Raw genomic sequence first — 54620 nt, forward strand, 5'->3', positions numbered from 1 at the left:
CCCACAGGTACTGCACCAACTTCGAATTGGGTGCAGTACCTGTGGGAGCGGGTTTACCCGCGAAAGGGCCGGTACAGTTTGCACACATGCATGCTTTTAAATACGGGCACTATGACTCTGATTCTTGGTATCGACCCCGGCTCGCGCATCACCGGCTACGGTGTGGTCCGCCAGACTGCTCGTGGTTGCGAGTACGTGGCGTCGGGCTGTATTCGCACCGGCAGCGGCGAGCTGCCTGAGCGGTTGCAGATTGTTTTTCGCGGTGTCAGCGAGATCATCGCCCAGCACGGCCCGGTGACCATGGGCATCGAGCGGGTATTCATGGCGCGCAACGCCGATTCTGCGCTCAAGCTTGGCCAGGCTCGCGGCGCAGCCATCGTTGCCGCCGCCGAAGCCGGCCTGGAAATCGCCGAATACAGCGCCAGCCAGGTCAAGCAGGCAGTCGCCGGCAGCGGCGGGGCAAATAAAGAGCAGGTGATGCTGATGGTCATGCACCTGCTCAAGCTGACCCAGAAGCCACAAATCGATGCCTCGGACGCATTGGCCATCGCGATGTGCCATGCCCATACCCGTTCCAGCCTGGTGCCCCACGGCCTGGCCACGGCGCGGCGCCGCGGTGGGCGCTTGCGTCTGTAAGCACTTCATGACCTGATACACATTTTGTCCGGGTGAAACGTTCACCCATAGCATTTGCTGATAGGGTTGAGCGGTCTTCGACCGGCTCCCCAAGAGGAAGGATCGGAACGTGATTGGACGTTTGCGCGGCACCCTGGCGGAAAAACAGCCGCCGCACCTGATTATCGACGTCAACGGCGTGGGCTACGAGCTGGAAGTGCCGATGACCACCCTGTATCGCCTGCCCAAGGTCGGCGAACCAGTGACCGTGCATACCCACCTGGTGGTGCGCGAAGACGCTCACCTGCTCTACGGCTTTGCCGAAAAGCGCGAGCGCGAGCTGTTCCGCGAGCTGATCCGTCTGAATGGCGTGGGCCCCAAGCTGGCGCTGGCACTGATGTCCGGCCTGGAAGTGGACGAGCTGATACGCTGCGTGCAGGCTCAGGATACTGCCGTTCTGGTGCGTGTGCCTGGCGTTGGCAAGAAGACCGCCGAGCGCCTGTTGGTGGAACTCAAGGACCGCTTCAAGGCCTGGGAAACCTCTCCGGCCATGTTTACCCTGGTCTCCGATGGCCCGCTGCCAGTGGCCAGCGAGTCTTCCGCCGAGGCCGATGCGGTCAGCGCCCTGGTGTCCTTGGGCTACAAGCCGCAGGAAGCAAGCAAGGCCATCGCCGCGATCAAGGACAAGGCCGGCCTGAGCAGCGAAGAGCTCATTCGTCGCAGCCTTAAAGGGATGATTACCAAGTGATCGAAGCCGACCGTCTGATCGCCGCCAGTGGCCGCGACCGTGAAGAAGTCCAGGACCGTGCGATCCGCCCGTTGCGCCTGGACGAGTACATCGGCCAGCCGGTGGTGCGCGAGCAGATGGCGCTGTTCATCCAGGCGGCCCGTGGCCGCGGCGAGTCGCTCGACCACACGCTGATCTTCGGCCCGCCCGGGCTGGGCAAGACCACCTTGGCCAACATCATCGCCCAGGAAATGGGTGTGTCGGTCAAGAGCACCTCGGGGCCGATCCTCGAGCGGCCGGGCGACCTGGCGGCGATGCTGACCAACCTCGAACCGCACGATGTGCTGTTTATCGATGAAATTCATCGCCTGTCACCGGTGGTCGAGGAGGTGCTGTACCCGGCGATGGAGGACTTCCAGCTCGACATCATGATCGGCGAAGGCCCTGCCGCCCGGTCGATCAAGCTCGACCTGCCGCCGTTCACCCTGGTGGGCGCTACCACCCGCGCCGGCATGCTCACCAACCCGTTGCGCGACCGTTTCGGTATCGTCCAGCGCCTGGAGTTCTACAGCGACAAGGACCTGGCGACGATCGTCAGCCGTTCGGCCGGCATCCTGGGCCTGGCCATCGAGGATCACGGCGCCTATGAGATCGCCCGTCGCGCCCGCGGCACGCCACGTATCGCCAACCGCCTGCTGCGCCGGGTGCGCGACTACGCCGAGGTGCGCGGCAAGGGCCACATCACCAAGGCCGTGGCCGACATGGCGCTGAACCTGCTGGATGTCGACGAGCGCGGTTTCGACCATTCCGACCGCCGCCTGCTGCTGACCATGATCGAAAAGTTCGACGGTGGCCCGGTGGGCGTGGACAACCTGGCTGCAGCCATCAGCGAGGAGCGCCACACCATCGAGGATGTGCTCGAGCCCTACCTGATCCAGCAGGGGTACATCATGCGCACCCCGCGCGGTCGCGTGGTTACCCGGCATGCCTATCTGCACTTTGGCTTGAATGTGCCTGGCAGCCTGGGCGGTGCGGGCGAATTTTCCGAGCCAGGCGATGAATGACAGATCAAAACCCGCTTTTCGTGGTCCTACCGCTGGCATGCCGATGGCGCGCTGGCAATTCGACATTAATGAACAAAAAACAGTTGCCGCTGCGGATTGGCAAGCTGAGGAGTAAGCACTAGAGTATGCGCGCGCAAAATGGCCTGGAACCGTTCGCACACCGTTGTCGCGTCTATTACGAGGATACCGATGCCGGTGGCGTGGTGTATTACGTCAATTACCTGAAATTCATGGAGCGCGCGCGCACCGAGCGCCTGCGGCATCTGGGCTTTTCCCAGTTGCAACTGGCCGAGGACAACCTGCTGTTCGTGGTTCACTCCAGTGAAGCCCGCTATCACGCGCCGGCACGCCTGGACGACGAGCTGAGGGTCACCGCGCAAGTACTTGAACTCAATCGCGCCAGCCTGCGATTCGTGCAGCAGGTCTGGCGGGAAAAAGATGAAACGCTGCTCTGCGAAGGGCAGTTCCTGGTGGCCGCCGTGCGCGCCGACACTTTCAAACCCCGAGCCATACCCCCAGAGCTGCGCGACGCCTTTGCGGCGGACGGCTCGGGTAATCAATCGAACGCAGGAGAATAAGCGTGGAAGCTAACGTCGTCGACCATACCTCCATGTGGAGTCTGGTCAGCAATGCCAGCGTGGTGGTACAGCTGGTAATGCTGACCCTGGTGGCCGCCTCGGTCACTTCATGGATCATGATCTTTCAGCGCAGCACCATGCTGCGCGCCGGTCGCCGTGCGCTGGATGCCTTCGAGGAGCGCTTCTGGTCGGGTATCGACCTGTCCAAGCTGTATCGTCAGGCAGGCAGCAACCCGGACCCGGATTCCGGTGTGGAGCAGGTCTTCCGTGCCGGCTTCAAGGAGTTCTCGCGCCTGCGCCAGCAGCCGGGTGTTGACCCGGACGCGGTCATGGAAGGCGTGGCACGTGCCATGCGCGTGGCCATCTCGCGTGAAGAAGAAAAGCTCGAGCAGAGCCTGCCGTTCCTCGCCACCGTCGGTTCGACCAGCCCGTACATCGGCCTGTTCGGTACCGTGTGGGGCATCATGAACTCGTTCCGCGGCCTGGCCAGTGCCCAGCAGGCCACCCTGGCCACCGTTGCCCCGGGCATCGCCGAGGCGCTGGTCGCCACTGCCATCGGCCTGTTCGCGGCCATTCCGGCGGTCATTGCCTACAACCGTTTTGCGGCGCGCAGCGAAGTGCTGATCGGCCGTTACTACACCTTCGCCGACGAGTTCCAGGCGATCCTGCACCGCAAAGTGCACACCAGCGAAGAGTAATCAGGTAGAAGCCCATGGCCCGAGTTCGCCACAAACGCAAGCCCGTCGCCGAGATGAACGTGGTGCCCTACATCGACGTGATGCTGGTGCTGCTGGTCATCTTCATGGTGACGGCGCCCATGCTCAACCAGGGCGTGAAGGTCGACCTGCCCAAGGTTTCCAGCGAAGCCTTGCCGCAGGACAACAACGTCCAGATCCTCACCATCTCCATCAAGGCCGACAAGACCTACTACTGGAACCTCGGCAGCGAAGTCGACACCGACAAGCAGATGGACAAGGCCATGACCTTGCCGGACATGACCAGCGCAGTGACCAAGATCATTGCCGCCGGTCGCGACCAGGGCAAGCAGACCCAGGTCTTCATTCGTGGCGACAAGGCTGTCGACTACGGCGCCGTCATGGGCGCCATGGGCGGGTTGCAGAAGGCCGGTGTCGGTAACGTTGGCCTGATTACCGAGGCGCCCTGATGCAACAGCGAGAGCCATCCGCCTCGGAAAGCTACTTCTGGCCCAGTGTCTGGGCCATCGGCCTGCATGTGCTGGTGTTCGCCTTGCTGTTCGTCAGCTTTGCCATGACGCCTGAACTGCCGCCTTCCAAGCCGATTGTTCAGGCTACCCTGTATCAGCTCAAGTCGAAGAGCCAGGCGACCACCCAGACCAATCAGAAGATTGCCGGGGAAGCGAAGAAAACCGCCTCGCGCCAGACCGAAGTCGAGCAGCTGGAGCAGAAGAAGGTCGAGCAGGAGGCCATCAAGGCCGCGGAACAAAAGAAAGCCGACGCCGCTCAAAAGGCTGAGGAAGCACGCGAAGCCGCCGAAGCCAAGAAGGCCGAGGAAGCGGCGAAGGCTGCCGAAGCCAAGAAAGCCGCCGAGTCCAAGAAGGCCGAAGAGGCGAAGAAGGCCGCCGAGAAGCAGCAGGCCGACATCGCCAAGAAGAAGGCCGAGGAAGAGGCGAAGAAGCAGGCCGAGGAAGAAGCCAAGAAAAAAGCAGCCGAGGAGGCCAAGAAGCAGGCCGCCGAAGACGCGAAGAAGAAAGCCGCCGAGGACGCCAAGAAGAAAACGGCGGCCGAGGAAGCGAAGAAAAAGGCAGCTGAAGAGGCCAAGAAAAAGGCCGCTGCAGATGCTCAGAAGAAGAAAGCACAGGAAGCGGCCCGCAAGTCGGCGGAGGACAAGAAAGCTCAGGCCCTGGCCGAGCTGTTGTCCGACACCACCGAGCGGCAGCAGGCCCTGGCTGACGAGCAGGGAGACCAGGTGGCCGGCGACTTCGACGACCTGATCCGCATGCGCGCGGCCGAGGGCTGGGCACGTCCGCCTTCCGCGCGTAAGGGCATGACGGTGACCCTGCAGGTCAACATGTTGCCGGACGGTACCGTCACCGGTGTCAGCGTGATCAAGTCCAGTGGCGATGGTCCGTTCGACAGTTCGGCGGTGGCGGCAGTGAAGAACATCGGTCGTTTGACCGAGATGCAGGGTATGAAGCCGAGCGATTTCAATCGTTATCGTTCGTTCAAGATGACATTTACACCTGAGGATCTAGCGTTGTGATTAAACTCCTTCGAGGAATGCTGGTCATGCTCTGCTGCGTGGCTGGCATGGCCATGGCAGAGGAAAAGAACATCCTGGTCACCAGCGGCAGCGATCGGGCCACGCCCATCGCGGTAGTGCCGTTCGGTCTGCAGGGTGGCAGTGTGCTGCCAGAAGACATGGCCGACATCATCGGCAACGACCTGCGCAACTCGGGCTACTACTCGCCGATTCCGCGTCAGAACATGATCAGCCAGCCTACCCAGGCCAGCGAAGTCATCTTCCGTGACTGGAAAGCGCTGGGTGCCCAGTACGTGATGGTTGGCAGCATCGTGCCGTCGGGCGGTCGCCTGCAGGTGCAGTACGCGCTGTTCAACGTCGCCACCGAGCAGCAAGTGCTGACCGGTAGCGTGGCGGGCAGCACCGACCAGTTGCGCGACATGGCGCACTACATTGCCGACCAGTCGTTTGAAAAGCTCACCGGCATCAAGGGTGCGTTCTCTACCCGCATGCTGTATGTGACGGCCGAGCGCTTCTCCACCAACAATACCCGCTACACCCTGCAGCGTTCGGACTACGACGGTGCTCGTGCAGTGACCCTGCTGCAGTCGCGTGAGCCGATCCTGTCGCCCCGCTTCGCGCCGGATGGCAAGCGCATTGCCTATGTTTCGTTCGAGCAGAAGCGCCCGCGCATCTTCGTGCAGAACATCGACACTGGCCGCCGCGAGCAGGTAACCAACTTCGAAGGCCTGAACGGCGCGCCAGCCTGGTCGCCGGATGGTTCGCGCCTGGCGTTCGTGCTGTCCAAGGACGGCAACCCGGACATCTACGTGATGAACGTGGCCTCGCGCCAGATCAGCCGTGTTACCGCAGGCCCAGGCATCAACACCGAACCGTTCTGGGGCAAGGATGGCAACACCCTGTACTTCACCTCCGACCGCGGCGGCAAGCCACAGATCTACAAGCAGTCGGTCAGCGGTGGTGGTGCCGAGCGTGTGACGTTCGTGGGTAACTACAACGCCAACCCGAAACTGTCGGCGGATGAAAAGACCCTGGTCATGATCCATCGTCAGCAGGGCTTCACCAACTTCAAGGTGGCGGCACAGGACTTGCAGCGTGGAAGTGTAAAGATTCTCTCGGAAACGAGTCTTGATGAGTCGCCCACTGTTGCGCCTAACGGCACCATGCTAATCTACGCCACCCGCCAGCAGGGCCGGGGAGTCTTGATGCTCGTGTCGCTTAACGGCCGTGTGAGGCTCCCACTTCCTACCGCTCAAGGCGAAGTCAGAGAACCGTCCTGGTCCCCTTACCTGAACTGATTGCGGCGTAATACGTTTTTGCTTAACACACTGGGGTTTCATTAGGAGTTTCACGATGGAAATGCTGAAGTTTGGTAAATTTGCTGCGCTGGCTCTGGCCATGGCCGTAGCTGTAGGTTGCTCCTCGAAAGGCGGTGACAACGCTGGTGAAGGCGCTGTTGATCCGAACGCTGGCTACGGTGCCAACACTGGCGCTGTTGACGGCTCCCTGAGCGAAGAAGCTGCCCTGCGCGCAATCACCACCTTCTACTTCGAATACGACAGCTCGGACCTGAAGCCAGAAGCCATGCGCGCTCTGGACGTTCACGCCAAGGACCTGAAAGCCAACGGCAACCGCGTTGTCCTGGAAGGCAACACCGACGAGCGCGGCACCCGCGAGTACAACATGGCTCTGGGTGAGCGTCGTGCGAAAGCCGTTCAGCGCTACCTGGTTCTGCAGGGCGTTTCCCCTGCTCAGCTGGAACTGGTCTCCTACGGCGAAGAGCGTCCAGTTGCCACCGGCAACGACGAGCAGTCCTGGGCTCAGAACCGTCGCGTAGAACTGCGTAAGTAAGTTCTTATGCGTATGTGCCGTCGTGCTGTAACCGTCCTCGCACTCAGCCTTCCGCTTTCGGCGTGGGCTGCGGTTCCTGTAGTTGATGACAACGGGGGTGCTTACCCACCTTCCGGTTATGGCACGAGCGGCACCTATGCCGGCGCAGGGGCTTCGACCCCTGCCTCGGCACAGGGCCAGCTGTTCATGCAGTTGCAACAGATGCAGGATCAACTTTCCCGTCAGCAAGGCATCATCGAAGAGCTGCAGAACGATGTGTCGCGCATGAAGCAGGAAAACCTGGAGCGATACCAGGATCTTGATCGTCGCATCAACAGTGGTGGCGCGCCTGCCGCGACCCCCGATAATTCCTCCACCGGTGGTGCACCCGATGCCGCCGCCGGTGCAGCAGCAGGCGCCGCTGGCGCCGCTGCGCAACAACCGGCCGCCAGTAGCGAGCCCGGTGATCCGGCGAAAGAAAAGCTCTATTACGACGCAGCTTTCGACCAGATCAAGCAGAAGGACTTCGACAAGGCCAGCCAGGCGTTCAACGCCTTCCTGCGCAAGTACCCGAACAGCCAGTACGCCGGCAACGCCCAATACTGGCTGGGTGAGGTGAACCTGGCCAAGGGCGACCTGCCAGCTGCCAGCCAGGCGTTCGCCCAGGTCAGCCAGAAGTACCCCAAGCACAGCAAGGTGCCAGATTCGCTGTACAAACTGGCTGACGTCGAGCGCCGCATGGGCCACACCGACAAGGTCAAGGGCATCCTGCAGCAAGTCATCACCCAGTACCCCGGCACGTCTGCCGCGCAACTGGCGCAACGCGACCTGCAGAAGCTCTAAGCTGCACCTTTGCAAGAAACCCGCGCCTGTCGCGGGTTTTTTCGTTAGAATCACAACCCTTTTTTTATAAACACGCTGTAGCGGATAACGCCATGTCGAGTCCGCGACAGTGCCTGACGGAGGCGGACAGCCTGTTTAGCTGTCACGCCCGTGGCGAGCATGCAAGACACATTACGCATTACCGAAGTCTTTTACTCTTTGCAGGGTGAAACACGAACGGCCGGGCTGCCCACGGTATTCGTGCGCCTGACCGGTTGCCCCCTGCGCTGCCAGTACTGCGACAGCGCCTACGCCTTCACCGGCGGCACCCTTCGCACCCTCGATTCGATCCTTGAGCAGGTGGCCGGCTTCAAGCCGCGTTACGTCTGCGTCACCGGCGGCGAACCGTTGGCCCAGCCGAACGCCTTGCCGCTGCTGCAGCGCCTGTGCGATGCCGGCTACGAGGTCTCACTGGAAACCAGCGGCGCCCTGGATATCTCGGGCACCGATGTGCGCGTCAGCCGCGTGGTCGACCTCAAGACCCCAGGGTCGGAAGAGTCGCACCGCAACCGCTACGAGAACATCGAACAGCTGACCCGCAACGACCAGGTCAAGTTCGTCATCTGTTCCCGTGAGGACTATGACTGGGCGGTGTCCAAGCTGATCCAGTACAACCTGGCCGAACGCGCGGGCGAAGTACTGTTCTCGCCCAGCCATCATCAGGTGAGCGCCACCGAGCTGGCCGACTGGATCGTCGCCGACAACCTGCCCGTTCGCTTCCAGATGCAGCTGCACAAGCTGCTGTGGAACGACGAACCCGGACGTTGATTGAGGAGTGAAAGAAATGACTGAGAAACGCGCGGTAATCCTGCTGTCAGGCGGCCTCGATTCGGCCACGGTCGTAGCCATGGCCAAGGCCGAAGGCTACAGCTGCTACACCATGAGCTTCGACTATGGCCAGCGCCATCGCGCCGAGCTGAATGCCGCTGCCCGCGTCGCCCGCGACCTGGGCGTGGTCGAGCACAAGGTCATCGGCCTCAACCTCGACGGCATCGGCGGCTCGGCCCTGACCGACAGCAGTATCGACGTGCCGGAGACCCCAGGCGAGGGCATTCCGGTAACCTACGTGCCGGCCCGCAACACTGTGTTCCTGTCGCTGGCCCTGGGCTGGGCAGAGGTGCTGGAAGCGCGTGACATCTTCATCGGCGTCAACGCAGTGGACTATTCCGGCTACCCGGATTGCCGCCCGGAGTTCGTCGAGGCGTTCGAGCGCATGGCCAACCTGGCCACCAAGGCGGGTGTCGAAGGGCAGGGCTTCCGCATTCAGGCGCCGCTGCAGAACATGAGCAAGGCGCAGATCGTGCAGGCAGGTATCGCCCGAGGCGTGGACTACAGCCTGACGGTTTCCTGCTACCAGGCCAATGATGAAGGCCAGGCATGTGGCAAATGCGACAGCTGCCGCCTGCGTGCTGATGGTTTCAAGGCGGCGGGTGTCGCAGACCCGACCCGCTACTTTTGACAAAAGGCTGGCTCAGGTATTGATTTCCCGTTAGAAATCAGTATTATACGCGCCACCCAACGGGTCGTTAGCTCAGTTGGTAGAGCAGTTGGCTTTTAACCAATTGGTCGTAGGTTCGAATCCTACACGACCCACCATATGCAGTAACACAAAGCCCGCAACCAGCAATGGTCGCGGGCTTTGTCGTTCCGGGCCTTCAAGAACGGCAAAAGGCCACCTCCTCAAGGGCGGCGGACCTGGCCAATCAGCACAGCTTCAGTTCGAAAAAGTTGTACTTGCCGCTGTTACTGCCCCAGCTCACATGCAGGGTCGGGCCTTGGCCATAGTTAACGACGCTGGCCCCGGCGTGGTAGCCAAAAGCTGAAATGCCTCCACTGACCTGTTCCAGTTCGTCATCGTCGAGTGTGCGCAGGTTTTCAAGTTCGGTATTCATGGATGAGTCCTCTTCAAGTTGTATTGTTCCGTCACCGGCAAAGCGTTCACCGGACCTGGCAAATCATGTGAAGGGGCCGCCGCTTGAAGCAATAGCACGGGTGACCTAGTGTCCTATTGCCACAATGTGATGCGGTTCTCGCTGTGTCGCGCACTAGTGCATCTGTACTAGTGCCCGGTGTGACTGGCTTGATTAGTCTGGCCTAGCCCGAAGCCGGACTTGCTGCGGGCGATTTCGCAACTGCCAGTAGTAGGCCAGGGAATGCTATTTCGTAAGGAAGCACTGCAATCAGGGGCACACAACGACCTGGGCAGCGTGATATTGATATCGCCACCCTCCTTGCGCATCGCCAGCGCCTGTGCGCTGCTGTTCTGCATCGCCTTAAGCCTGTTCATCACCTTTGCCAGCTACACGCGGCGTGAAGCCGTGAGCGGCGTGCTGGTGCCCGAAGCCGGGGTGATCAAGGTCTTCGCCCCGCAGATTGGGGTGGTGCAGGACCTTCGCATCAGCGATGGCGAGCACGTCAACGCGGGACAGGTCCTGTTGACCCTGGCCAGTGACACCCGCAACGGTGAGGCAGCTGCCAACCAGGATGCCATCAGCCGCCTCCTTGCCCGGCGCAACAACAGCCTGGCCGACGAGATTGACGAAACCCGCGTGCTTCACCAGCAAGAACGTGAGGGCAAGACCCGTCGCCTCGGCATGCTGGAAGGTGAACAGGAAAAAGTCGCCGCGCAGATTGCCCTGACTCGCCAGCGTCTGGCACTGGCCCAGGGAATCGCCGAACGCTACGCCGAGCTGCAACGTCAGGACTTCGTTTCCCGTGACCTGCTCCAGGCCCGTCAGGATGCCGTGCTGGAAATGCGCCTTCGCGCCGAAGAACTGAACCGCTCACTGCTGGCCCTGCGCAACGAAAGCGCCGGGTTGCGCGCCGAACTTGCCGAATTGCCTTACAAGCAGACCAAGCAGATGGCGGAGCTGCAGCGCCGGTTGCTGGAAAGTCAGAGCAGCCTGCTGGAAAGCGAGGTCAAGCGCCAAGTGATGATCACCGCCCCGGTGGCCGGGGAGGTGGCGGCGTTAGGCGTGGTCAACGGTGCGCGCGCCGATACCGGTCGCCCGCTGCTTAGCCTGGTGCCGCAGGACAGCAGCCTGTACGCGGAGCTCCATGTGCCCAGCCGCTCGGCCGGCTTCGTGCGGCCAGGGAATGTCGTGCTGCTGCGCTACCAGGCCTTCCCCTACCAGCATTTTGGCCTGGCCCGCGGTACCGTGGCGTCGGTTTCCCGCAGCGCCATGCCGGCTGACGAGGTGATGAGCGTTGGCGTGCCCTCCGAGGCGTTGCGTGAACAAGGGCCGCTGTATCGGGTCAAGGTCACGCTGGAGCGACAAAGCCTGTTCGCCCGCGGCGGTGAAGAACCCCTGCGTTCTGGCATGCAGCTGGACGCAGACATCATGCTGGAGGAGCTGCCGCTCTACGAATGGTTGCTCGAGCCCCTGCGCGGCTTAGGAAAACGCTTGTGAGCCTGTACCATTCCCTGAGCTTCGGCATCGGCCGCAAGCTGCCTGTGATGCTGCAGGTCGAGGCTGCCGAATGTGGCCAGGCCTGCCTGGCGATGGTTGCCGCCTATCATGGCCAGGTGCACGACATGCAGGCCCTGCGCCAGAAGCTCGCGCCTTCCATGAAGGGGGCCACGCTCAAGCAACTGATGGCCATGGCCGGCCAGTTGGGCCTCGCCACGCGACCGCTGCGTCTGGAGTTGGAGGCACTGGCGCAATTGCGTCTGCCTTGCATACTGCACTGGGAGTTCAACCACTTCGTGGTGCTCAAGGAGGTCGGCCCGCGTGGCGTGGTCATCCATGACCCGGCACGCGGGGTACGCAAGCTCGGCCTCGAAGAGGTCTCCAGGGCCTTCACTGGCGTCGCCCTTGAGCTATGGCCTCACAGCGATTTCCAGCCGGGCGAGGTGAAGACGCGGCTGTCCCTGCGGCGTTTGCTGGGCAAGGTCGAGGGGTTTGGCGGCGTGTTCATCCAGGTACTGGCGCTGGGCCTGGCGTTGGAGCTGTGCACGGTGCTGGCGCCGTTCTTCATGCAGACGGTGATCGACAAAGTGCTGGTCAGTGCCGATCGCGACCTGCTGGCGGTGCTGGCCATCGGCTTCGGCCTGATGTTGCTGGCCCAGCAGGTGCTGTCGCTGGGGCGTTCGTGGGCCTTGATGTACCTGGGGACGCTGCTCGGCAGCCAATGGCAGATCAATGTCTTCAACCACTTGGTGCGCCTGCCGGTGGCGTTCTTCGAGCGGCGGCATCTGGGCGATATCATTTCTCGCTTCGGTTCGCTCAAGGCGATCCAGCGCACCCTCACCACCTCGTTCATCGAAGCCCTGCTCGATGGCCTGATGACCGTGGTCACCCTGGTCCTGATGTTTCTCTACAGCCCGCCCTTGGCGTTCATTGCGGTGTTTGCCATGGTGCTCTACGGGTTGGCGCGCTGGGCCTGGTTCGGGCCGCTGCGACGGGCCAGCGAAGATGAGCTGGTGCATGCAGCCAGGCAGCAGAGCCATTTTCTCGAAACCATGCGCGGCGTGCGCACGCTGAAGCTGTTCGCTCATCAGGAGCAGCGCGCGACGACCTGGAGTGGCCTGTTGATCGACGAGATCAATGCCGGGTTGCGGCCGCAGAAGCTGCAACTGCTGTACCGCGCCTTCAACGGTTTGCTGTTCGGCCTGGTGACCCTGCTGGTGATCTGGCTGGGCGCCCGGCAGGTGATGGACGGTGCGTTCAGCGCCGGCATGCTGATCGCTTTCAGTGCCTACAAGGACCAGTTCAACAGTCGCGTGTCCGGGCTGATCGACAAGCTGGTCGACGTCGTGATGCTGCGCCTGCATGGTGAGCGCCTGTCCGACATTGTGCTGGAGGCCGCCGAACCGCAGTCGCCGCCATTGCCGGAGGCAGACGCAGGGCCTGTGCCGCGCCTGGAAGTGCGTCAGCTGAGGTTCCGCTATAACGCCTACGAGCCGTGGGTATTGGACGGTGTTTCGCTGGTGATCGAACCGGGTGAGTCGCTGGCCATCGTCGGCCCTTCAGGTTGCGGCAAAAGTACGCTGCTGAACGTGATGCTGGGCATCCTCGCACCGGTAGAAGGGCAGGTACTGCTCGATGGCGAGCCCATCGACGCCCGCTCGATAGACCGCCTGCGCCGGATCAGCGCCACCGTGCTGCAGGACGACGTACTGTTTGCCGGTTCCATCGCCGACAACATCAGCTTCTTCGCCAATGACGCCGACCCGGCCTGGATCGAGCAGTGTGCACGCCTGGCTGCCGTGCATGACGACATCGCGCGCATGCCGATGGCCTACAACACGCTGGTCGGCGACATGGGCGCAGTCCTCTCCGGCGGGCAGAAGCAGCGTATCCTGTTGGCCCGCGCACTGTACCGGCGCCCGAAGCTGCTGTTCCTCGACGAAGCCACCAGCCACCTGGACATCCAGCGCGAGGCGGCAGTCAACCAGGCGCTGGAAGCGCTGCACATAACCCGCGTGATCGTCGCCCATCGGCCGGATACCATCCGCTCGGCCCAGCGGGTGGTGGCGCTGCTCGACGGGCGGGTGACGAGCGCATCATGAAGCGCCGCGCAATGCTGGCCATGGTGCTTTGCCTGTGCGGCCTTAAGGGCCAGGCCGCGCAGCCCTTGCAAGCCTGCCCCGGAGCATGGCCTGCCGACCAGCCGCTGTCTTTGTCCCGCGCCGTGGCCATGGCCTTGTGCGCCGACCCCGAGCTGCAGGCCGCCTGGCGTACGGAGTTGAGCAACCAGGCCAGCATGGAGGCCGAACGCTCGGCCTACTGGCCGACCTTGCAGGGGCAGGCGAACACTGGCCGCGCCAACCGCAAAACGCGCTATGACGGTTTTCCCGAAGCCAGCTCCAGCCTCGATGCCCGGACCAGCGGCTATGGGCTGAGCCTCAACTGGGTGCTGTACGACTTCGGTCTGCGGGACGCCAGGGTGGAAAGCGCCCGCCAGTTGCTCAATGCGGCCAGCAGCAGTCGGGTGGAAAAGATCCAGCAGGTGGTACTCGCCACCAGCAAGGCGTTCTACCAGGTGCAGGCCAGCAGCGCCTTGCTCGAGGCCCGGCGCAGTATTGAGGCGCTGGCCGACGACAGCTTGCGGGTGACCACCGCCAAGCACCAGGCCGGGGCAGGGGAGCGCGCCGATCGCCTGCAGGCACAGACCACCTTCGAGCAGGCGCAGCTGGAGCGGGTGTTGGCCGAGGGTGACCTGGCCATTGCCAGCGGTGCGCTGGCCAGTGCCTTGAACCTGTCGCCTTCCGCACCCCTGCGCCTGGAGGCGCTGGACGAGCCACAAGGCCAGGAGGCAGGCTTCATGCAAAGTGTCGATGCGTTGATGGAGCAGGCCCGGCAGGCCCACCCTTCAGTGGAAAGCGCTCGTGCCCAATGGGCCTCCAGCCTGGCCAAGGCCGAGGCGGAGCGGGCCCAGGGGCGGCCGACGATCTCGCTGTACAGCGACTACCGGCATGAGGATACGCCGGTCGAACAGGTGGCCTCGCGGCAGCAGATCGAAACCTGGACCGTGGGCGTGCAGGTCAGCGTGCCGATCTTCGACGGCTTTCTGGCCCGCCGCCGGACCCGCGCAGCCGAGGCGGAAGCGGCGGCGCGGGAGCAGGATCTGTACGGTGCGCAGCGTGCCATCGCGCTGAGCGTCTGGCGCAGCCGCCAGTCCCTGGAGGCACGTACCCAGGCGCTGGTCATCAGCCGCCGGCTGGTCGCCAGTGCCAGTCAGTCGCACCGGGTGGCGCTGGGGCGGTACAAGGCCGGGGTCGGCAGCATCATCGAGCTGCTCAATGCCCAGAACGATCTGGCCAACGCGCAGCAACGGCGGGTCGCGTCGGTGGTCGAGTGGTACACCGCACGCCTGCAACTGGCTGCTGACCTCGGCCAGCTGGACGGCCGCGAGTACTAACGCGGGGGGTTATTCCGCCCAGGCCGGGTCGCCGGTGAACACCACGGTGATCCAGCGATCCGGGCCTTCGCCGCCGACGGCCTCACCGACCTCGTCACGCAAGGCATCCCATTCGGTGATCGAGCGTGGCGGCATGTCCGCCGGCACGATGAAATAGAGTTCGATCTCGCGTGAGCGCCCGACCTTGGCCACGTAGGCCTTGTAGGACTTCAAGCCGTGCCTGGCGACGAACTGTCGGGCGACGGTGTCGACATGCAACTTGAGGTCGCCGGGTGTCACCAGGAAGATCTCCGACAGCGCCTGGCGCACCACCGACAGGGGGAGCGGAATGATCACCAGGCAGACCAGTGCCAGCACCGCCGGGTCGATGTACGGCGATACCCACTCCCATTGCGTGCCCTGCACTGCGTAGCCGAAGCAGAAGGCGATCAACAGGGCGGCAGTGATGCTCGCGGACATCACCCAGCCTTTGACGTCCATGCGCACGAAGTCCGACTTCAGCTTGCGGTTGGCGCGGTTCTCGACCACGGCGATGGTCGCGCAGGCGATCACGGTCAGCAGCGCATAGACCATGGCAATGCCGAACTCCAGGTGGCGGCCGCCTTGCAGCAGGCTGCTGACAGCGTTGATCAGCGCGTAGATGGCGACGCCGCTGAGCAGGATGCCATTGAGTGCCAGGACCATCGGTTCCAGGTGCCAGAAACCCATGGTGAAGCGCTCGCGCAGTTTGCGCGAGAGTTGCAGGCTGGTGGCGTGCGAGGTGATCAGCTTGACCACCACCAGCGACAGGCCGCTCATGCTGGCGTCGACCAGCGAATAGACGCCGTCGAAGACGATCGAGAACGAGCCGGAGGCCAGGCCGAAGCCGATGCCGATGGTAGCGATGAACAGGGTGACGGCAATCGAGGTGCGTAACAGGCCCTGTTCGCTGGTGATATCGAAGAAGGAAGATCGGGTTGCGGTTTGCATGTGTTTTGCTCGGTAGATAACGATGTTGCTGTGTTGGCTGTAAGGGCCTCTTCGCGGGCGTGTCGGGGCGCCCAACCGCCGCGAAGAGGCCCTTACAGGCTAGACGCGAAACTGTTCCATCAATGCCTGCTGTTGGTTGGCCAGTCGATTGAGTGCCTGGCTGATGCGTGCCGATTCATCGGCCTGGCCCGACAGCGACTCGGTCACGTCGCGAATCCCGGCCACGTTGCGGTTCACCTCCTCGGCCACCGCGCTCTGCTCCTCGGCCGCCGAGGCAATCTGCAGGTTCATGTCGCTGATCACCGCCACAGCCTCGCCGATGCGCTCCAGCGCGGGTAGCGCCTGCTCCATGCGCGTGGCGCTGGCCTGGGCCTGGCGCTGGCCTTCATGCATGGCACCGACTACGTCCTGGGTGCCTTGCTGCAGCCCTTCGATCACTTGGCGAATCTCTTCCACCGACACCTGGGTGCGCTGGGCCAGGCTGCGCACTTCGTCGGCGACCACGGCGAAACCACGCCCGGCTTCGCCTGCGCGTGCGGCTTCGATGGCGGCGTTGAGGGCCAGCAGGTTGGTCTGCTCGGCAATTGCGCGGATTACCTCGAGCACCGAGCCGATCTGCTCGCTGCGCTGCTCCAGCGCACGGGCCTCGTCCATGGCGGTGTCCATGCCGGTTGCCAGCTGGTCGATGGTCTGGCGGGTGCTGGCGATCAGTTGCAAGCCCTCGCGGCTGGCCTGATCGGCGCCGCGTGCGGCCTGGGCCGCCTGGGCGGCGTTGTGGGCGACATCCTGGGCGGTGGCGCTCATTTCGTTGGCGGCGGTGGCGACCTGTTCGATTTCCCGTTGCTGTTGCTGCATGCCATTGCTGGTCTGGCTGGCGATGGCAGCAGACTGGTCGGCGGTACCGCGGGCTTCGAGCAGCGAGCCTTTGACCTGGGCGATCACCGGCTGCAGCTTGTCGAGGAAGCGGTTGAACCAGCCTGTCAGCTGGCCCAGTTCGTCCTGGCGAGCGTAGTCCAGGCGACGGGTCAGGTCGCCTTCGCCGCTGGCGATGTCTTCCAGGCGGGCAGCCACGGCGAGGATTGGCCGGGTAACACCGCGGGCGGTCAGCCAGACCAACAGCAGGCCAATGATTGCAGCGCCCAGGCCGATCAGCAGGCTGGTCAGGTTGGCGCTCTGGTTGTGGCTGTCCAGGCGCTGGTTGAGGGCCAGGGCTGGCGCTTGCAACACCGCCTCAGGCAACTCCAGTTGCACCTGCCAGGGGCTGGCGTCAGGAATCGGCGCAAACGGCCGTGTCACGCGCAGCAGGCCCCGCTCCACTTCCTTGTCCAGCGCCTGGCCCAGCTGGCTGGCGTCACGGCTATGCCCGGCGAGCAGGCCGGCAGCGCTGACGATGCTGACCTGGCCCTGGCCATCGAAGAGCTCCTGGCGGCCATCCAGGCTCAGTTGCTGGAGGTTATCCAGGCCGATATCCAGGCCGACCACGCCCACGACCTTGCCGTTTTCCAGCAGGGGCAGGGCGATGCTGGTCATTAGCACCTGGTGGCCATTGACTTCGTCGAGGTAAGGCTCGAGTGCACAGGCCCTGGCGGTTTGCTGTGGGCAGGTCAGCCAACGGTTCTTGGCCTGGCCATTGGTGCCGGGGCTGTTGTCGCCCAGCATCGACTCGGGCATCGCTTCCAGCTCCAGGGTGCCCGGCCGGGGTTGTGACCAGTACAGCGAGAAACGCCCGCTGTCGTTGCTGCCGCGGGTCTCCTGGCCAATGAACTGATTGTCCTGGTGGTCCAGCGCATTGGGCTGGAACACCAGGTACAGGCCGATCACGTCCGGGTTGCCGGCCAGGCTGGCGTAGGCCTGGCGGGTCAGTTCGGCGCGCAGGTCACTGCCACCCTTGGCCTTGAGCACCTGTACCAGGCGGGCGAAGCCGTTGCCGTACTGGTAGGCGTCCATGAAGTAGCGCTGGATGCGCAACGCCTGGGTCTCGGCGTGGGCCTGCAGGCGCAGGCGCGCGCTGTGTTCGAGCATTTCGCTGCTGGCCTGGTTGACCAGCACCGCGCTACGCCGCGACTGGGTCAGTGAGCTGGCGACCAGCAAGGCGACGATGGCCAACAGGCACAGGCCGGTGAGCAGGGTGATCTTCCACTGGATGGAGAGGCGACGTAGCGGCATGAGGGCTTTCCTTATCGTTCAACAACAACGCCCGCGTTCAGGCGCGGGCGTTGTCGGTGGCAGGTGTCATTCAGCGACGTAGTTCGGTGGCGCGACCCGGAAGGCCTTGGTCAGCCAGGCCAGATGCAGCAGCCCTGCCAGTGCCCAGAGGCCGCCGAAGATCAACGAATGCTCGTTGAGGTCGAGCCAGAGCTTGGCGATGATGCAGAAGCCGAGGGTCGGCAGAACCAGGTACTTCATCTTGTTGGCAAGCCCTTGGCGATTACCCTCGCGCAGGTAGCAGTGGATGATCACCGACAGGTTGACGAAGCTGAACGCTACCAGCGCGCCGAAATTGATGATCGAGGTGGCGGTGACCAGGTCGAAGAATATTGCCGAGAGCGCGATCACGCCGACCACGGCAATGTTCACGATTGGGGTCTTGTAGCGTGAGTGCAGACGGGCGAACACGCCGCTCGGGATCACGTTGTCGCGGCCCATCACGTACAGCAGGCGCGACACGCTGGTCTGCGAAGCCAGCCCCGAGGCGATGGTATTGATCACCGTGCAGGCGATGAAGATCGACTGGAACAGCTTGCCACCCACATACAGGGCGATTTCCGGCAGTGCTGCTTCCGGGTCGTGGAAGCGTGCATTGGTCGGGAAGTACGCCTGCATGAAGTACGACACCAGAATGAACACCGCGCCGCCGATCAGGGCAGTGAGGAAGATCGCACGCGGGATGGTCTTGCCCGGATCCTTGGTTTCCTCGGACAGGCAGGTGACCGCATCGAAGCCCAGGAACGAGAAGCACAGGATGGTTGCGCCGGCAGCCAGCGCGCTGAGCTGTGTCTGCGAGTCGGCGAACGGTATCAGGCTCCAGGTGGTCCCCAGCCCTTCGCCTTGGTCCAGGCCGCGTACGCAGAGGTAGATGAACACCGACATGATCATCAGCTGCACAACCACGAACAGCAGGTTGAAATGTGCGACCAGGTTGATGCTGCGCATGTTGATCAGGCTGATCAGGGTGACGAAGCCAGCCACCCACATCCACGCTGGCACCTCAGGGAACATGGCCGAGAGGTAGAGCTTGGCCAGCAGTGCGTTGACCATCGGCAGCAAGAGGTAGTCAAGCAGCGAAGACCAACCTACCAGGAAGCCCACGTGCGGGTTGATGGCACGTTGGGTGTAGGTGTAGGCAGAGCCAGACTGCGGGAAGCGGCGTACCAGCGTGCCGTAACTCACCGCGGTGAACAGGACGCCGGCCAGGGCCAGCAGGTAGGCGCTGGGGACGTGTCCCGAAGTAATGCCGGACACGATGCCAAAAGTGTCGAACACGGTCATGGGCGTGAGGTACGCCAGACCGATGATGACCACGTGCCAGAGGCGCAGGGATTTACGGAATTGGCCGTTGCCGGTGGCGTTGTGGTCATGCTGCATGCTGGTGTGGCTCCATGTTGTTCACCTTTTTTGTTTGGAGCAGAGATAGGCGCGTGCTAGGCGCCGGCGTCAGGCTGGCAGTGCCTTGGCGAGGAGGTTGAAGCGTGCGGGCAGGGGCATCCGAGCATCATGACGGCGCGACTTTTTCTTCTTCGTGGATCGGGCGCTGGGCGAGGTGGTGAAAATAAAAAACGATTGGTAGGGAGGCGTCAAGTTAAACATGACAAGATGTTGCGAATTTGAAATATTTATCGAGTAAACGGCCTGAATGTTCGGTTTTTGCGCGTTTTTTTGCGGTTTCGATCGACTTGGATGTTCGTAAAAATTAACGATTGTCGGACATTTCCCAAATCCACCCTTTCTGCCTTGGCGTAGTCACCTGGCTGTCGCGGCGGTGATATCCTTTTGCACCCCTTGCGGCCGATTGGCTGCGAACCCGCCCATATGGACATCGATCGGTTCTATTCATGAAGAAATCAGTAGGTATCCTTTCCGGCCTGGCCATCGCCATCGCCGTCGTGACCACCGCTGGCGCCTGGTACACCGGCAAGCAACTGCCTGGGGAGCTGGAAAACGCGGTCAGCCGCAGCAACCAACAGCTCAAGCAGGCGCTGGTCAACTATGGCGGCAGCATGACTGTCGAGCTGGTGTCCCTTGATCAGCATCTGTTCAGCAGCACTGCGCAGTACCGGCTCAAGGCCAAGGACATCAACCTCGGCCATGGCGAAGTGCTGAGTTTCGACCTGGGCATGACCGACCAGATCGAACACGGCCCATTCCCTTGGTCGCGGGTCAAGGCGCTGCAACTGATGCCGGTGCTGGCCGCCAGCAACAGCAGCTTGCAGAAGGATGACCTGACAGCGCCGTGGTTCGCTGCGGCAGGCGAGCAGTCGCCGGTCCGCGCGCATACCAGCCTGGGCTTCTCGGGCAACGTCGACAGCATCATCACCGTGGCGCCACTCAAGCGCACCGAGGCCAATGGCAGCAGCCTGGACTTCTCGGGCATGTCGCTGGAGGTCAGCGGTGATCAGGAAGGCAAGGCGTCGAAGTTCCATGGCAGCGCGGACCGCTTCGAGATGACGCTGGTTGGCGAGGACCACGCGCCGGCCACCCTCGAACTCTCTGGCCTGAAGGTCGGCGGCAATCTCGCGGCCAGCAAGCATGATGCCGTGTACGTCGGCAATGTCGACATGCTGTTGGCAGAGGCCAAGGCGACCTTGGGTGACAAGCAGCAGGTCCTGGTGCTCAAGGGGCTGGAACAGAATGTCCTGCAGACCCTGGACGGTCCGGACACCGTGGCGGGGCGCGTGGATTATCGGGTGGCGGATATCACCTGGGATGGCCGTGCGGTCGGCAATGCGCAGATGGGGGTGAGCATCAAGTCGCTCAATGCTCCGGCCTTGCAGTCGTTGTCGAAGTGGTACCAGGCCCACCTGCCGGAGTTCGAAGCGGCTCAGGCTGCCGGCCAGCCGGTGCCGGAAATCCAGATGGATGAGGCGGAAAAGGCCCGGTTCCACGGTGACCTGCAACAATTGCTGGCCTCCAAGCCCAGGTTGGCGATCGAGAACCTGGCGTTCCGCACCGCCAATGGCGAGAGCCGCTTCGACCTGTCGATGGACTTTTCCAACCCGACCTCGTTCGACCTGCCGCCTGACCAGCTGAGCAAGCAGCTGATCACCGAGGTGAAGAGCAAACTGACGTTGTCCAAGCCGATGATCGGCGACCTGGCGACCTTGCAGGCGCTGCTGGAAGGGCAGACCGATGCCCAGGCGATTGCCATGCAGTCTGGCCAGGCCGGGGAGATGGTCGGCATGATGGCGCTGCAGAGTGGTATGGCTACCGTGCAGGGCAATGATGTGGTGTCGAGCCTTCACTATGCCGATGGCATGGTCGACTTCAACGGCAAGAAGATGACCGTCGAAGCGTTCGCCATGCTGCTGGCGGCGCATTTTGCCGCCATGCAGCCGCAAGGCTGACATTCAGTCTGTACCAGGTTCACAGGTAAGGCACTGCCCTCAGCTGCAGTGCTGACCCTGTGTAGCGGCTTTAGCCGCGAAGAGGCAGGTACTGGCGCCACAAAAACCACTTTAGAATTCCCTTGATTGTCTGTAGCCTTCGGCGTCCGATAATAATCCGCGCCCGCAGAGGGCCGAGACGGCGCACCTGCCGTCCGGCACCCTTAGCCGATCTGCCAGGGCCGGGTGATACACTCGATTTGACGCGCACGCGCGCCTGCAGGTCCAGCGATCATGACCCAGATTTCCGAACGCCTGTTGGTTCAGGCCCACCTTGACGCCAAGCAGCCCAACCCGCTGACCGCCGAGCAGGAGGCCGAATACCGTGCGGCTATCGCTGCCGAGCTGAAAGCGCAGAATGCCGTGCTGGTAGCCCACTATTACTGCGACCCGGTTATTCAGGCGCTGGCCGAAGAGACCGGCGGCTGCGTGTCCGATTCGCTGGAAATGGCCCGCTTCGGCAAGAACCACCCGGCCGAGACGGTGATTGTCGCCGGCGTGCGCTTCATGGGCGAAACCGCCAAGATCCTCACCCCGGAAAAACGCGTGCTGATGCCGACCCTGGAGGCCACCTGCTCGCTCGACCTGGGCTGCCCGGTCGAAGAGTTCTCGGCCTTCTGCGACCAACACCCTGAGCGTACCGTGGTGGTGTATGCCAACACCTCCGCTGCGGTGAAGGCGCGGGCTGACTGGGTGGTGACCTCTAGCTGCGCGCTGGAGATTGTCGAAAGCCTGATGGACAACGGTGAGACCATCATCTGGGGCCCGGACCAGCATCTGGGCCGGTACATCCAGAAGCAGACCGGTGCCGACATGCTGCTGTGGGACGGTGCCTGCATCGTTCACGAAGAGTTCAAGTCACGCCAGCTGGCCGACATGAAGGCGCTGTACCCGGATGCCGCCATCCTGGTGCACCCGGAGTCGCCGGAAGCGGTGATCGAGCTGGCTGACGCGGTGGGTTCCACCAGCCAGCTGATCAAGGCGGCGCAGACCCTGCCGAACAAGACCTTCATCGTCGCCACCGACCGCGGCATCTTCTACAAGATGCAGCAGCTGTGCCCGGACAAGGAATTCGTTGAAGCGCCGACTGCCGGTAACGGCGCGGCGTGCCGCAGCTGCGCGCACTGCCCGTGGATGGCGATGAATACCCTGGAGCGGGTGCTGCATTGCCTGCGTAACGGGGGCGATGAAATCTTCGTCGACCCGGCACTGGTGCCGAAGGCGATCAAGCCATTGAACCGGATGCTCGACTTTACCCAGGCGGCTCGCCTGAAGCTTTCTGGTAACGCCTGAGATAGCGGGGGCCGCAAAGCGGCCCCAAAGTCTTAGCGGCCCATCATCTCCTGAACCATGCGCTTCTGCTCTATGATCTCGCGCTGGCGCTGGTCGATCTGCGAAGCCAGCGGGAAGTTGCTGCCTGCGCGGCGCTTGGCGTAGTCCAGCTGCTGTACCGCCTGGTCGAAATCCCCGACCAGCGTGAAGTATTCGGCGCGCGCACGGTGCAGGCCGATGGTGTTGCCCGACAAGCCGCGCACTTCCGCCATGTCGTACCACACATCCGGGTCATCCGGCCGGCTCTTGAGCAGGTCGTTCAGCACCTTCTCGGCCTCGGCCGGCTTGTTCTGCTTGACCAGCAAGTCAGCACGCACCTGTTTCAGCGGATAGTTGCCCGGGTACAGCCCCTGCATGCGCTCGGCACGCTGCTGCGCGTCGGCCAGGCGGTTGTTGGTGATGTCCAGGTCGATCTGCGCCAGGTTGTAGGTAATGTCGTTAGGTGCCTTGGCCAGCAGCGGCTTGAGGGTTTCCCGCGCTTCATTGAGCTGGCCACCCTTGATCTGCGCCAGGCCCAGGCCATAGCGCGCAGCGTCCAGTTTCGGGTCTTCGTCGAGCTGGGCGCGGAAGCGCTTGGCTGCTAGGCCTGGGGTGCCCTCGTAAGTGAGTGCCACGCGGGCGCGAATCAGCTGGTAGCGCTGGCTGTCTTCGACGCCACCCTTGGGCGCCTGTTCGGCGCGGTTGCGGGTGTCGGCGATACGCGACTCGGTGACCGGGTGAGTCAGCAGGAATTCTGGCGGCTTGGCATCGAAGCGGTATTGGCGCGCCAGACGTTCGAACATGGTCGGCATGTTGCGCGGGTCGTAACCGGCCCTTTCCAGGTTCTGGATGCCAACGCGGTCTGCTTCCTGTTCGTTCTGTCGCGAAAAGCGCCGTTGTTCCTGGATCGCCGCAGCCTGGGTGCCGGCGATCATGCCGATGCCGGCATCGCCTGCGCCGCCTGCCGCCAGCACGATGCCGGCCAAAAGCGCGGCCATCATCGGCAACTGCATGCGCTGCTGGGCCTCGACGCCACGGGCGAAATGGCGTTGCGACAAGTGCGCCAGTTCGTGCGCCAGTACCGAGGCGTACTCGCCTTCGGTCTGGGCATTGAGGAACAGGCCGCCATTGACGCCGACGATGCCGCCAGGTGCGGCAAAGGCGTTCAGCTCGCGGCTGTCGATGAGGATGAACTCCAGGCGCCGGTCCTGCAGCTGGCTGGTTTCAGCCAGGCGGTAGACGGTGGTTTCGACGTAATCCTTGAGCTGCGGGTCGTTGAGTTGGTTGACCTGGCCGCGCAGCAGGCTCAGCCACGCGCGGCCGAGGTCGTGCTCCTGCTTGGGTGAAACGATCGCGGAACTGGCGTCGCCCAGTGACGGCAGGTCGTCGGCGTGGCCGGGAAGGGCCATCATGCAGGCCAGCGCCAGCAGGGTAGGGCGCAGTAGATTCATGCAGAAGCTCGCGTCGAAGAAAAGCCTTACTGTAGCCGGGTCGCGCAGAGCCGACCAGTGGCGGTATGCTACCGAGCTTTTCCCGATACTACTCGCCCTGCCCTGGAGACGCGCCCGATGAGTGACACCCTGACCTGCGACGCCGAACTCGACGCCAGCGGGCTGAACTGCCCACTGCCGCTGCTCAAGGCGAAGATGGAGCTCAACCGCCTGGCCAGCGGGGCGGTACTGAAAATCATCGCTACCGATGCAGGTTCCCAGCGCGACTTCCGCACTTTCGCCCAGCTTGCCGGTCATACCCTGCTGCAAGAAACGGCCGAGGCCGGTACCTACACCTACTGGCTCCGCAAGGCCTGAGCCAACCCAAGGATCGTCAATGTTCAAAGTGCTTCGCGACTGGATAGAGCGCTACTTCTCCGATGAGGAAGCGGTGGTGCTGGCGGTCCTGCTGTTCCTTGCCTTCACCGCGGTGCTCACCCTCGGAGGCATGCTCGCGCCGGTGCTGGCGGGCATGGTCCTGGCGTTCCTGATGCAGGGCCTGGTCAACGCCCTGGAGCGCATACGCGTGCCGACCCGGTTCGCGGTGATGCTGGTGTTCGCCCTGTTCATGGGGGCGCTGGCGGTGTTCATGCTGGTGCTGGTGCCGCTGCTCTGGCATCAGCTGATCACCTTGTTCAACGAATTGCCGGGGATGCTTGGCAAGTGGCAGTCGCTGTTGTTGCTGCTGCCTGAGCGCTATCCGCACCTGGTGTCGGACGAGCAGGTGTTGCGTGCGATCGAGTCGGTGCGCGGTGAAATCGGCAAGTTCGGCCAATGGGCGCTGACCTTCTCGCTGTCGAGCCTGCCGCTGCTGGTCAACGCGATGATCTACCTGGTGCTGGTGCCGATCCTGGTGTTCTTTTTCCTCAAGGACCGCGAGCTGATCGGGCGCTGGGTCAGTGGTTACCTGCCGCGGCAGCGCACCTTGCTGAACCGGGTGGGTAGCGAGATGAACCGGCAGATCGCCAACTACATTCGCGGCAAGGGCATCGAAATCCTGATCTGCGGGATTGCCACCTACATCGCCTTCATCAGCCTGGGGCTCAATTACGCCGCGCTGCTGGCGCTGCTGGTAGGGTTGTCGGTGGTGGTGCCGTATGTGGGCGCGGTGGTGGTGACCGTGCCGGTGACGTTGATCGCGCTGTTCCAGTGGGGCTGGGGCGACCAGTTCATCTACCTGATGACGGTGTATGCGATCATCCAGGGCCTGGATGGCAACGTGCTGGTGCCGCTGCTGTTCTCCGAGGCGGTGAGTTTGCACCCGGTGGCGATCATCTGCGCGGTGCTGCTGTTTGGCGGGTTGTGGGGGTTCTGGGGAATCTTCTTTGCAATCCCGCTGGCGACCTTGATCAAGGCCGTGCTGGATGCCTGGCCGCGGCAGGAGCCGAGCGTTTCACCGATGCTGTGAATGCAATTGGGGCCGCAAAGCGGCCCCCGTCAATCTCAGGCCTTGTTCAGGGCCTGGGCAGCTGCCAGCACGGCATCCACATGCCCGGGCACCTTCACCCCACGCCATTCCTGGCGCAGCACACCGTCCTTGTCGATCAGGAAGGTGCTGCGGTCGACGCCCATGTATTCCTTGCCATACAGCTTCTTCAGCTTGATCACGTCGAACAGTTGGCACAGGGCCTCGTCCTTGTCGCTGATCAGCTCGAACGGGAAAGCTTGCTTGGCCTTGAAGTTCTCATGCGACTTGATGCCATCGCGCGACACACCGAACACCACGGTGTTGGCGGCGGCAAAGGCATCGTGCTGGTCGCGGAAACCCTGGCCTTCGGTGGTGCAGCCCGGGGTGCTGTCCTTCGGGTAGAAGTACACCACCACCTGCTGGCCCTTGAGCTCGGCCAGGCTGACGGTCTGGCCGCTGGTGGCCTGGGCCTGGAAGTCGGCGACGGGTTGGTCGAGTGCTACTGCCATGGTCGGTTTCCTTACATGGGGTTCTGAGGACGCCACGGCTCGATCAGTGCATCGAGGTTCAGGGCATCGGCGAAGTCCAGGAACTGGTCGCGCAGCCAGCTGATCTGGGTGCCGGCCGGCAGGATCACGGTGAACTGGGCGTTGAGCATGCTGCTGCCGGTCTGCGGCGCCAGATAGGTGTCGCAGGTCATGGCTTCGAGCTCGACGCGGTGGTCGAGGAAGAACTGGCACAGCTCGTTGATGATGTCCGGGCGATAGGCGGCGCTGACGTAGGCCACATAGGGCAGGGCCTGTGGGCGCACTTCCTGGTCGGCGCTGCGCACCACGTCGAGGGTCAGGCCGTGTTTCTTGCCCAGGCCCGGCAGCATGGCTTCGAGGCGCGCCAGGGCGTCCCAGCTGCCGCCTACCTGCAGTACCAGGGCGCTGGTCTCGCCGTGGCGGCTCAGGCGCGAGGTGACCACCGCGCAGCGGTTTTCGAAGGCGGCGCGGCTGAGCACGTTGGCCAGCTCCATGGGGTTGGGGCCCAGGGCGCTGATGACAAGGAATTGTTCGCGGACGGAGGTGGGGGTGGACATGCAGCATTCCTAAAGCGATGAGCGGTCGGTGCAGGACGGGCGAAAGCCTCCTGTCGGCAGGGCCCGGGGCTCGCATGCGAGGACGTGGACGCTGGCCGGGGAGCAAGGTCGACGGCCCGGCGGGCCGCGCTGCACCGATCAAAGGATCAAGGGTAGCGAAATAAGGCGCCGAGGGGAATGCTCCGCCCGCCTGCTTCGCTTGTGCAAGGCCGATGCCCCCAGTACCATTACCGCTCTCTTTTTCCGGCAGGAGCAGTTACATGATTGCGGGCAGTATGGTGGCGTTGGTCACACCCATGGATGCACAAGGGCGTCTGGACTGGGTCAGCCTCGACAAACTTGTAGACTTCCACCTGGAAAACGGCACCCACGCGATCGTCGCTGTCGGCACCACCGGTGAGTCGGCCACGCTGGATGTCGAAGAACACATCCTGGTCATCAAGCATGTGGTCGAGCGCGTCAAGCGCAGCAACAAGCCGATCCCGGTGATCGCCGGCACCGGTGCGAACTCCACCACCGAAGCCGTGCACCTGACCCAGAACGCCAAGAATGCTGGCGCCGACGCCTGCCTGCTGGTTGTGCCGTACTACAACAAGCCAACCCAGGAAGGCTTGTACCAGCACTTCAAGCACATTGCCGAAGCCGTCGACATTCCGCAGATCCTCTACAACGTGCCGGGTCGCACTTCCTGCGACATGCAGGCCGAGACCGTGATCCGCCTGTCGAGCGTGCCGAACATCATCGGCATCAAGGAAGCCACCGGCGACCTGGTCCGTGCCAAGGCCATCCTCGATGGCGTCAGCAAGGACTTCATCGTCCTGTCCGGCGATGACCCGACCGCCGTCGAGCTGATCCTGATGGGCGGCAAGGGCAACATCTCGGTCACCGCCAACGTCGCCCCGCGCGAAATGGCCGACCTGTGCGAGGCCGCCCTTGAGGGCAATGCCGAGAAGGCCCGCGCTATCAACGAAAAACTCATGCCGCTGCACAAAGACCTGTTCTGCGAAGCCAACCCGATCCCTGTGAAGTGGGCGCTGGTGGAAATGGGCCTGATGCACAAAGGCATTCGCCTGCCGCTGACCTGGCTGAGCGAAGGTTGCCACGAAAAAGTCCGTACTGCCTTGCGCCAGTCCGGCGTACTGGTTTAAGAGGAAGTACACCGCATGAAGCGACTGGCTGGTCTTTCCGCACTCGCCCTGATTATTTCCAGCACCAGTGGGTGTGGCTGGCTGTGGGGCGAGGATGGCTATTTCCGCGACCGCGGCAGCGATTACCTGCAGGCGCACCCGACTGCGCCGATGCAGCTGCCGCCAGACGCCGGCAAGGCCAAGCGCCTTGACCCGTTGCTGCCGATCCCGCGCAACGTCGCCGACGATAGTGCCACTGGCGAATTCGAAGTGCCTCGCCCGCAACCGCTGACCGCTGGCGCCGAAGCCAGCGATTACACCTTGCAGCGCAGCGGCAGCAGCCGCTGGGTACTGGCCCAGCATTCACCGGCCGAAGTGTGGCCGGTGGCGCACCAGTTCTTCGAGGACAACGGCTTCCGCATCGCTGAAGAGCGCCCGCAGACCGGTGAGTTCAACACCACCTGGCAGCGCTTCGACGAGCTGTCGGCATCGCTCGGCCAGCGTCTGTCGAGCACTGCCAGCAGTGGCGACAGCGAAGTGCGTGTACGTGTGCGCATCGAACCCGGCGTGCAGCGCAACACCTCCGAAGTGTACATCGTCAGCGTCGAGCGCCCGGCCGGCAGCACCGCCGACACCGCGTTCCCGTCCACCTCGGCCAACACCGGTGCCGACGCACTGCTGGTCGACGAAATGCTTGCCAGCATGAGCCGCAGCGCCGAGAAAGGCGGTTCGGTATCGCTGCTGGCTGCACGTGACTTCGACGCCCCAAGCCGTGTCAGCCTGAGCGAAGACGGCAGCGGCAACCCGGTGCTGTTCCTCGGCTCGGACCTGGACCGTGCCTGGTCCGGCGTGGGCCGTGCCCTGGAGCAGGGCGGCCAGTGGCGTGTCGAGGACATCAATCGCAGCCTGGGCCTGTACTACATCAACCTGTCGGAAAAGCCTGACGACAAGCAGAACGAGCCTGGCTTCTTCAGCCGTATGTTCGGCAGCGCACCGTCCAAGGAAGAGCGTGAAGCCCGTGCCGAGCGTTATCAGGTACGCCTGAGCAAAGTTGGCGAGAGCGTGCAGGTTACCGTCGAGAAGAACATCAACACCGTGGCCCCGGCCGATGTCGCCCGCCGCGTGCTGAGCGCCATTCAGGACCACCTGGGCTAAGTGCGCTTCGCGGTACTCGGAAGCGGCAGCCAGGGAAATGGCACGCTGATCGCCAGTGGTGACACGTTCATCCTGGTCGATTGCGGTTTTTCCCTGCGTGAAACCGAGCGGCGCCTGGCGCTGCTCGGGGTCTCGGCGGCGCAACTGAGCGCCGTGCTGGTAACCCACGAACATGCCGACCACGTGCATGGGGTGGGCTTGCTGTCGCGGCGCTACAATGTACCGGTCTACCTCAGCCAAGGCACATTGCGCGGCATGCGCAAGCCGGTGGAGGTGGCCGGTTTTCTCGCTTGTGGCGAGCGGCTGCAGATCGGTGGCCTGGAAGTGAGCCCGGCGCGGGTCGAGCACGATGCCTACGAGCCGCTGCAGTACGTGTTCAGTGACGGCCGTCGGCGTTTTGGCATGCTCACCGACCTGGGTTCGTACGATGCGCTGCTGCTCGAGCGCTACCAGGGCCTGGATGCACTGCTGATCGAAGCCAACCACTGCCGCGACCTGCTCGCGCGCGGTCACTACCCGGCCTTCCTGAAGCAGCGGGTGGGTGGCATGCAAGGACATTTGAACAATCACCAGGCCGCACGCCTGGTGCAAGAGTTGGGCTGGAACAACCTGCAGCACCTGGTGCTGGCCCACCTCAGCAGCAAGAACAACCTGCCACACTTGGCCCGCCAGTGCTTCGTCGACACCCTTGGGTGCGACCCGGACTGGCTCCAGGTGGCGAATCAGGAACACGGGCTCGACTGGCGCGAAATCGCCTAGCCCAACACCTCAGCAAGCGGAGCCCAATCATGGAAAAACGCGAAGAACTCTACCGCGGCAAGGCCAAATCGGTTTACAAGACCGACGACGCCGACCGCTTGATCCTGCTGTTCCGTAACGACACTTCGGCGTTCGACGGCAAGCGCATCGAACAGCTCGACCGTAAAGGCATGGTGAACAACAAGTTCAACGCCTTCATCATGCAGAAGCTCGAAGAAGCCGGCGTGCCGACTCAATTCGACAAGCTGCTGGGCGACAACGAGTGCCTGGTGAAGAAGCTGGACATGATCCCGGTCGAGTGCGTGGTGCGCAACTACGCCGCCGGCAGCCTGGTCAAGCGCCTGGGCGTGGAGGAGGGCATCAAGCTGGAGCCGTCCACCTTCGAGCTGTTCCTGAAGAACGACGAGAAGGGTGACCCGTTCATCAACGAGTCCCACGTTGTCGCCTTCGGCTGGGGCACCGCCGAGCAGCTGGTCGAAATGAAGAAGCTGTCGCTGAAGGTCAACGAAGTGCTGAGCAAGCTGTTCGATGACGCCGGCCTGCTGCTGGTCGACTTCAAGCTGGAGTTCGGTGTCTTCCACGGCCAGATCGTCCTGGGTGACGAGTTCAGCCCGGACGGCTGCCGCCTGTGGGACAAAGAAACCCGCAAGAAGATGGACAAGGACCGCTTCCGCCAGGGTCTGGGCGACGTGATCGAAGCCTACGAAGAAGTTGCCAAGCGCCTGGGCGTGCCGCTGTAAGCTGCGCGTTCACGCAAGCGCCTGATACCACGCGATTTTTTTTGAAAAAAGATTTGCGTTTCAAGAAAACGCTGGTATGATGCGCGGCATTGGAGAGATGCCGGAGTGGTCGAACGGGACGGATTCGAAATCCGTTGTACTGGCAACAGTACCTAGGGTTCAAATCCCTATCTCTCCGCCATACAAGATCAAGCCCCGCAGATTAACGTCTGCGGGGCTTTTTCGTTTCTAGCGTTTTATCTGCGTTTCAACTCACCAAGGCGTTGGTTCCAGCGCGCCAACCCCGGTCGGGGTGGTGCTGCCTTCGCCGTTGCGCAGGAACGCCAGGTGCCAGAAATCATTGGGCACAATCTCGTCCCCTGGCTTGACGTTTTCCGGGAAGATGAACTCGAACACCGGGGCCACGTACTGCCCGGCAGTCAGGCCGTTGGCGACGGTCAGGCGGCCGGCGTTTTGCAGGCAGCTATCGACCCCGGGTTGCGGGAGGGTGTTGGTGGGTACGCACAGTGAGCGAGCGACCACCCGCAAGGTACGGGTTGGCTGGCTGAGCAGGCCGGTCGGTGCCTTGGACGCACGCAACCGTGCGCGTTGTGGCTGTGGGCCAACGTTTTGCGTGGTGATTCCGCCTGAAGCGCCGGCACAGGTAGCCGCCAGCACGCTGGCAGGGTCGCATTCCCCGGTCATTTCAAACGGCGTGATCCAGCGGTTGCGTTGCACGCCGGTGGCAGGGTCGACATCGATCAGGTAGATGTCCACCGGGGTCTTGACGTCGGTGGTCTCGGCTTCGAGGAAGATGCGGTCCTGGGTTTCCTGAGCTGCACCGTTGACTGCGACCGCGGCCGGGTCAGCGGTGCCGACGCCGAATTCGCCAATGGCCAGATAGCTGGGCTGCGAGCCCGGCTGGGTGTAGATGCCGAGGTTGGCCTCGATGGTGTGGGCGGAAATGAAGTCCGGCACACCGGCGGTGGTCGATTTGAACAGCGTGCCGGAGTAGCTGATGAAGTCGCCGACTTCAAAGGGTACTTGTTGCGTCGGGTCCGGGTCGGTAGCGGTCCGGGTCGGGTCACTGAAGCGCTTCATGACGAACTGGCTGCAATACAACTGGCCTGCCTTCGGGGGTGTCAATTCACCTGACGCAGGCAACGCCACGCCAGCCTGGGCAAAGTTGCGGCAGTTGTTGGTGGTGGTCGGTGTCACCACTTTAGGCCGGTTTTTCTGTGGGCAGAGCGGGTCGTCACCGGTACGCGGCACGCACATCGGGTAACCCGTGGCCGCGTGAATGGTCGGGTTGGCGTCATCCACCGAGAAGCGCGCGTCGGGGCTCTGGGCCCGACCGAAACGCCCGCTGGGGTCGTTGATCTGCAAGACGGTCGGTTGCGGCGAGTTGGTACTGGTTACTTCTATGTTCCCGGTGGTCTGGTCAATCCTGCTGATATAACCACTGCCGACCTGGGCCGATTGCTGGGAGACAAAGATCAACCCGGCAATTTGTTTACCCGCGACGGTGTTGCCGACAACATGCACTTCAAATGAAGGGTAAGTGGCCGGTAGTTGTTTAAGGCCCAGCGGGCCGCCGTGTACGAAGTCCGCCCAGGTAAGTGTATTGGCGGGCATCTGGATGACCGAGTTGCAGGGCACAGTAATGGTTGTGCCGTTGACGACGACCGTACCGCCCAAACGGTCCGGGCTACTGGTATTCGGGCAGTTGCTGTTGCTGCTGTCGACGGTCATGTCCTGAATGAACCCGGTGATGTCGAAGCCGTGAATGGCCAAGGGATCGACAAAGATCGGGTCAGGTAGCGTAGGCGTAGTGAAGGGGGATGGCGTCCCCTTGACTGGCTTGTCAGTCCCACCCTTGGCCCAGGCGTCGCCAGGCCCGGCAATACTCAATGCCATGGCAGCGACTACAGCCCCGGCAAGCAGTGTGGGGCGGGCGAAGAGCGTGCTGAGCCGCGATTGGGTGGGCGCTACGGCTGAAGTTTTGACTCCTGCAGATATGCTCATAATGGTCTCCGAAATGCTGCCAGCCTCTTTGCAAGCATTCGACCTACCGACGGTCAGGCTCAAGTTGCACGGCTTGTGCAACAACTACGGAGCGATACGGATATCGAATAGACAGCTCGACCTGAAATACCGGAGTACGGAATTTCCGACGATCTCGAGTGGCGATGTTCTGGCCGGTTCCGGACATGCACGCAAGAGGCGTTCCTTGAGCCGTAATGGTCAAAGCACGTGTTGTGCCATAGCTGAATTGGTGTGCAGAGCCTCGAAAAACTGTTTCTAATTGTAAAAATGTTATTTGGATCTAAATTGTTTGTGAAAACGGCAACCCGGTTTTGGGGGGCTTAACGCCAGAATTGGGGAAGGTGTGGCCTGCAGGGTGATTCTCTTTGGTATTCAGGCGGACAGTGCGGGGGGGCATTGCTTTGGTGCTGCCAATCCAGATGGTCAGGCGCGTATTTCAAGTGGCAGGCATTTTCTCGAGCGGCTTTACGGTTAGCTCCACACCCAAAGCGAGCATCAGCTTCTGGACGGTGGCGAAGCGCGTCTTGTCGCCTCCTTTGAGCGCTTTATAAAGCGACTCGCGGTTCACCCCTGCATCCTGGGCAAACTGGTTAACGCCTCTGGCTTTTGCAACCTCTCCCAAGGCGTGCATCAGAATCTGCGCATCATTGGTTTTCATTGCTTCTGCCAAAAACGCTGCGATGGTTTCCGGGCTGTCAAGGAAACGGGATGCCTCGAAGCGTTTGGTTTTACTATCCTTCACGCAATAAAAAAGCCCCTGGGAACCATCAGTTTCCAGGGGCTGTTTTTCTGCTGCCTTGCTTACAGCGAGGTTGCCAGCGTGCACTTCTGCAGGTCGGCCTGGCCTTCGGCTTCCGGGACCACTTCCAGCTTCGCGCCACCGACGAACACGCCCACCTTGATCGACTGGCGCACGTAGTAGTTCTTGCCAGCTACGGCCATCAGGTCGATCACGTTGTCGCTGAACTCCGATTCGGTGCCGATCTGGTGGCTGCCCGGGGTGATCAGTTTGTGGAAGTACACTTTGTTCGCGGTTTCGCCAATCACCTTGCCGTCCACCGTGACCGACTTCTTCAGGCCTTTGCCGGCGAAGCTGTCGCGATAGATGTACAGCCCGGCCTGGTCGGCAGGCGGTGCGGCGAAGGTCTTGAGCGCGGCATCAGCTTCGGCCGACTCCATCGGTACGGATGCGCAACCAGTCATAACAGCAAAACCGGTGGCTACGGCGAGCATCTTCAAGCGGGTGAGCATGGACAGTCCTTTCGATGGGTTACATACGCAGATGAGAAGATTCCACTTCCCATTAATGGCATTGTGCCACATTCTGCGTATCCGAACCCTTGATTGTCCTTTGGATCAGCACATGAACGGCTGGTCTCAGCGCATCGCTGCCAGCTTGATGCCGAACCCGACCAGGCAAGCCCCGGCCAACCGCTCGAACATATTGGCAATCCGTAGGTTGGCGCGCATGCGCTCGGCCAGCAGATGCGTCAGCACCACGGCAATCAACCCATACAGGAAGGTCACCACTGCCACCGTCGCGGCGAGGAAGCCGAAGGTCACCAGCCCCTGGTGCTTCACCGGGTCGACGAACAGCGGGAAGAAGGCCATGTAGAACATGATCGCCTTGGGGTTGAGCAAGGTGATCATCATGGTCTGGCGCAGGTAGTGGCCGCTGTCCATGCGGCTGGCGCGGGGGGCGCCGCCGGGTTTGCTCAGCAGCATGCGCAGGCCCAGGTAGGCCAGGTAGGCGGCGCCGGCCCATTGCACCACGTGGAAGGCGGCGGGGTAGGCGGCCAGCAGGGTGGCGACGCCGGCGACGGCCAGCCACAACAGCACCTGGTCACCCAGGATCACCCCGCAGGTCGCTGCCATGCCCGCCTGGATGCCGCCCTTGCCGGTGGCGGTGATCAGTGCAAAGTTGCCCGGGCCGGGGATGGCCAGGACGATGATGAAGGCGATGACGAACGCGCCGTAGTCGGTGACGCCGAGCATGGGGGAACTCCTGTTGGGCAGTGCGAAGGCAGTCTCGTAGACTACAGCGCTTTGCACCTGCCCGTCAGGCCCACAGAGGCCGTTGAATTCAGCCGGCTTTCAGTTCCCGCAGATCAGTGACTTCGCGGGTCAGCTTGGACGACCATGGGCACCAATGGCCGCCCGGCAGGAACGCGCCGCCGGCTTCGTCGAGGTGATCCTCCACATACTGGGTGGTGGCGTCACATACTTCGATCGCCACTTCGAAGAAGTTGATGGTGTCCGGGTCCAGGTAGAAGCTCCAGCGCGGGTTGTAGGGTTGCTGGCGCTTGATCAGGCGGCCATGTACGTGGATCTGGTTCTTTTCGTCTCCGGACAGAATGCGCCGCGCCTGTTCGATGCGTTCCGGGTTGGTCAACTGGAAGATGAACTCTGGGGCGTTGTCGTGGGTGGTCAGTGCGAAATAGGCTTCCATGCAAAGCTCCTTGATGACTGAGTGAGTGCCGAAATGGCGTGTTGCGCATTCAGGTATAGAGGCGTGGCAGCTCAACGCAAACGCCCCGCGCTGAGGGGTTCACGTTTTCAGCACGCGGGTGGCCCGTCGATGTGAGGGAGTTCACGGGCACGGCGTATTTCGTCGATGGCTTTCTGCGACTTGGATCCAACGCCTGGGTTCTGTATCATCCCGCCGCCATCAGAAAGATGGCCGAAGATGAAGCATTTAAAGGACTTAGTATGAAAAAGCTGTTCAAGGCCACTGTCGCCGTTGCTGTCGTATCCGGCGTTGCCCTGCTGTCGGGCTGCACTGGCCAAGTCTACAACCAGCAGAAAAACTGCTCGTACGACTACCTGTTCCACCCTTCGGTTTCCATCTCCAAGGTCATCGGTGGCTGCGGCCCGATCGATAAACTGCCTCAGCAGCAGTAAGCCTGGTGATCCCCAGATCTCGCCGCTAGCGGCCTGATCCGAAGCCCCCGGTCATGCAGATGGCCGGGGGTTTTTGTTGGCTGAAGGGTTTCCGAAAAGCCTGACTCCCGCTGAGACAACCCGTCGCGTTGACCCCCGTCCGCCAATTTGTTTGTGCTGGCATTTCGGTTACAATCGGCGAAACGATTCAGCCCTGTCGGTCAATTCGACAAAAGCCTGAGTCGTTTTCTGGTTCTCTGGCTGCTGAACAATCATCAATAACAAACCTGCGCTGAAGAACATGGAACACTTTGGGCCAGCCACAGGCCCACCCTCCGTTCTACTGACTGGAATTGATCAATGTTCAAGAAAGCTGGCAAGACCTTGCTGGGTCTGGCTGTCGCTGCGAGCTTCATGCAAGCGCACGCCGCAGAAACCAAGAAAGTCGATGTGCTGCTGGTCGGCGGCGGCATCATGAGCTCCACCCTGGCCGTGTGGCTGCACGAGCTGGAGCCAAGCTGGTCGATGGAAATGGTCGAGCGCCTGGACGGCGTCGCCGAAGAAAGCTCCAACGGCTGGAACAACGCCGGTACTGGCCACTCTGCGCTGGCCGAGCTGAACTACACCCCGGAAGACAAAGACGGCAACGTCAACATCTCCAAGGCCATCGAAATCAACGAAGCCTTCCAGATCTCCCGCCAGTTCTGGTCGTGGCAGGTCCGCCAGGGCGTGCTGAAGAACCCGCACTCGTTCATCAACACCACCCCGCACATGAGCTTCGTCTGGGGCGATGACAACATCAAGTTCCTCAAGAAGCGTTACGACGCGCTGCAGGCCAGCCCGCTGTTCCGCCCGATGCAGTACTCCGAGGACCACGCCCAGATCGCCAAGTGGGTCCCGCTGATGATGGAAGGCCGTGACCCGAACCAGAAGCTGGCGGTCACCTGGACGCCCATCGGCACCGACGTCAACTTCGGCGAAATCACCCGCCAGTTCGTCGGCCACCTGCAGACCCAGAAAGGCTTCGACCTGAAGCTGTCCAGCGAAGTACAGGACATCACCCGCAACGAAGACGGCTCCTGGCACGTCGAGTACAAGAACCTCAAGGACGGTACCAAGTCGGCCACCGACGCCAAGTTCCTGTTCATCGGTGCCGGCGGCGGCGCGCTGAAGCTGCTGCAGAAGTCGGGCATTCCTGAAGCCAAGGAATACGCAGGCTTCCCGGTGGGCGGCTCGTTCCTGGTGACCGAGAACCCGACCGTGGCCATGCAGCACATGGCCAAGGCCTACGGCATCGCCTCGACCGGCGCGCCACCCATGTCGGTACCGCACCTGGACACCCGCGTGCTGGACGGCAAGCGCGTGATCCTGTTTGGCCCATTCGCCACCTTCTCGACCAAGTTCCTGAAGAACGGTTCGTACCTGGACCTGCTGAGCAGCACCACCACCCACAACGTGTGGCCGATGACCAAGGTCGGTATCGACCAGTACCCGCTGGTCGAGTACCTCGCTGGCCAGCTGATGCTGTCGGATGACGACCGCTTCGACGCGCTGCGCACCTACTTCCCGAACGCCAAGAAGGAAGACTGGAAACTGTGGCAGGCCGGTCAGCGCGTGCAGATCATCAAGCGTGACGCAGAGAAGGGCGGCGTGCTGAAGCTGGGCACCGAAGTGGTGGCTTCCCAGGACCGCACCATCGCCGGCCTGCTGGGCGCCTCGCCAGGTGCTTCGACGGCTGCGCCGATCATGCTGAACGTGCTGGAAACCGTGTTCAAGGAAAAGGTCGCCACCCCTGAGTGGCAGGCCAAGATCAAGGAAATCGTACCGAGCTACGGCACCAAGCTGAACGACTCGGCAGCGGCCACCCAGAAAGAGTGGAACTACACCGCTGAAGTGCTGCAGCTGGAGAAGCCACCGGTGATCGACGAAAGCGTCGGTACCACCGTTGCGCCGAGCAAACCGGTTGAAAGCAAGCCGGCAAACGACATGGCGCTCTGATCAGGCGATGTGGGTTCGAGAAAGCCACGGGTGACCCCCGTGGCTTTTTTCATGGGTGTTTTGGCAGGTCGCTGTCGACGGCAAGTTCCTGCAGCACCTCGGTCAGGTCGAGGTCCACCGCCAGCGCCAGGAAACTCACGTCCCCCTCGTCACTGACGGGAAACACCTTCGCCTCGGTGGCGGCCCTGAGCACTACCTGGTCGCCGTGGGTGACGTGCAGTTCCGTGCCATCGGGCATTTCCAGCTTCAAGCCTCCCGAGGTGGCGAACAGCAGCAGGTCGCTGCCCGGGCTCAAGTGTGCGGCCGCATGCAGATGGCGATATTCGGCGATCCAGCCATCGCGCAAAAACGTCTTGCTCAAGGCATAGGCCAGCGAGCATTCCAGCGACAGGTCAGCCATTTCATCGATCACCCGGTCACGTGGAACCTGGGGCATCAGGCGGGAAAATTCACTCAGGTTGGTCAGGGTGACTTTCCGGCGGGCAAGGCTCATAACGGTTTCCTTCTCAATTCCGGGCCTCAAGCCAGCAGCGTGATCGCCACGTGCCCGGCGACGCCGGCACACACGCTGTAGATCAGGCTCCTCGACCAGTAGGCGATGATGATCACCGGAATCGCGGCTAGCAGGTCGGCACTCAGGCCGATCAGCGAGCCATCCTTGGCCACCAGCAATGCGGGTACGGTGATGCTGGCGATGATTGCCACCGGCAGGTATTCAATGACGTCATTGAACCACTTGGGGGACTTCTCCATCTTCAGCAGAAACGGTGTCGCGCGGGTCAGGTAGGTGATGGCAGCCATCAGCATCACCGCTGCGATCAGGTAGTTCTTTTCAGGCATAACCCTGCTCCACAGCCAACGGCGGTTGCGATGAATACGTTCAAGGGCGAGGGTGCAAACATGTTCAGCAGGCAGGTGGTGACGATCACCACCAGGGCGATGACGGCCTTGTTGAAGGTGCTGCACAGCGAAATCAGCACAAAGATCATCATGGCCGTCAGGGCATAGTCCAGCTTGAACTGGGAAAACCGGTTCAACGCATCCGAGGCCACCGCGCCAAACACCGCGCCGGCGATCCAGCTGGCATGGCAATAGGTATTGAACTGCAGCAGATAGCCAGGGGAGGTCGGCCTGCCGTTCTCCAGGCGTTGGCTGTGAAAGGCAAAGGACTCATCGGTCAGGCCGAATGCGTACAGCAACTTCTGCGGCTTGCTGATCGGCAGTTGCGCGCTGCGTTTGGACATGTACATCGCCATCAGCATGTGCCGCGAATTGATCAGCAAGGTCGACAAGGCAATGGTGATCAGCGGCGCGCTGCTGGTCATCAGTGCCAGTGCGGCAAACTGCGCCGCCCCGGCATAGACGAACAGGCACATGGCGGCCGGCAGCCACAAGGGCAGGCCGGCATTGATGCACATGACACCAAACACGAAGCTGACGACGAAATAGCCGGTAACGATCGGCAGGGCGTCGACCAGGCTCTCCTTGCGCGAGGTGGATAGCAGCACCGACGAGGTCACAGGTCGACCTCGCAGGTAATTTCACCCCGGGTTTGCAGGAAGCCTTGTTTCTGCCAGAAGCTCAGTGCGTTGGTGTTGTCATGCTCGACGAACAGAAACACCCGACGAATGCCGTGCTGGCGGAAATCGCTGAGAATCGAATTGGCCAATGAGGTGCCAATCCTGCTCTGGCGATAGTCCGGCGCCACTGCCATGTGGTTGATGGTACCCCGTGTCCCCATCAGGCCCCCCGCGACCGCGCCGACGATGGCCCCGGTCTGGTTCTCGGCCACGTAGCAATAGGTGTGCTCGGTGCCGAGCAGGCCTTTGAGCAGGCCTTCGTCCTGCCAGTCGCAGAACGAGGTTTCTTCGAAACGGCGGAAGAAGTCGACGATCTTGCGAGCATGGAAAGGAGTGGCTTTCTTGATGCTCAGGCCATTGATGTGTTCGGCCGGGAACAGTTTCGGCGCCGTGCCGATGCAACTAGTCGATAATGTCATGCTCGCTACCCGGCCGAGAGAAGGAAATGGCGATGATCTGCCGGTAGCCCATTTCAGCGTTGCTGGGGTTGGTGGCCGGCGTCACGTAGTGCTGCAGTTCACGATCGAGGAAGTAAGTGGTGTCGAGAATATTCAGGTAAGTGCCGGAGTCGATCACATTCGATTGTTTGTCGTAGATGTTGCTGGTGGCACCCTCGACGTTGTGGCGGCCCCAGAAGTGCACGCCGCTGAACGGATAACCGTCGCAGTGAATACCTTCGGGAGTAATTTCGATCTGCGCCCCGGGTTTGATTTCGATACGAATCTGGTGAACCTGGCACTGCCAGGTGACCGTGTGCAGTTCTTCTGGCAGCACGGCCTTGTACACGTCGAAATCCAGCCGAATCAGTGCCCGTAGTATCGGCGAGTTGAAGACGTCGGCGGAAATGTCATCGAAATGACGCGCCATACCGCCGACGTAGTTGTTGTGCGCCTCGGATTGTTCGTAGGCACGGTGATTGAGTTGGCACAGTTCACCGGTGACCGGGTTGAAGTCGAAGTCACTGTAACGGCGGTAACGCGTGCCCTTGTCAGCCTGACCGTAATAACGGTCGACGCCCATGGTTTCCCAACTTTTGGAAAACTCGACAAACTCTTTGAACCCCCCGGTCAGGGCATAATCGCTGCCCATGACATTGACTGTCTTGTTTTGTCGCAGGGCAGTAGCGATGTTTTTGTTCAGTGTCAGCATGGCCATCTCTTGTTATCTAAAAACTGGCAAAAATCTAACAGTTGGTTTGCGCGCCGAAACTTCACTTTTTTTTGAGGTGCCTCAAGCGTTGCTTGCTACCCGGCCGGCGTGCACCGTAAGCGTGCAGACAGTGCAGTGCCTTGTGCGTTATCCTCTTGCCGTGTTTGACGGTCTGCGTCAAAGGATCGGGAGGGGAGATTGAATGGACATCAAGGTGCTCAAAAACATCGTGAACGTGGCCCGAACGGGGTCGATCACCGATGCGGCCGAACAGGTTCACGTCACGGTCCAGGCCTTGGCCGCTCAGTTGAAAAAGCTCGAAGACCATTGCGGCTTCAAGTTGTTCGACCGCACCAACAAAGGGGTATCGCTGACCCAGGAAGGCGTGGGCATCCTGCCGCATGTTCTGGAAATCGTACGTTCTTCCGAGCGCATGCAGCTGAAGATCAATCAGTTGCGCCAGAGCCGCAATCAGCGCCTGCCTTTGCGCGTTGCCTTGAACAGCACGCTGTCCATGGAAATCAACCAGCAGATCATGGGCGGGGTGGTCAGCAAGTTGTCAGGCTACAGCCCGATCTTCAGTTGCTCGGAATCGCCCGACAACCTGACCAAGCTGGCCAAGGACGAAGCGGACATGGTGGTGGTGCTGGGCGACAGCGTTCCGGAAAACTATCATTCGGTGCCGCTCAAGGGGTTGCGCATCGAAGTCGTTGCCTCGTCGTCCAGCAATGACCGTTCAGCGCCCTGCGCGGTGATCAAACCGTTGCCCGAGTGCCCCTATCATTCGATCTTTTCCCGCTTCGCCGAGCGCCGGCCCGGTATGCTGGACGCTACAACCGTGTTTCATTCCGGCAGCGAGATCGTCAGTGTTTCCATGATCAAGAGCTTTGGTGGCGTGGGCGTGCTGTCGCGTGCCGTTGCCGAGGCCAATGACCTGTTCATCTGGCCTGGCTTCTCCGATTTTCTCGATGTGTACCTGGTCATGAAAGAGCCCTGGATCATCGAAGAAGAGTTCCCGCTGTTCGGCGCGGTACCCACCCCGCTGCGCAGCTTGGACGCCATCAGCGCCTGAGTCGGACAGGGCCAGACGCCGCGGGAGACCCGTGGCTTTGCGTCTTCAGCTGAAAATGCATTGATCGAAAACTCGCAGTTGGCGTGCACAACTACTGTGTGTTCATCATCTGGCCGAGGCGCAGCCGGTACAGGCTGAAATCAGTTCTGCCTCAAGATGCAGTCCAGCAACCCGGGAAAGCGCTCGCCCAGCATCTCGCTGCGCAGCGAATTCATGTGGGTGGTCCCGACATTGCGGGTGTGCACCAACCCCGCATCACGCAACACGCGAAAATGGTGCGACATGCTCGACTTCGGCCGCCCGCCATCGAGCTCGCCGCAGCTGGCCTCGGCCACGCCGGCCAGGTGGCGGACGATGCCCAGGCGCACCGGGTCGCTCAGTGCATAGAGCACACGCTCGAGAATCAGGTCTTCAGGGTTGGGGTGTTGGTAGGCTCGCATGGCCAACATGATAACGGGGGTTTCACTAATTGCCATAGTTCGATTATGATCGAACTATCGTATTCAGATAAGCCAGGAGCTTGCCCATGTCTGCCCTGTTCCAACCTTACACCCTCAAAGATGTCACTTTGCGCAACCGCATCGCCATCCCGCCGATGTGCCAGTACATGGCCGAGGACGGCATGATCAACGACTGGCACCATGTGCACCTGGCCGGCCTGGCCCGTGGCGGTGCCGGCCTGCTGGTGGTCGAGGCCACCGCCGTGGCGCCGGAAGGGCGCATCACCCCCGGTTGTGCCGGGATCTGGAGCGACGCCCATGCCCAGGCCTTCGTGCCGGTGGTGCAGGCGATCAAGGCGGCAGGCTCGGTGCCGGGCATCCAGATTGCCCACGCCGGGCGCAAGGCCAGCGCCAACCGCCCATGGGAAGGCGATGACCACATCGCGGCTGACGATGCCAATGGCTGGGACACCATCGCCCCGTCGGCCATCGCCTTCGGCGCGCACTTGCCGAAAGTGCCGCGCGAGATGACCCTGGACGACATCGCCCGGGTCAAACAGGATTTCGTCGATGCCGCGCGCCGTGCGCGTGATGCCGGCTTCGAGTGGATCGAGCTGCACTTCGCCCATGGCTACCTGGGGCAGAGCTTCTTCTCCGAGCATTCCAACCAGCGCACCGATGCCTACGGTGGCAGCTTCGACAACCGCAGCCGCTTCCTCCTGGAAACCCTGGCCGCCGTGCGTGAGGTGTGGCCGGAAAACCTGCCACTGACCGCCCGCTTTGGGGTGCTGGAGTATGACGGCCGCGACGAGCAGACCCTGGAAGAGTCGATCGAACTGGCGCGCCGGTTCAAGGCTGGCGGGCTGGACCTGCTGAGCGTCAGCGTGGGCTTCACCATCCCCGACACCAACATCCCGTGGGGCCCGGCATTCATGGGGCCGATTGCCGAGCGTGTGCGTCGTGAGGCGGGCTTGCCGGTGACCTCGGCGTGGGGCTTTGGTACGCCGCAACTGGCCGAGGAGGCATTGCAGGCCAACCAGCTGGACCTGGTGTCGGTGGGGCGTGCGCACCTGGCCGATCCGCACTGGGCGTACTTCGCGGCGAAGGAGTTGGGCGTGGACAAGGCCTCCTGGACCTTGCCGGCGCCGTATGCACACTGGCTCGAGCGCTATCGCTGAGCCATGAGCTGGCCCCACAGGCACTGCGGTACCTGTGGGGCGCCAGTTACCTACCGCAGCGCCAGCCAACCTTGCGCATTGCGCTCAGCAAGCGTTGCCCATCCAGCCCCGGCACCAGCACCCCCTCCGCTGTCCGCATGTCTTTACCAGCAACCAGCGCGTTGACGATCGCTTCTTCCACCGCCTCTGCCGCCGCCATGAACAGCGGCGTGATGTGGTCGTTGGCAAGCATCTGCACCGGCTGGCTGAAGGGTACCCCTTTGCGCCCATACGCTGCAGGCGGCAGTTGCTGGTCGGCGGTGGAGAACGCCACGAACAGGTCGCCACTGGCATCCTCGGTACCGCCCCCGGTCCGGGCGATACCGATCGATGCCCGCTGCGCCAGACGCTGGCACTGGTGGGGGAGCAACGGCGCATCGGTGGCAATGATCACCACGATCGAGCCCATGCCGGGTTCGCCACGTTCGGCGAAGGGCGAGGGGATATCGTCGAGCACCCGGCCGACCGGGTAGCCATCGACCCGCAGCTCCTGTCGCTGGCCGTGGTTGGCCTGTAACAACACCCCCACCGTCCAGCCGCCCTGGTCAGGAGGAAGGCGCCGTGAAGCAGTGCCAATACCACCCTTGAATTCATGGCAGATCATGCCGGTCCCACCACCCACCGCACCTTCGGCAACCGGCCCGGATTCGGCGCGTGCCAGCGCTTCGTTCACCTGATCGGGCCCTACATGCTGGCCCCAGATATCATTGAGCAGGCCATCGTAGGTCTCCAGTACCACGGGCATGCACCAGTACACTGACGGGTCGCCCAGGGTGTCGCGTTCTGCAGCGATCAGCGCATCGCGCACTACCCCGACACTGTGGGTATTGGTGATGGCAATCGGGGTGGTCAACAGGCCGGCTTCGCGAATCCACTCGAGGCCGGTGGCATCACCGTTGCCATTGAGCACGTGGACCCCGGCAAAGCAAGGCGCCAGGCGGGCCGCCAGCGGGCGCGGCTGGATCACCGTCACCCCGGTACGCACCTGTTTGTCGGCACTGTTGGTAATCATGGTGCTGTGGCCGACGCGGATGCCGGGTACATCGGTGATGGCGTTGAATTCACCCGGTTGGCCAAGGCCCAGGGTGATACCAAGTTGACGAGCGCGCATAGGGACTCCTGTGGGTCAGAGTTTCTGGAAGGCTGGGCTGAACTTGCCGTAGGTGCTGTAGAGCATCACCGAAACGGCCAGCAGCATGAGGATGATGAGGATGTCGCGCAGGGGCGCGCCAAGCAGGCCGCTGAGCAGCAGGTAACCTGCGCCAACCACCGCCAGCAACGCGGGCAACGGCCACAGGGGCATGCGATAGGGGTGTTCGCGGTCGCTGCGCAGCACCCGGCTGAACAGACCGCACAGCGCTACCGCCAGGTACACCATCAGAAGTAGCAGCACGGTGAAGGAGGTCATTTCTTCCAGGTTGGAGCTGAAGCTCAGAGCGGCAGACGGTATGGCCAGCAGCAAGGTGGCCAGCCAAGGCGAATCCCAGCGCGGGTGGATACGGGTGAACAGGCGGTTCAGCGTTGGCGTCCACAATTGATCGCGGCCGCTGCTGAAGATCACCCGGCCGGACTGGATGACGATGGCGATGATGGCATTGAATACCGAAAGGAAAATGCCAGCGCTCACCAGCCGTGACAGCATCGGGTTACCGTGGGCGTTGAGCAGGTAGCCAATCGGGTCGCTGCTGGCCAGCATTGCTTCCAGCGAGGGCGCGCCCAGCAACAGCGCGCAGATGGGCACCAGCTCGATGGCCACCACCAAAGCCAGTGACCAGAGCACCGCCCGATGGGTACTGCGGCCGCCGTCTTTCATGTCTTCGGCCAGCACCACGGCGGCGCCGAAGCCGTTGTAGGCAAACAGCGCCGTGCCGATCGAGGCGAACACCAGTGCCCAGGGGGCGGCGCTGAGTAGCCCGTGGTCGATATGCTGGGGCGTGATCAACACGCTCAGCGGCTGGCTCACGTTACCCAGGCCCAGCGCTACGATGACCAGCACAGCAGCCATTTCGCACAACAGGAACACGCCCGTGACCCAGGCGTTGAGGCGGATGTTGAGGGTGCCGAGGGCATAGCTGCCGGCGACGATCGCCAGGGCCACGGCCTGGGTATCGAAGGCTGTACCAAGGGCGTTGTTCAGATAGGTGGCGGCCCCGGTGGCCAGCACCGGTGGAATGAACAACAGCGAGACCAGCACCGTGAGGAAGGTGGCATAGCCGGCCATGCCGCCGAACACCCGCTTGGCATACACATATTCGCCGCCGGCAGAGCTGTGGGCACGGCCCAGTTCGGCATAGCACCAGGCGAACATCAGCGCCAGCACTGCCGCCAGCACGAAGGCCAGCACCGCGCCGCTGCCGGCCTGGGCAATGGCGAATGGCGCAATCACGAACACGGAACTGGCCGGGGTAACCGCCGAAACGGTGATTGCGACCACATCGAGCATGCCCAGGCTGGGCTTGAGCGCACTGTCGTGCATGTCGTTCTCCTCGAATTGTTATTGGGGATTGAGGCAGTGACGGAACCCGCGAACACCCTGCGGATGGGGTGCTGCATGGGCTGCAATCTAGGCGTGGGGCAGGGCGCAGCCAATTACCATTTGGGGTTACGCCCCTTGACGTGGGCGTAGCAAAGGCGGGAAATCGCATGACCTTCTCAGGGGAGCCGACACGGTGCACAACGTTTTTCATGAAGTCGGCATGCATGCCAATCTCGGCCGCACCATTGAACAGATCGGTCAGCCACGCTTCTGGAAGCAACTGATCCTGTTGCTGCATCGCTGGTTGCCGTTCGATAACGCTCTCGCGGCGCACTACCCCGTCAGCGGTACGCCGGTGGTACTGGAAGAGCACGATGCAACGCCGCAGGCAGGGCCGGTGGCAATGTCCCTGTACCTGAGCGGGCTGTACCAGCTCGACCCGTTCTACCTGGCCTGCCAGGAGGGTGTGGGCAGTGGTTTGTATCGGCTGGATGAGCTGGCGCCGGATCACTTTCACCAGAGCGAGTACTACCTCAGCTGGTTCCAGGCGCATGTCCTGACGGACGAGGTGCAGTTCATCCTGCAGCTCCCGGGCCAGGGGGCGCTGAGCTTGTCGCTGGGCCGCGGGCAGGCATTCGATGCCGAGCAGTGCGGCTTGCTGGCGATGATCTGCCCGTGGGTACTGGCGCTGATGCAGCAGCATTGGCAAGCCGCCAGCACACGCTTGCTGGCGCAGGACGAGCCAGTGGCGGTGCAGGTGCGTGATGCCCTGAGCCAGTTTGGCGCGGGCGTGTTGTCCGAGCGCGAGCTGGAGATTGCCAGGTTGATATTGCGCGGGTTCTCCTCGAAGGCCATGGCCGAGCGCCTGGCGATTTCACCGGAGACGATCAAGGTCCATCGCCGGCACTTGTATACCAAGCTCGATATCTCGTCGCAGCCGGAGTTGTTTTCGCTGTTCCTGCAATCGTTGGGGCACGATCCTCAGCACCCATGAATGCTGAGCGTGCCCCTGTACGAGGTCGATCAGAAGCGATCCAGGCGATAAGCCCCCATTTCGCGGACGTCGGCTTGTTTAGCCAAGCGCCCCACCCATTCCGCCGTCACCGCCGCCTGGGTCAAACCCAGATGCTGATGCCCAAACGCCAGCAGCACCCGCCCATCACACACCCGGTCGATCACCGGCAACGAGTCGGGCAACGATGGCCTGAAGCCCATCCACGGCGTCGCGCCTTCAGCACTCAACTCCTGCTGGAACAACCCCTTGCTCAACCGGTGCAACTGCCACGCTCGCTGCATGCTAGGTGGCGCATCGAGCCCGGCGAACTCCACCGTGCCGGCCAGGCGTAGCCCGTCAGCCATGGGCGTCATGATGAACTTGCGCTCCAGCGAGGTGACCGCAAACGGCAGGCGTTGCTGCTCCTGCGGCAGCATCAGGTGATAGCCGCGCTCGGTATCCAGCGGTACGCGTTTGCCGGTGAGCGCGGCCGTAAGCTGCGCAGAATGCGCGCCGCAACTGAGCAGCACCTGGCGCGCCTTGAACGTCCCCTGGTCACTGGCCAGGCTGACGCCGTCGCCGTGCAATTGCCCACCCGCAACCCGCGCCTGGACGAAACGCACGCCGCTGGCCTTGGCTGCCTCGAACAGCGCGCAGACCACCCGGTACGGATCGATGAAGTGCCCGGTATGCGGGAAGAACAACCCCCCCAGCAGCGCAGGGTTCAGCTGCGGTGCTGCCTCGCGCACGGTGTCTGCCGACCAGTAATCCACCGCCACGTTCTGCTGCTGCATGCGCGCCTGCAAGGCCTGCAGCGCCTGGCGCGACTCGGGCCGTTCGAACACCAGCAACGAGCCATCTTCCTTGAACAGCTCGCTGCGCCCGATCGAGCCGAGCAAGCGCTGCCAGGCTCCCAGGCTGCCTTCGTTCAGCGCCCGGATACCGGCCACGCTGCGCTGGAACGGTGCCGGGCGCAGGTTGAGCAGCAGCCGGGTGAACCACGGCATGGCCTTGGGCAGGTACTTCCAGTCCAGGCGCAACGGGCCCATCGGGTCGAGCAGCATGCGCGGCAGGCGCTTGAGGATCGACAGGTCGGCGATCGGGAACACCTGCTCGGTGGCCAGGTGCCCGGCGTTGCCATAGGACGCGCCATGGCCGGGTGCCTGCTGGTCGAGCAGCAGCACCCGACGGCCCTGGCGGGCCAGTTGCAGGGCGCAGGCCACGCCGACGATGCCGGCACCGACCACGGCGATATCGGTTTCAGGGGCGTCGACCATGCTCACCCTTCCCGTTTGCCGTCGAGCAAGCGCCGCAGTTGCAGCGGGTTGCCGTGCTTGAGCGCCTGCGGCAGCAGGGCATCGGGGAAGTCCTGGTAGCACACCGGGCGCAGGAAGCGCAGGATCGCCGCGGTACCCACCGAGGTGGTGCGGGCATCGGAGGTGGCCGGGAACGGCCCGCCGTGGACCATCGCGTCGCACACCTCGACACCGGTCGGCCAGCCGTTGACCAGAATGCGCCCGGCCTTGCGCTCCAGGGTTGGCAGCAGGGCGCGGGCAGTGTCGATGTCGGCAGCGTCCAGTTGCAGCGTGGCGGTCAACTGGCCTTCGAGGTGTTCGGCCACCTGGCGGACCTGCTCATCGCTGGTGCAGGCCACCACCAGCGAAGCGGCACCGAACACTTCGGCCTGCAATGCCGGGTCGCTGAGAAACGCTTCGGCCTGGGTCACGAACAGCTGCGCCTGGCACTGGTTCGGCCCTTGTTGTGCCAGGCCGCTGGCGGCAACCGTAGCGTTGGTGTTGTTGGCCAGGGCGCCGACGCCAGCGGCATAGGCGCTGGCAATACCTGGCGTGAGCATGGTCTGCGCGGCGGCCTGGCGTACATGCTCGCTGGCAGCCGCGATGAAGCGCTGCAGCGCTGGCCCCTGGCGGGCGATGACCAGCCCGGGGTTGGTGCAGAATTGCCCGGCGCCCTGGGTCAGTGAGGCAACGAAGGCTTGCGCCAGTGTTTCGCCACGGGCCTGCAAGGCGGCGTCGAAGAGGAACACCGGGTTGATCGAGCTCATCTCGGCGTACACCGGAATCGGCTCAGGGCGGGCCTGGGCTGCCTGGCACAGGGCCATGCCACCGCTGCGCGAACCGGTGAAACCGACTGCCTTGATGCGCGGGTCGCTGACCAGGGCGATGCCGACTTCACGGCCGGAGCCGTACAGCAGCGAGAACACGCCTTCGGGCAGGCCGCAATGTTTGACTGCGCGGGCCACGGCCTGGCCGACCAGTTCGCTGGTGCCGGGGTGCGCGGCGTGGGCCTTGACCACTACCGGGCAACCGGCGGCCAGCGCCGAGGCGGTGTCGCCGCCAGCTACCGAGAAGGCCAGGGGGAAGTTGCTGGCGCCGAACACCGCCACCGGGCCCAGGGCCACCTGGCGTTGGCGCAGGTCGGCGCGGGGCAGCGGCTGGCGTTCGGGCAGGGCGTTGTCGACCCGCACATCCAGCCATTCACCGCTGTGGACCACCCGGGCGAAGGTGCGCAGCTGCGTGCAAGTGCGGCCACGTTCGCCCTGGATGCGCGCCTTCGGTAGGCCGCTTTCGGCCACGGCGCGGTCGATCAGGGCATCGCCGAGCGCTTCGATTTCGCTGGCGATGGTTTCGAGGAAATGGGCGCGTTGTTCCAGCGAGGTTTCGCGGTAACCGTCGAACGCCGCCCAAGCCAGTGCGCAGGCCTGGGCCACGTGTTCGCCGGTGCCGCCGGCGTAGGCGGGTTCGAGGGCCTGGTTGGTGGCCGGGTCGATGGCGCGGATCGCGTCGCGGCTGCCGGGTACGGCAGATTGGCCGATCAGCAGGTTGCCTGTCAGGGTCATGGGGCGTCCTTTGAAATTGAATTCAGTATCAAGGTGCACCGCACCCCTACAGGGGCCGCGGTGCGTCTTGGGATCAGGCCAGGTTCTGCTCGGCCGACCAGTTGGCGTACCACTTGCGGAACAGCGCGTACTGCTGCTCGGCGTAGTTGCGCTGGGCATCGGTCAGCACGTCGGTTTCGTTGAAGTGCAGGCTGTATTCGGTGTCGCCGTTGAGCACCATCAGGTGCTTGTAGTACAGCACCAGGTCGCAGCCTTCATCGAACGACGACAGCACCGCCAGCGCCGCTTCCAGTTCACGTGCCAGGCGGCGGGCCTTGGCGTCGCCCTTGGCGGCCTGCTTGCTCAGGCTCACCAGTTGCAGCACTTCACGTGGCAGGGCGTTGCCGATGCCGGTGATGGCGCCGGTGGCGGCGCAGTTGACGAAGCCATGCACCACCTGGGTGTCGACGCCGACCATCAGGGTCACGTCGTTATCCTGGGAGGTGATGTGCTCGGCGGCGTAGCGCAGGTCGGCGCCACCGCCGAATTCCTTGAAGCCGATCAGGTTAGGGAATTCACGGCGCAGTTCGAAGAACAGGTCGGCGCGGGTGGCAAAGCCGTAGTAGGGGCTGTTGTAGATCACCGCCGGCAGCTTCGGCGCAGCGGCGAGAATGGCCGAGAAGTGGTGCTTCTGGGCGATCAGCGAAGCACCGCGGCTGAGCACGCGCGGAATGACCATCAGGCCAGCGGCACCGACCTTGGCCGCGTGTGCCGCATGGGCCACGGCTTCACGGGTGTTCACCGCACCGGTGCCGACAATGGTCGGGATGCCGGCGGCCACCAGGCGGGCCACGCCCTCCTGGCGCTCGGCTTCGGTCAGCAGCGGCCAGTCGCCCATCGAGCCGCAGTAGACCACGGCGCTCATGCCGGCCTCGATCAGTTCGCGGCCCTTGCGCACCAAGGCGTCAAAGTCCGGCTTGCGCTCGGCGGTGCACGGGGTCATCAGGGCAGGCATGGTGCCGGTGAAGATGTTGTCAGTCATTGTTGTCACTCCTGGCGATATTCAGTTGTTTAAAAAGCCGGGTTCAGATGCCCCAGGCGAATGGATCCTGTTCGTCGATCAGCAGGGTGCTGTCGGCGGTCATGTAGGCGCGGCCGGTGATGAACGGGCGAATGCGCTCGCCGTCGCGCTCGTAGCGGCCGTGGAACTGGCTGCCGGTGATGCTGGCCTGCACCCAGGTCTGGCCTGCTTCAAGCTTGCCGTCGGCGGCAAGGCACGCCAGCTTGGCGCTGGTGCCGGTGCCGCAGGGCGAGCGGTCGTAGGCCTTGCCGGGGCACATGACGAAGTTGCGGCTGTCGGCATTGGCGTCGTCGGCAAACAGCTCGACATGGTCGATCGGCGCGCCGTTTTCGCCGGTGATGCCCTGGGCTTCGAGGGCCTTGAGCATGGCCCAGGTGTACTCGGTGAGGGCTTCGCGGTTGTCCAGTTCGATGCGCTGGCCGTGTTCGGAGACCAGGAAGAACCAGTTGCCGCCCCAGGCGATGTCGCCGCGCACCACGCCATGCCCGGGCACCTCCACCGCCACCTGCTGGCGGTAGCGGTAGGACGGCACGTTGCCGACGGTAACCGCGCCGTCTTCATGCAGGGTGGCGCTGACCTGGCCGACCGGGGTGTCGATCTTGTGCACGCCCGGCTCGATCAGGCCCAGGTGCTGCAGCGAGGCGACCAGGCCGATGGTGCCGTGGCCGCACATGTTCAGGTAGCCGGCGTTGTTGAAGAAGATCACCCCGCAGGTGGCATCGGCCGACACCGGTGGGCAATACAGCGCGCCGACCAGCACATCGTTGCCGCGTGGCTCCAGCAGGCAGGCACGGCGCCATTGATCGTGCAGCTCGCGCAGTTCGTCGCGCTGCTCGGCCATGCTGCGCCCCTGCAGCTGCGGGAAGCCTTTCATCACCAGGCGGGTCGGTTCGCCGCCGGTATGCGAGTCGATGACGTGAATCTGTTTCATGGGCTTGTCCATTGCTTGAAGGATCAGGAGGCGACGGCGGCGGGGCGGCCGGTATAGGTTTCAGCGCTGGCTTCACTTTCGTCGTCGCCTTCCAGGTGCACCAGGTGAGCCGGCACGCCGGTGGCCGCGCCCCAGTAGTAGATGCCCAGGGCGCAGGCGGCCACGGCCACGGTGTCGAACGGGTGGCCGAGCACACCCAGTCCGCCGAAGCTACCCAGCCAGGACAGCAGGATGGTCACGGCGTAGAAGCCGATCAGCCAGGCCGACGAACGTACTTGCTGGGCCAGCGACAGGTGCTGGGTGGGGACGAAGCGGCCGCACAGCAGGTACAGCACGAACATCACGATCTGCAGGGCCAGCAGCCACGACACGGTGCTCCAGCCCGACCAGTAGACGATCAGTGCAGCGATGATGAACGACAGCGGGCCGAGCACGCCCATGCCCTTGACCCGGAATGGGCGTGGCATGTTCGGCGCATTGCGGCGCAGGGCGGCGACGGTGACCGGGGCCACGGCGTAGCTCAGCACCAGGGCGGCGGACACCACGTTGATCAGCGCTTCCCAGGAGGGGAATGGCAGGGTCCAGAACACCGACAGGCCGAAGGTCAGCCACAGTGCCGGGCGTGGGATACCGGACTCGGCGTCGATGCGGGTGAAGTACTTGAAGAAGGTGCCGGTCTGCGCCCAGCCATAGACCACGCGTGGGGTGGCGTTCATGTAGATGTTGCCGCAGCCGCTGGGCGAGATCACCGCATCGGCCACCACCAGATAGGCCAGCCAGCCAACGCCCAGGGCCAGGGCGATGTCACGGTAGGGCAGGGCCAGTTCCTTGGTCACTGCGGCCCAGCCGTTGCTCAGCATTTCGGTCGGCACGCTGCCGAGGAAGGCCAGTTGCAGCAGGGCGTAGATCGCGGTGGACAGCAGCACCGAGAGGATCAGCGCGATCGGGATGGTGCGCTGCGGGTTCCTCACCTCGCTGGCCACCGAGATGATCGGCGTCAGCCCCAGGTAGGCGAAGATGATGCCACCGGCCGACACCGCCATTTCCACGCCAGACAGGCCGAACGGGGCGAAGCCCTGGACCTCGAAGTTCTGCGGCTTGAAGAAGCTGAACAGCACGCCGATCACCAGCAGCGGCACGATGAACTTGAACACGCTGACCAGGTTGTTGGCCTTGGCGAAGGTCTTCACGCTGCGGTAGTTGAGGAAGAAGAACAGCCCCAGCAAGGCGAACTGCACCAGCCAGCCGAGCACCGTCGGGTCGCTGGAGCCGGCCTTGGTCAGCCCGGGGAACCAGGCCGCAGCGTACTGGCGCGAGGCGACCACTTCGATGGCGATCAGGCTGGAGAAGGCGATCAGCGTGATGAAGCCCATCAGGTAGCCGAGCAGCGGGCCGTGCGAGTACACCGGGTAGCGCACCACGCCACCGGCTCGCGGCAGGGCGGCGCCAAGTTCGCAGTAGACGATACCCAGCAGCAGCACGGCGAAACCGCCGAGGAACCAGGAGAGGATACCGGCCGGGCCGGCGATGGCCGAGACATGGCTGGCGGCGAACAGCCAGCCGGAGCCGAAGATGGCGCCGAGGCCGATGAAGGTGAGGTCGAGCAATGACAGCTGTTTCTTGAATTTGCCTGACATGGGTGCGCCTTTTTGTAGGTTTTGGATAGGCAGGTCTGATGTCACGTGATGCGGCTTTTTACGGCCGCGCTCTTGTAGGTCTTGGGCGGCTTGCGTGGGGCATAGAGTGGACCCGAACGGGGCCGGGGTTCTTGATGGTTTTCTGCAGGGTGAATGACGAAATCGGCACAATTAAAAAAAGTGCTGGTGACTGTGCAGGGTCGATGGGTAGGCTGGAAGCCACGCTGCATAAGGGCTGTAGAGAACAGATGACACGCTCGAACCTGACCACCCTGTACCAGTCTCTCGACCAGCACCGCCCGGCCACCCTCGAAGCCCTGTTGGCCGGAGTGTCGCTGCTGCTGCCGATCCTCGACGCCATCCCCAACGCGGCGATCTTCATCAAGGACCCGGCCGCCCGCTACGTGCTGGCCAACACCACCCTGGTCCAGCGCTGCGGCCTCAAGCGCCTGCAGCCGCTGCTGGGCAAGACCAGTGCCGAAGTGTTCCCGGCGCAACTGGGCCCTGGCTACACCGAGCAGGACCGCCGCGTGCTCAAGGATGGGCTGGTGCTGGAAGACCAGCTCGAACTGCACCTGTACGGCAGCCGTGAACCGGGCTGGTGCCTGACCCACAAGCGCCCGCTGCGCAACCCGGCCGGCGAGATCATCGGCCTGGTGGGCATTTCCGTCGACCTGCAGTCAGCCGCCGACACTCACCCCGCCTACCGGCGCCTGGCTGCCGTGGACGAGCACATCCGCCAGCATTTCCACCAGCCGATCAGCATGCATGAGTTGACCCGCATCGCCGGGATTTCCGTGGCGCAACTGGAGCGTTACTGCAAGCGGGTGTTCCACCTCACGCCGCGGCAGATGATCCACAAGGCACGCCTGGAGCACGCCCACCGGCTGCTGCACTCTGATTTGCCGATCACCGAAGTAGCGCTGCGCTGCGGTTACACCGACCACAGCGCCTTCAGCCGCCAGTTCAAGCAGCTGACCGGCTTCACGCCCCGGCAATATCGCCAGGCAACGGCGGATCAGCGGGGTTGAAACAGCAGCTTCGCTTCGTCGAAGCACTGCTCGGCAATTGCCGAACGCGGCTCGCTGCGGCGCAGCAGCAGGCCGACCGGGCTGTGGATGCTGGCGTCGGCGATGGGGATGATGCGCATGTGTTCGCTGAGGTCTTCCAGGCCGCAGCCCAGCGGCATGATCGCACAGCACACGCCGGTGTTGATGGCCTGCACCAGCTGGAAGGTCGAGTCGCTTTCCAGCACGGCATTGGGCTCGAGGCCACGGCTGCGCAAGCTCAGGTCCAGTGACTGGCGGTAGTGCATGCCTTTGCTCAGCAGGCCCAGGGGAATGTCGCCGAGCTCGTCCCAGCGCAGGCTGTCGGTATCGAACTGGAAGTGCTGGGTGTCGAACAGCAGGCCCATGGTGGTGGTGCCCAGTTCGATCACTTCGAAGAAGTTGGCGTTGACCTGGTCGAGGTAGCAGATGCCCAGGTCGAGCTGGTTGCGGCTCAGGCCGTCCATGATCTGCTCGGTGCTGTGCGAGCTGAGCTGGAATTGCAGCTCGGGGTACTTCTCGCGCAGCGGCAGCAGCAGGTGCATGGGGTTGAAGCTGGCCAGCGGCACGGTGCCCAGGCGCAGGCTGCCGACCACCTGGCCACGGCAACTGGCGGCCTCGGCCTGCAGGCCGTCATGGGCGGCGAGCAGGGTGCGGGCCCAGGCCAGGATGCGTTCGCCCGCTTCGGTGAAGCCCTCGAAGCGCTGGCCGCGCTTGACCAGTACCAGGTCCAGTTCGTCCTCCAGGTTGCGCAGGCGCATGGACAGGGTCGGCTGGGTGATATGGCACAGCGCCGCAGCCTGGCCGAAGTGGC

At 63.0% G+C, this 54620-nt stretch carries 55 protein-coding genes and 2 tRNA genes (1 of these 57 running past the window's edge); 31 read left to right on the forward strand and 26 right to left on the reverse strand.

Annotation, left to right across the window (positions count from 1 at the left end):
• The first annotated feature begins 111 nt into the window (after nucleotides 1-111).
• From ruvC to ABE528_RS13275, 13 genes are all read left to right on the forward strand, one after another.
• On the forward strand, nucleotides 112-636 hold the full coding sequence (ruvC, locus tag ABE528_RS13215) for a crossover junction endodeoxyribonuclease RuvC (protein WP_027919957.1): 525 nt from the start codon (nucleotides 112-114) through the stop codon (nucleotides 634-636).
• A 109-nt stretch (nucleotides 637-745) separates the two neighbouring features.
• A complete protein-coding gene (gene ruvA / locus ABE528_RS13220; RefSeq protein ID WP_346653202.1) occupies nucleotides 746-1363 on the forward strand; it encodes a Holliday junction branch migration protein RuvA in 618 nt (205 codons plus the stop codon).
• Nucleotides 1360-2406, forward strand: coding sequence for a Holliday junction branch migration DNA helicase RuvB (ruvB, locus tag ABE528_RS13225; RefSeq protein WP_346653203.1), 1047 nt, complete (start codon nucleotides 1360-1362; stop codon nucleotides 2404-2406). Before ruvA ends, ruvB begins: the two co-directional genes overlap by 4 nt.
• A 125-nt stretch (nucleotides 2407-2531) precedes the next feature.
• Nucleotides 2532-2984, forward strand: coding sequence for a tol-pal system-associated acyl-CoA thioesterase (ybgC, locus tag ABE528_RS13230; RefSeq protein ID WP_346653204.1), 453 nt, complete (start codon nucleotides 2532-2534; stop codon nucleotides 2982-2984).
• 2 nt (nucleotides 2985-2986) lie between these two features.
• Nucleotides 2987-3682: a protein TolQ gene (tolQ, locus tag ABE528_RS13235; RefSeq protein ID WP_027919953.1), complete on the forward strand. Its 696-nt coding sequence runs from the start codon at nucleotides 2987-2989 to the stop codon at nucleotides 3680-3682.
• Nucleotides 3683-3696: 14 nt separating this feature from the next.
• Nucleotides 3697-4149: a protein TolR gene (tolR, locus tag ABE528_RS13240; RefSeq protein ID WP_008090221.1), complete on the forward strand. Its 453-nt coding sequence runs from the start codon at nucleotides 3697-3699 to the stop codon at nucleotides 4147-4149.
• A complete protein-coding gene (gene tolA, locus ABE528_RS13245) occupies nucleotides 4149-5225 on the forward strand; it encodes a cell envelope integrity protein TolA (RefSeq protein ID WP_346653205.1) in 1077 nt (358 codons plus the stop codon). The genes tolR and tolA overlap by 1 nt, the downstream gene beginning before the upstream one ends.
• A 17-nt stretch (nucleotides 5226-5242) precedes the next feature.
• Nucleotides 5243-6523 carry a Tol-Pal system beta propeller repeat protein TolB gene (gene tolB, locus ABE528_RS13250; protein ID WP_152955760.1) on the forward strand — a complete coding sequence of 427 codons (1281 nt, stop codon included), beginning with the start codon at nucleotides 5243-5245 and terminating at the stop codon, nucleotides 6521-6523.
• A 55-nt stretch (nucleotides 6524-6578) separates the two neighbouring features.
• Nucleotides 6579-7076 (forward strand): peptidoglycan-associated lipoprotein Pal, encoded by a 498-nt coding sequence (pal, locus tag ABE528_RS13255; protein WP_023381906.1) that lies wholly within the window; start codon nucleotides 6579-6581, stop codon nucleotides 7074-7076.
• 6 nt (nucleotides 7077-7082) lie between these two features.
• The gene (ybgF, locus tag ABE528_RS13260; protein ID WP_152955744.1) at nucleotides 7083-7898 is read left to right on the forward strand and encodes a tol-pal system protein YbgF; all 816 of its coding nucleotides are present in this window, start codon (nucleotides 7083-7085) and stop codon (nucleotides 7896-7898) included.
• Between the two features lie 159 nt (nucleotides 7899-8057).
• Nucleotides 8058-8705, forward strand: a complete 648-nt coding sequence (gene queE, locus ABE528_RS13265; RefSeq protein WP_152955743.1) for a 7-carboxy-7-deazaguanine synthase QueE — start codon at nucleotides 8058-8060, stop codon at nucleotides 8703-8705.
• A gap of 16 nt (nucleotides 8706-8721) precedes the next feature.
• Nucleotides 8722-9396, forward strand: a complete 675-nt coding sequence (gene queC / locus ABE528_RS13270; RefSeq protein ID WP_079229346.1) for a 7-cyano-7-deazaguanine synthase QueC — start codon at nucleotides 8722-8724, stop codon at nucleotides 9394-9396.
• A 61-nt stretch (nucleotides 9397-9457) separates the two neighbouring features.
• A tRNA-Lys gene (locus tag ABE528_RS13275) sits at nucleotides 9458-9533 on the forward strand.
• A gap of 107 nt (nucleotides 9534-9640) precedes the next feature.
• Here ABE528_RS13275 and ABE528_RS13280 read toward each other — a convergent pair.
• The gene (locus ABE528_RS13280) at nucleotides 9641-9829 is read right to left on the reverse strand and encodes a bacteriocin (protein ID WP_152954057.1); all 189 of its coding nucleotides are present in this window, start codon (nucleotides 9827-9829) and stop codon (nucleotides 9641-9643) included.
• Between the two features lie 261 nt (nucleotides 9830-10090).
• Between ABE528_RS13280 and ABE528_RS13285 the strand changes: the two genes are divergently transcribed.
• From ABE528_RS13285 to ABE528_RS13295, 3 genes are read left to right on the forward strand one after another with little or no spacing between them, the layout of a single operon-like run.
• Nucleotides 10091-11347 (forward strand): HlyD family efflux transporter periplasmic adaptor subunit, encoded by a 1257-nt coding sequence (locus ABE528_RS13285; protein ID WP_346653206.1) that lies wholly within the window; start codon nucleotides 10091-10093, stop codon nucleotides 11345-11347.
• Entirely contained in the window at nucleotides 11344-13449 is a 2106-nt protein-coding gene (locus tag ABE528_RS13290) for a peptidase domain-containing ABC transporter (RefSeq protein WP_346653207.1), read from the forward strand. The genes ABE528_RS13285 and ABE528_RS13290 overlap by 4 nt, the downstream gene beginning before the upstream one ends.
• The gene (locus ABE528_RS13295; RefSeq protein ID WP_346653208.1) at nucleotides 13446-14801 is read left to right on the forward strand and encodes a TolC family protein; all 1356 of its coding nucleotides are present in this window, start codon (nucleotides 13446-13448) and stop codon (nucleotides 14799-14801) included. The genes ABE528_RS13290 and ABE528_RS13295 overlap by 4 nt, the downstream gene beginning before the upstream one ends.
• Nucleotides 14802-14810: 9 nt before the next feature.
• Here ABE528_RS13295 and ABE528_RS13300 read toward each other — a convergent pair whose 3' ends face one another.
• From ABE528_RS13300 to ABE528_RS13310, 3 genes are all read right to left on the reverse strand, one after another.
• Nucleotides 14811-15770 carry a cation transporter gene (locus ABE528_RS13300; RefSeq protein WP_152954053.1) on the reverse strand — a complete coding sequence of 320 codons (960 nt, stop codon included), beginning with the start codon at nucleotides 15768-15770 and terminating at the stop codon, nucleotides 14811-14813.
• Between the two features lie 99 nt (nucleotides 15771-15869).
• Complete coding sequence (locus tag ABE528_RS13305; protein ID WP_346653209.1) at nucleotides 15870-17936, reverse strand: methyl-accepting chemotaxis protein; 2067 nt, start codon at nucleotides 17934-17936, stop codon at nucleotides 15870-15872.
• Between the two features lie 66 nt (nucleotides 17937-18002).
• Nucleotides 18003-19355, reverse strand: a complete 1353-nt coding sequence (locus ABE528_RS13310) for an APC family permease (RefSeq protein ID WP_152954051.1) — start codon at nucleotides 19353-19355, stop codon at nucleotides 18003-18005.
• A 467-nt stretch (nucleotides 19356-19822) separates the two neighbouring features.
• Between ABE528_RS13310 and ABE528_RS13315 the strand changes: the two genes are divergently transcribed.
• Nucleotides 19823-21331, forward strand: coding sequence for a YdgA family protein (locus ABE528_RS13315; RefSeq protein WP_152954050.1), 1509 nt, complete (start codon nucleotides 19823-19825; stop codon nucleotides 21329-21331).
• 273 nt (nucleotides 21332-21604) lie between these two features.
• The gene (gene nadA, locus ABE528_RS13320) at nucleotides 21605-22663 is read left to right on the forward strand and encodes a quinolinate synthase NadA (RefSeq protein WP_016711984.1); all 1059 of its coding nucleotides are present in this window, start codon (nucleotides 21605-21607) and stop codon (nucleotides 22661-22663) included.
• Nucleotides 22664-22695: 32 nt separating this feature from the next.
• Here nadA and ABE528_RS13325 read toward each other — a convergent pair whose 3' ends face one another.
• On the reverse strand, nucleotides 22696-24132 hold the full coding sequence (locus ABE528_RS13325) for a M48 family metalloprotease (RefSeq protein WP_346653210.1): 1437 nt from the start codon (nucleotides 24130-24132) through the stop codon (nucleotides 22696-22698).
• A 117-nt stretch (nucleotides 24133-24249) separates the two neighbouring features.
• On the opposite strand from ABE528_RS13325, the gene ABE528_RS13330 reads away from it, so the two are divergent.
• Together ABE528_RS13330 and ABE528_RS13335 are read left to right on the forward strand one after the other, a co-directional pair.
• Nucleotides 24250-24489, forward strand: a complete 240-nt coding sequence (locus ABE528_RS13330) for a sulfurtransferase TusA family protein (RefSeq protein ID WP_152954048.1) — start codon at nucleotides 24250-24252, stop codon at nucleotides 24487-24489.
• A gap of 19 nt (nucleotides 24490-24508) precedes the next feature.
• Entirely contained in the window at nucleotides 24509-25579 is a 1071-nt protein-coding gene (locus ABE528_RS13335; protein WP_152954047.1) for an AI-2E family transporter, read from the forward strand.
• 35 nt (nucleotides 25580-25614) lie between these two features.
• Here ABE528_RS13335 and ABE528_RS13340 read toward each other — a convergent pair whose 3' ends face one another.
• A complete protein-coding gene (locus tag ABE528_RS13340) occupies nucleotides 25615-26088 on the reverse strand; it encodes a peroxiredoxin (protein WP_152954046.1) in 474 nt (157 codons plus the stop codon).
• An 11-nt stretch (nucleotides 26089-26099) separates the two neighbouring features.
• Entirely contained in the window at nucleotides 26100-26663 is a 564-nt protein-coding gene (locus tag ABE528_RS13345; protein WP_060510219.1) for a glycine cleavage system protein R, read from the reverse strand.
• A 260-nt stretch (nucleotides 26664-26923) separates the two neighbouring features.
• Between ABE528_RS13345 and dapA the strand changes: the two genes are divergently transcribed.
• The 5 genes from dapA (at nucleotide 26924) to ABE528_RS13370 (ending at nucleotide 30625) form a co-directional block, all read left to right on the forward strand.
• Entirely contained in the window at nucleotides 26924-27811 is an 888-nt protein-coding gene (gene dapA, locus ABE528_RS13350) for a 4-hydroxy-tetrahydrodipicolinate synthase (protein WP_346653211.1), read from the forward strand.
• Between the two features lie 15 nt (nucleotides 27812-27826).
• Nucleotides 27827-28945 carry an outer membrane protein assembly factor BamC gene (bamC, locus tag ABE528_RS13355; RefSeq protein ID WP_152954044.1) on the forward strand — a complete coding sequence of 373 codons (1119 nt, stop codon included), beginning with the start codon at nucleotides 27827-27829 and terminating at the stop codon, nucleotides 28943-28945.
• Entirely contained in the window at nucleotides 28946-29704 is a 759-nt protein-coding gene (locus ABE528_RS13360) for an MBL fold metallo-hydrolase (protein WP_346653212.1), read from the forward strand. It abuts the gene before it with no gap.
• Between the two features lie 29 nt (nucleotides 29705-29733).
• Nucleotides 29734-30444: a phosphoribosylaminoimidazolesuccinocarboxamide synthase gene (gene purC, locus ABE528_RS13365; RefSeq protein ID WP_003254733.1), complete on the forward strand. Its 711-nt coding sequence runs from the start codon at nucleotides 29734-29736 to the stop codon at nucleotides 30442-30444.
• Nucleotides 30445-30535: 91 nt separating this feature from the next.
• Nucleotides 30536-30625: transfer RNA gene (locus ABE528_RS13370), tRNA-Ser, on the forward strand.
• A 71-nt stretch (nucleotides 30626-30696) separates the two neighbouring features.
• Here the strand turns inward: ABE528_RS13370 and ABE528_RS13375 are convergent.
• From ABE528_RS13375 to ABE528_RS13395, 5 genes are all read right to left on the reverse strand, one after another.
• Nucleotides 30697-32340 carry a hypothetical protein gene (locus tag ABE528_RS13375; RefSeq protein WP_346653213.1) on the reverse strand — a complete coding sequence of 548 codons (1644 nt, stop codon included), beginning with the start codon at nucleotides 32338-32340 and terminating at the stop codon, nucleotides 30697-30699.
• 565 nt (nucleotides 32341-32905) lie between these two features.
• Complete coding sequence (locus ABE528_RS13380; RefSeq protein WP_346653280.1) at nucleotides 32906-33247, reverse strand: addiction module antidote protein; 342 nt, start codon at nucleotides 33245-33247, stop codon at nucleotides 32906-32908.
• Nucleotides 33248-33270: 23 nt separating this feature from the next.
• On the reverse strand, nucleotides 33271-33720 hold the full coding sequence (locus ABE528_RS13385) for a DUF2846 domain-containing protein (protein ID WP_346653214.1): 450 nt from the start codon (nucleotides 33718-33720) through the stop codon (nucleotides 33271-33273).
• Between the two features lie 126 nt (nucleotides 33721-33846).
• Nucleotides 33847-34464, reverse strand: a complete 618-nt coding sequence (locus ABE528_RS13390; protein ID WP_346653215.1) for a LysE family transporter — start codon at nucleotides 34462-34464, stop codon at nucleotides 33847-33849.
• An 88-nt stretch (nucleotides 34465-34552) separates the two neighbouring features.
• The gene (locus ABE528_RS13395; protein WP_346653216.1) at nucleotides 34553-34918 is read right to left on the reverse strand and encodes a hypothetical protein; all 366 of its coding nucleotides are present in this window, start codon (nucleotides 34916-34918) and stop codon (nucleotides 34553-34555) included.
• Nucleotides 34919-35178: 260 nt separating this feature from the next.
• On the opposite strand from ABE528_RS13395, the gene ABE528_RS13400 reads away from it, so the two are divergent.
• Both ABE528_RS13400 and mqo read left to right on the forward strand, forming a co-directional pair.
• Nucleotides 35179-35370, forward strand: coding sequence for a DUF4223 family protein (locus tag ABE528_RS13400; protein WP_027918621.1), 192 nt, complete (start codon nucleotides 35179-35181; stop codon nucleotides 35368-35370).
• A gap of 339 nt (nucleotides 35371-35709) precedes the next feature.
• Nucleotides 35710-37347, forward strand: coding sequence for a malate dehydrogenase (quinone) (gene mqo / locus ABE528_RS13405; RefSeq protein ID WP_152954030.1), 1638 nt, complete (start codon nucleotides 35710-35712; stop codon nucleotides 37345-37347).
• Between the two features lie 49 nt (nucleotides 37348-37396).
• On the opposite strand, the gene ABE528_RS13410 is transcribed toward mqo, so the two are convergent.
• The 5 genes from ABE528_RS13410 to ABE528_RS13430 are packed head-to-tail and all read right to left on the reverse strand — an operon-like array spanning nucleotide 37397 to nucleotide 40076.
• Entirely contained in the window at nucleotides 37397-37840 is a 444-nt protein-coding gene (locus ABE528_RS13410) for a hypothetical protein (protein WP_346653217.1), read from the reverse strand.
• Between the two features lie 26 nt (nucleotides 37841-37866).
• Nucleotides 37867-38187: an AzlD domain-containing protein gene (locus ABE528_RS13415; RefSeq protein WP_346653218.1), complete on the reverse strand. Its 321-nt coding sequence runs from the start codon at nucleotides 38185-38187 to the stop codon at nucleotides 37867-37869.
• On the reverse strand, nucleotides 38166-38867 hold the full coding sequence (locus ABE528_RS13420; protein ID WP_346653219.1) for an AzlC family ABC transporter permease: 702 nt from the start codon (nucleotides 38865-38867) through the stop codon (nucleotides 38166-38168). The genes ABE528_RS13415 and ABE528_RS13420 overlap by 22 nt, the downstream gene beginning before the upstream one ends.
• Nucleotides 38864-39346: an N-acetyltransferase gene (locus ABE528_RS13425; protein WP_152954027.1), complete on the reverse strand. Its 483-nt coding sequence runs from the start codon at nucleotides 39344-39346 to the stop codon at nucleotides 38864-38866. Before ABE528_RS13425 ends, ABE528_RS13420 begins: the two co-directional genes overlap by 4 nt.
• Nucleotides 39330-40076, reverse strand: a complete 747-nt coding sequence (locus ABE528_RS13430; protein ID WP_152954026.1) for a 2OG-Fe dioxygenase family protein — start codon at nucleotides 40074-40076, stop codon at nucleotides 39330-39332. The genes ABE528_RS13425 and ABE528_RS13430 overlap by 17 nt, the downstream gene beginning before the upstream one ends.
• A 202-nt stretch (nucleotides 40077-40278) precedes the next feature.
• Here ABE528_RS13430 and ABE528_RS13435 point away from each other — a divergent pair, with 202 nt between their 5' ends.
• A complete protein-coding gene (locus ABE528_RS13435; RefSeq protein WP_152954025.1) occupies nucleotides 40279-41148 on the forward strand; it encodes a LysR family transcriptional regulator in 870 nt (289 codons plus the stop codon).
• 140 nt (nucleotides 41149-41288) lie between these two features.
• On the opposite strand, the gene ABE528_RS13440 is transcribed toward ABE528_RS13435, so the two are convergent.
• The gene (locus ABE528_RS13440) at nucleotides 41289-41624 is read right to left on the reverse strand and encodes a helix-turn-helix domain-containing protein (protein WP_346653220.1); all 336 of its coding nucleotides are present in this window, start codon (nucleotides 41622-41624) and stop codon (nucleotides 41289-41291) included.
• A 50-nt stretch (nucleotides 41625-41674) separates the two neighbouring features.
• Between ABE528_RS13440 and xenA the strand changes: the two genes are divergently transcribed.
• Nucleotides 41675-42766 (forward strand): xenobiotic reductase XenA, encoded by a 1092-nt coding sequence (gene xenA / locus ABE528_RS13445; RefSeq protein WP_152954023.1) that lies wholly within the window; start codon nucleotides 41675-41677, stop codon nucleotides 42764-42766.
• Nucleotides 42767-42812: 46 nt separating this feature from the next.
• On the opposite strand, the gene ABE528_RS13450 is transcribed toward xenA, so the two are convergent.
• Nucleotides 42813-43916 (reverse strand): P1 family peptidase, encoded by a 1104-nt coding sequence (locus ABE528_RS13450; RefSeq protein ID WP_346653221.1) that lies wholly within the window; start codon nucleotides 43914-43916, stop codon nucleotides 42813-42815.
• A gap of 15 nt (nucleotides 43917-43931) precedes the next feature.
• Nucleotides 43932-45281: an APC family permease gene (locus ABE528_RS13455; RefSeq protein WP_346653222.1), complete on the reverse strand. Its 1350-nt coding sequence runs from the start codon at nucleotides 45279-45281 to the stop codon at nucleotides 43932-43934.
• 193 nt (nucleotides 45282-45474) lie between these two features.
• On the opposite strand from ABE528_RS13455, the gene ABE528_RS13460 reads away from it, so the two are divergent.
• The gene (locus ABE528_RS13460; RefSeq protein WP_346653223.1) at nucleotides 45475-46275 is read left to right on the forward strand and encodes a helix-turn-helix transcriptional regulator; all 801 of its coding nucleotides are present in this window, start codon (nucleotides 45475-45477) and stop codon (nucleotides 46273-46275) included.
• Between the two features lie 29 nt (nucleotides 46276-46304).
• Here ABE528_RS13460 and ABE528_RS13465 read toward each other — a convergent pair whose 3' ends face one another.
• From ABE528_RS13465 to ABE528_RS13485, 5 genes are all read right to left on the reverse strand, one after another.
• Complete coding sequence (locus ABE528_RS13465; RefSeq protein ID WP_346653224.1) at nucleotides 46305-47552, reverse strand: FAD-dependent oxidoreductase; 1248 nt, start codon at nucleotides 47550-47552, stop codon at nucleotides 46305-46307.
• A 2-nt stretch (nucleotides 47553-47554) separates the two neighbouring features.
• Complete coding sequence (locus ABE528_RS13470; RefSeq protein WP_346653225.1) at nucleotides 47555-49132, reverse strand: aldehyde dehydrogenase (NADP(+)); 1578 nt, start codon at nucleotides 49130-49132, stop codon at nucleotides 47555-47557.
• A gap of 73 nt (nucleotides 49133-49205) precedes the next feature.
• Nucleotides 49206-50153 carry a dihydrodipicolinate synthase family protein gene (locus tag ABE528_RS13475; RefSeq protein WP_152954017.1) on the reverse strand — a complete coding sequence of 316 codons (948 nt, stop codon included), beginning with the start codon at nucleotides 50151-50153 and terminating at the stop codon, nucleotides 49206-49208.
• A 43-nt stretch (nucleotides 50154-50196) separates the two neighbouring features.
• A complete protein-coding gene (locus tag ABE528_RS13480; protein WP_152954016.1) occupies nucleotides 50197-51123 on the reverse strand; it encodes a 4-hydroxyproline epimerase in 927 nt (308 codons plus the stop codon).
• Nucleotides 51124-51146: 23 nt separating this feature from the next.
• Entirely contained in the window at nucleotides 51147-52760 is a 1614-nt protein-coding gene (locus ABE528_RS13485) for an APC family permease (RefSeq protein ID WP_346653226.1), read from the reverse strand.
• 248 nt (nucleotides 52761-53008) lie between these two features.
• Here ABE528_RS13485 and ABE528_RS13490 point away from each other — a divergent pair, with 248 nt between their 5' ends.
• A complete protein-coding gene (locus ABE528_RS13490) occupies nucleotides 53009-53791 on the forward strand; it encodes an AraC family transcriptional regulator (RefSeq protein ID WP_346653227.1) in 783 nt (260 codons plus the stop codon).
• Here ABE528_RS13490 and ABE528_RS13495 read toward each other — a convergent pair.
• Nucleotides 53779-54620, reverse strand: the 3' portion of a protein-coding gene (locus ABE528_RS13495) for a LysR family transcriptional regulator (protein WP_346653228.1). 46 nt of this gene lie beyond the right edge of the window; the window shows 842 of its 888 coding nt (coding positions 47-888); the start codon falls outside the window, past its right edge; the stop codon is at nucleotides 53779-53781. The genes ABE528_RS13490 and ABE528_RS13495 overlap by 13 nt on opposite strands.

Origin of the sequence: Pseudomonas sp. TWI628 (assembly GCF_039673865.1) — a bacterium.
In the GTDB taxonomy this organism is placed as follows: Bacteria; Pseudomonadota; Gammaproteobacteria; order Pseudomonadales; family Pseudomonadaceae; genus Aquipseudomonas.

What these genes read in the sequence shown, in the direction of transcription:
- pal (WP_023381906.1), top strand. Translation starts at nt 6,579, where the DNA reads ATGGAAATGCTGAAGTTTGGTAAATTTGCTGCGCTGGCTCTGGCCATG.
- ABE528_RS13410 (WP_346653217.1), bottom strand. Translation starts at nt 37,840, where the DNA reads ATGAGCCTTGCCCGCCGGAAAGTCACCCTGACCAACCTGAGTGAATTT.
- ABE528_RS13300 (WP_152954053.1), bottom strand. Translation starts at nt 15,770, where the DNA reads ATGCAAACCGCAACCCGATCTTCCTTCTTCGATATCACCAGCGAACAG.
- ABE528_RS13295 (WP_346653208.1), top strand. Translation starts at nt 13,446, where the DNA reads ATGAAGCGCCGCGCAATGCTGGCCATGGTGCTTTGCCTGTGCGGCCTT.
- ABE528_RS13485 (WP_346653226.1), bottom strand. Translation starts at nt 52,760, where the DNA reads ATGTCAGGCAAATTCAAGAAACAGCTGTCATTGCTCGACCTCACCTTC.
- ABE528_RS13490 (WP_346653227.1), top strand. Translation starts at nt 53,009, where the DNA reads ATGACACGCTCGAACCTGACCACCCTGTACCAGTCTCTCGACCAGCAC.
- tolR (WP_008090221.1), top strand. Translation starts at nt 3,697, where the DNA reads ATGGCCCGAGTTCGCCACAAACGCAAGCCCGTCGCCGAGATGAACGTG.
- mqo (WP_152954030.1), top strand. Translation starts at nt 35,710, where the DNA reads ATGTTCAAGAAAGCTGGCAAGACCTTGCTGGGTCTGGCTGTCGCTGCG.
- ABE528_RS13470 (WP_346653225.1), bottom strand. Translation starts at nt 49,132, where the DNA reads ATGACCCTGACAGGCAACCTGCTGATCGGCCAATCTGCCGTACCCGGC.
- purC (WP_003254733.1), top strand. Translation starts at nt 29,734, where the DNA reads ATGGAAAAACGCGAAGAACTCTACCGCGGCAAGGCCAAATCGGTTTAC.
- ABE528_RS13455 (WP_346653222.1), bottom strand. Translation starts at nt 45,281, where the DNA reads ATGCACGACAGTGCGCTCAAGCCCAGCCTGGGCATGCTCGATGTGGTC.
- tolA (WP_346653205.1), top strand. Translation starts at nt 4,149, where the DNA reads ATGCAACAGCGAGAGCCATCCGCCTCGGAAAGCTACTTCTGGCCCAGT.
- ABE528_RS13325 (WP_346653210.1), bottom strand. Translation starts at nt 24,132, where the DNA reads ATGAATCTACTGCGCCCTACCCTGCTGGCGCTGGCCTGCATGATGGCC.
- ABE528_RS13315 (WP_152954050.1), top strand. Translation starts at nt 19,823, where the DNA reads ATGAAGAAATCAGTAGGTATCCTTTCCGGCCTGGCCATCGCCATCGCC.
- ABE528_RS13285 (WP_346653206.1), top strand. Translation starts at nt 10,091, where the DNA reads ATGCTATTTCGTAAGGAAGCACTGCAATCAGGGGCACACAACGACCTG.
- ABE528_RS13305 (WP_346653209.1), bottom strand. Translation starts at nt 17,936, where the DNA reads ATGCCGCTACGTCGCCTCTCCATCCAGTGGAAGATCACCCTGCTCACC.
- ABE528_RS13425 (WP_152954027.1), bottom strand. Translation starts at nt 39,346, where the DNA reads ATGACATTATCGACTAGTTGCATCGGCACGGCGCCGAAACTGTTCCCG.
- ABE528_RS13435 (WP_152954025.1), top strand. Translation starts at nt 40,279, where the DNA reads ATGGACATCAAGGTGCTCAAAAACATCGTGAACGTGGCCCGAACGGGG.
- ABE528_RS13400 (WP_027918621.1), top strand. Translation starts at nt 35,179, where the DNA reads ATGAAAAAGCTGTTCAAGGCCACTGTCGCCGTTGCTGTCGTATCCGGC.
- ABE528_RS13345 (WP_060510219.1), bottom strand. Translation starts at nt 26,663, where the DNA reads ATGTCCACCCCCACCTCCGTCCGCGAACAATTCCTTGTCATCAGCGCC.
- ABE528_RS13430 (WP_152954026.1), bottom strand. Translation starts at nt 40,076, where the DNA reads ATGCTGACACTGAACAAAAACATCGCTACTGCCCTGCGACAAAACAAG.
- ABE528_RS13280 (WP_152954057.1), bottom strand. Translation starts at nt 9,829, where the DNA reads ATGAATACCGAACTTGAAAACCTGCGCACACTCGACGATGACGAACTG.
- ruvC (WP_027919957.1), top strand. Translation starts at nt 112, where the DNA reads ATGACTCTGATTCTTGGTATCGACCCCGGCTCGCGCATCACCGGCTAC.
- ABE528_RS13385 (WP_346653214.1), bottom strand. Translation starts at nt 33,720, where the DNA reads ATGCTCACCCGCTTGAAGATGCTCGCCGTAGCCACCGGTTTTGCTGTT.
- ABE528_RS13390 (WP_346653215.1), bottom strand. Translation starts at nt 34,464, where the DNA reads ATGCTCGGCGTCACCGACTACGGCGCGTTCGTCATCGCCTTCATCATC.
- ABE528_RS13465 (WP_346653224.1), bottom strand. Translation starts at nt 47,552, where the DNA reads ATGGTCGACGCCCCTGAAACCGATATCGCCGTGGTCGGTGCCGGCATC.
- ABE528_RS13340 (WP_152954046.1), bottom strand. Translation starts at nt 26,088, where the DNA reads ATGGCAGTAGCACTCGACCAACCCGTCGCCGACTTCCAGGCCCAGGCC.
- ABE528_RS13480 (WP_152954016.1), bottom strand. Translation starts at nt 51,123, where the DNA reads ATGAAACAGATTCACGTCATCGACTCGCATACCGGCGGCGAACCGACC.
- ABE528_RS13395 (WP_346653216.1), bottom strand. Translation starts at nt 34,918, where the DNA reads ATGGAAGCCTATTTCGCACTGACCACCCACGACAACGCCCCAGAGTTC.
- ybgC (WP_346653204.1), top strand. Translation starts at nt 2,532, where the DNA reads ATGCGCGCGCAAAATGGCCTGGAACCGTTCGCACACCGTTGTCGCGTC.
- ABE528_RS13330 (WP_152954048.1), top strand. Translation starts at nt 24,250, where the DNA reads ATGAGTGACACCCTGACCTGCGACGCCGAACTCGACGCCAGCGGGCTG.
- ABE528_RS13375 (WP_346653213.1), bottom strand. Translation starts at nt 32,340, where the DNA reads ATGGCATTGAGTATTGCCGGGCCTGGCGACGCCTGGGCCAAGGGTGGG.
- dapA (WP_346653211.1), top strand. Translation starts at nt 26,924, where the DNA reads ATGATTGCGGGCAGTATGGTGGCGTTGGTCACACCCATGGATGCACAA.
- nadA (WP_016711984.1), top strand. Translation starts at nt 21,605, where the DNA reads ATGACCCAGATTTCCGAACGCCTGTTGGTTCAGGCCCACCTTGACGCC.
- ybgF (WP_152955744.1), top strand. Translation starts at nt 7,083, where the DNA reads ATGCGTATGTGCCGTCGTGCTGTAACCGTCCTCGCACTCAGCCTTCCG.
- ABE528_RS13415 (WP_346653218.1), bottom strand. Translation starts at nt 38,187, where the DNA reads ATGCCTGAAAAGAACTACCTGATCGCAGCGGTGATGCTGATGGCTGCC.
- ABE528_RS13450 (WP_346653221.1), bottom strand. Translation starts at nt 43,916, where the DNA reads ATGCGCGCTCGTCAACTTGGTATCACCCTGGGCCTTGGCCAACCGGGT.
- queC (WP_079229346.1), top strand. Translation starts at nt 8,722, where the DNA reads ATGACTGAGAAACGCGCGGTAATCCTGCTGTCAGGCGGCCTCGATTCG.
- ABE528_RS13475 (WP_152954017.1), bottom strand. Translation starts at nt 50,153, where the DNA reads ATGACTGACAACATCTTCACCGGCACCATGCCTGCCCTGATGACCCCG.
- ABE528_RS13440 (WP_346653220.1), bottom strand. Translation starts at nt 41,624, where the DNA reads ATGGCAATTAGTGAAACCCCCGTTATCATGTTGGCCATGCGAGCCTAC.
- ABE528_RS13335 (WP_152954047.1), top strand. Translation starts at nt 24,509, where the DNA reads ATGTTCAAAGTGCTTCGCGACTGGATAGAGCGCTACTTCTCCGATGAG.
- ABE528_RS13310 (WP_152954051.1), bottom strand. Translation starts at nt 19,355, where the DNA reads ATGCAGCATGACCACAACGCCACCGGCAACGGCCAATTCCGTAAATCC.
- xenA (WP_152954023.1), top strand. Translation starts at nt 41,675, where the DNA reads ATGTCTGCCCTGTTCCAACCTTACACCCTCAAAGATGTCACTTTGCGC.
- bamC (WP_152954044.1), top strand. Translation starts at nt 27,827, where the DNA reads ATGAAGCGACTGGCTGGTCTTTCCGCACTCGCCCTGATTATTTCCAGC.
- queE (WP_152955743.1), top strand. Translation starts at nt 8,058, where the DNA reads ATGCAAGACACATTACGCATTACCGAAGTCTTTTACTCTTTGCAGGGT.
- tolB (WP_152955760.1), top strand. Translation starts at nt 5,243, where the DNA reads ATGCTGGTCATGCTCTGCTGCGTGGCTGGCATGGCCATGGCAGAGGAA.